Annotated in this window: 49 protein-coding genes (1 of these 49 running past the window's edge); 43 read left to right on the top strand and 6 right to left on the bottom strand. The window is 38.1% G+C overall.

Features of this window, described 5'->3' with window-relative positions:
- Nucleotides 1-73: 73 nt before the first annotated feature.
- Nucleotides 74-760, bottom strand: a complete 687-nt coding sequence (locus V7124_RS17600) for a universal stress protein (protein ID WP_335491557.1) — start codon at nucleotides 758-760, stop codon at nucleotides 74-76.
- Nucleotides 761-906: 146 nt separating this feature from the next.
- Here V7124_RS17600 and V7124_RS17595 point away from each other — a divergent pair, with 146 nt between their 5' ends.
- From V7124_RS17595 to V7124_RS17475, 25 genes are all read left to right on the top strand, one after another.
- A complete protein-coding gene (locus tag V7124_RS17595; protein WP_335491552.1) occupies nucleotides 907-3,327 on the top strand; it encodes a Na+/H+ antiporter subunit A in 2,421 nt (806 codons plus the stop codon).
- A complete protein-coding gene (locus tag V7124_RS17590) occupies nucleotides 3,311-3,736 on the top strand; it encodes a Na(+)/H(+) antiporter subunit B (RefSeq protein ID WP_335491550.1) in 426 nt (141 codons plus the stop codon). Before V7124_RS17595 ends, V7124_RS17590 begins: the two co-directional genes overlap by 17 nt.
- Complete coding sequence (locus tag V7124_RS17585; RefSeq protein WP_335491547.1) at nucleotides 3,736-4,074, top strand: Na(+)/H(+) antiporter subunit C; 339 nt, start codon at nucleotides 3,736-3,738, stop codon at nucleotides 4,072-4,074. Before V7124_RS17590 ends, V7124_RS17585 begins: the two co-directional genes overlap by 1 nt.
- The gene (locus V7124_RS17580) at nucleotides 4,067-5,557 is read left to right on the top strand and encodes a Na+/H+ antiporter subunit D (protein WP_335491544.1); all 1,491 of its coding nucleotides are present in this window, start codon (nucleotides 4,067-4,069) and stop codon (nucleotides 5,555-5,557) included. Before V7124_RS17585 ends, V7124_RS17580 begins: the two co-directional genes overlap by 8 nt.
- Before the next feature lie 36 nt (nucleotides 5,558-5,593).
- Nucleotides 5,594-6,073 (top strand): Na+/H+ antiporter subunit E, encoded by a 480-nt coding sequence (locus tag V7124_RS17575; protein ID WP_335412617.1) that lies wholly within the window; start codon nucleotides 5,594-5,596, stop codon nucleotides 6,071-6,073.
- A complete protein-coding gene (locus tag V7124_RS17570; RefSeq protein WP_335412615.1) occupies nucleotides 6,070-6,354 on the top strand; it encodes a Na(+)/H(+) antiporter subunit F1 in 285 nt (94 codons plus the stop codon). Before V7124_RS17575 ends, V7124_RS17570 begins: the two co-directional genes overlap by 4 nt.
- Nucleotides 6,332-6,697, top strand: a complete 366-nt coding sequence (gene mnhG, locus V7124_RS17565) for a monovalent cation/H(+) antiporter subunit G (RefSeq protein WP_335412613.1) — start codon at nucleotides 6,332-6,334, stop codon at nucleotides 6,695-6,697. Before V7124_RS17570 ends, mnhG begins: the two co-directional genes overlap by 23 nt.
- Nucleotides 6,698-6,916: 219 nt before the next feature.
- On the top strand, nucleotides 6,917-7,384 hold the full coding sequence (locus tag V7124_RS17560) for a GreA/GreB family elongation factor (protein WP_335412612.1): 468 nt from the start codon (nucleotides 6,917-6,919) through the stop codon (nucleotides 7,382-7,384).
- Nucleotides 7,385-7,587: 203 nt separating this feature from the next.
- Nucleotides 7,588-8,763, top strand: a complete 1,176-nt coding sequence (locus tag V7124_RS17555) for a sulfite reductase subunit alpha (protein WP_420490559.1) — start codon at nucleotides 7,588-7,590, stop codon at nucleotides 8,761-8,763.
- A gap of 180 nt (nucleotides 8,764-8,943) precedes the next feature.
- Complete coding sequence (locus tag V7124_RS17550) at nucleotides 8,944-9,669, top strand: 3-ketoacyl-ACP reductase (protein WP_335491540.1); 726 nt, start codon at nucleotides 8,944-8,946, stop codon at nucleotides 9,667-9,669.
- 240 nt (nucleotides 9,670-9,909) lie between these two features.
- Nucleotides 9,910-11,586, top strand: a complete 1,677-nt coding sequence (locus V7124_RS17545; RefSeq protein WP_335412608.1) for a M4 family metallopeptidase — start codon at nucleotides 9,910-9,912, stop codon at nucleotides 11,584-11,586.
- Between the two features lie 248 nt (nucleotides 11,587-11,834).
- Nucleotides 11,835-12,401: a hypothetical protein gene (locus V7124_RS17540; RefSeq protein WP_335491537.1), complete on the top strand. Its 567-nt coding sequence runs from the start codon at nucleotides 11,835-11,837 to the stop codon at nucleotides 12,399-12,401.
- A 618-nt stretch (nucleotides 12,402-13,019) separates the two neighbouring features.
- Nucleotides 13,020-14,969: a ribosomal protection-like ABC-F family protein gene (abc-f, locus tag V7124_RS17535; protein WP_335491535.1), complete on the top strand. Its 1,950-nt coding sequence runs from the start codon at nucleotides 13,020-13,022 to the stop codon at nucleotides 14,967-14,969.
- A gap of 193 nt (nucleotides 14,970-15,162) precedes the next feature.
- Nucleotides 15,163-18,921, top strand: coding sequence for a hypothetical protein (locus V7124_RS17530; protein WP_335491532.1), 3,759 nt, complete (start codon nucleotides 15,163-15,165; stop codon nucleotides 18,919-18,921).
- A 234-nt stretch (nucleotides 18,922-19,155) separates the two neighbouring features.
- Complete coding sequence (locus tag V7124_RS17525; RefSeq protein WP_335491529.1) at nucleotides 19,156-20,625, top strand: protein adenylyltransferase SelO; 1,470 nt, start codon at nucleotides 19,156-19,158, stop codon at nucleotides 20,623-20,625.
- Nucleotides 20,626-20,923: 298 nt separating this feature from the next.
- Nucleotides 20,924-22,153 carry an efflux RND transporter periplasmic adaptor subunit gene (locus V7124_RS17520; protein ID WP_335491527.1) on the top strand — a complete coding sequence of 410 codons (1,230 nt, stop codon included), beginning with the start codon at nucleotides 20,924-20,926 and terminating at the stop codon, nucleotides 22,151-22,153.
- The gene (locus tag V7124_RS17515) at nucleotides 22,137-22,817 is read left to right on the top strand and encodes an ABC transporter ATP-binding protein (protein WP_335413274.1); all 681 of its coding nucleotides are present in this window, start codon (nucleotides 22,137-22,139) and stop codon (nucleotides 22,815-22,817) included. The genes V7124_RS17520 and V7124_RS17515 overlap by 17 nt, the downstream gene beginning before the upstream one ends.
- Complete coding sequence (locus tag V7124_RS17510) at nucleotides 22,814-24,019, top strand: ABC transporter permease (RefSeq protein ID WP_335413276.1); 1,206 nt, start codon at nucleotides 22,814-22,816, stop codon at nucleotides 24,017-24,019. The genes V7124_RS17515 and V7124_RS17510 overlap by 4 nt, the downstream gene beginning before the upstream one ends.
- Nucleotides 24,020-24,169: 150 nt before the next feature.
- A complete protein-coding gene (locus V7124_RS17505; protein WP_335491524.1) occupies nucleotides 24,170-26,536 on the top strand; it encodes a polyprenyl synthetase family protein in 2,367 nt (788 codons plus the stop codon).
- 254 nt (nucleotides 26,537-26,790) lie between these two features.
- The gene (locus V7124_RS17500) at nucleotides 26,791-27,873 is read left to right on the top strand and encodes a Fe(3+) ABC transporter substrate-binding protein (protein WP_335491521.1); all 1,083 of its coding nucleotides are present in this window, start codon (nucleotides 26,791-26,793) and stop codon (nucleotides 27,871-27,873) included.
- 1 nt (nucleotide 27,874) lies between these two features.
- Nucleotides 27,875-29,521 (top strand): ABC transporter permease, encoded by a 1,647-nt coding sequence (locus V7124_RS17495; protein ID WP_335491518.1) that lies wholly within the window; start codon nucleotides 27,875-27,877, stop codon nucleotides 29,519-29,521.
- Nucleotides 29,518-30,207 carry an ABC transporter ATP-binding protein gene (locus tag V7124_RS17490; RefSeq protein ID WP_335491516.1) on the top strand — a complete coding sequence of 230 codons (690 nt, stop codon included), beginning with the start codon at nucleotides 29,518-29,520 and terminating at the stop codon, nucleotides 30,205-30,207. The genes V7124_RS17495 and V7124_RS17490 overlap by 4 nt, the downstream gene beginning before the upstream one ends.
- Before the next feature lie 277 nt (nucleotides 30,208-30,484).
- Complete coding sequence (locus V7124_RS17485) at nucleotides 30,485-32,224, top strand: ABC transporter ATP-binding protein (protein WP_335491512.1); 1,740 nt, start codon at nucleotides 30,485-30,487, stop codon at nucleotides 32,222-32,224.
- Nucleotides 32,221-34,023: an ABC transporter ATP-binding protein gene (locus V7124_RS17480; protein WP_335491510.1), complete on the top strand. Its 1,803-nt coding sequence runs from the start codon at nucleotides 32,221-32,223 to the stop codon at nucleotides 34,021-34,023. The genes V7124_RS17485 and V7124_RS17480 overlap by 4 nt, the downstream gene beginning before the upstream one ends.
- Nucleotides 34,024-34,160: 137 nt before the next feature.
- Entirely contained in the window at nucleotides 34,161-34,334 is a 174-nt protein-coding gene (locus V7124_RS17475) for a hypothetical protein (RefSeq protein WP_335413290.1), read from the top strand.
- 34 nt (nucleotides 34,335-34,368) lie between these two features.
- Here the strand turns inward: V7124_RS17475 and V7124_RS17470 are convergent, their stop codons facing one another.
- The gene (locus V7124_RS17470) at nucleotides 34,369-36,024 is read right to left on the bottom strand and encodes an ABC transporter substrate-binding protein (RefSeq protein ID WP_335491506.1); all 1,656 of its coding nucleotides are present in this window, start codon (nucleotides 36,022-36,024) and stop codon (nucleotides 34,369-34,371) included.
- 99 nt (nucleotides 36,025-36,123) lie between these two features.
- On the opposite strand from V7124_RS17470, the gene V7124_RS17465 reads away from it, so the two are divergent.
- The 5 genes from V7124_RS17465 to V7124_RS17445 all read left to right on the top strand — a co-directional run bounded on the left by V7124_RS17465 (nucleotide 36,124) and on the right by V7124_RS17445 (nucleotide 40,364).
- Nucleotides 36,124-37,368: an MDR family MFS transporter gene (locus tag V7124_RS17465; RefSeq protein WP_335491504.1), complete on the top strand. Its 1,245-nt coding sequence runs from the start codon at nucleotides 36,124-36,126 to the stop codon at nucleotides 37,366-37,368.
- 8 nt (nucleotides 37,369-37,376) lie between these two features.
- Nucleotides 37,377-37,922, top strand: a complete 546-nt coding sequence (locus V7124_RS17460; RefSeq protein ID WP_335491580.1) for a GNAT family N-acetyltransferase — start codon at nucleotides 37,377-37,379, stop codon at nucleotides 37,920-37,922.
- Nucleotides 37,923-38,054: 132 nt separating this feature from the next.
- Nucleotides 38,055-38,831: an amino acid ABC transporter substrate-binding protein gene (locus V7124_RS17455; protein ID WP_335491502.1), complete on the top strand. Its 777-nt coding sequence runs from the start codon at nucleotides 38,055-38,057 to the stop codon at nucleotides 38,829-38,831.
- Between the two features lie 111 nt (nucleotides 38,832-38,942).
- On the top strand, nucleotides 38,943-39,602 hold the full coding sequence (locus V7124_RS17450; protein WP_335413299.1) for an amino acid ABC transporter permease: 660 nt from the start codon (nucleotides 38,943-38,945) through the stop codon (nucleotides 39,600-39,602).
- 15 nt (nucleotides 39,603-39,617) lie between these two features.
- Nucleotides 39,618-40,364: an amino acid ABC transporter ATP-binding protein gene (locus tag V7124_RS17445; RefSeq protein WP_335491499.1), complete on the top strand. Its 747-nt coding sequence runs from the start codon at nucleotides 39,618-39,620 to the stop codon at nucleotides 40,362-40,364.
- 48 nt (nucleotides 40,365-40,412) lie between these two features.
- Here the strand turns inward: V7124_RS17445 and V7124_RS17440 are convergent, their stop codons facing one another.
- Nucleotides 40,413-40,841: a VOC family protein gene (locus V7124_RS17440; protein WP_335491497.1), complete on the bottom strand. Its 429-nt coding sequence runs from the start codon at nucleotides 40,839-40,841 to the stop codon at nucleotides 40,413-40,415.
- 77 nt (nucleotides 40,842-40,918) lie between these two features.
- A complete protein-coding gene (locus V7124_RS17435) occupies nucleotides 40,919-41,395 on the bottom strand; it encodes a hypothetical protein (RefSeq protein WP_335491495.1) in 477 nt (158 codons plus the stop codon).
- A 93-nt stretch (nucleotides 41,396-41,488) separates the two neighbouring features.
- Here V7124_RS17435 and V7124_RS17430 point away from each other — a divergent pair, with 93 nt between their 5' ends.
- From V7124_RS17430 to V7124_RS17375, 12 genes are all read left to right on the top strand, one after another.
- The gene (locus tag V7124_RS17430) at nucleotides 41,489-42,091 is read left to right on the top strand and encodes a vWA domain-containing protein (protein WP_335491493.1); all 603 of its coding nucleotides are present in this window, start codon (nucleotides 41,489-41,491) and stop codon (nucleotides 42,089-42,091) included.
- A gap of 68 nt (nucleotides 42,092-42,159) precedes the next feature.
- On the top strand, nucleotides 42,160-42,687 hold the full coding sequence (hpt, locus tag V7124_RS17425; protein ID WP_335413308.1) for a hypoxanthine phosphoribosyltransferase: 528 nt from the start codon (nucleotides 42,160-42,162) through the stop codon (nucleotides 42,685-42,687).
- Nucleotides 42,688-42,717: 30 nt separating this feature from the next.
- Complete coding sequence (locus tag V7124_RS17420) at nucleotides 42,718-42,951, top strand: hypothetical protein (protein ID WP_335413310.1); 234 nt, start codon at nucleotides 42,718-42,720, stop codon at nucleotides 42,949-42,951.
- 80 nt (nucleotides 42,952-43,031) lie between these two features.
- Complete coding sequence (locus V7124_RS17415) at nucleotides 43,032-43,610, top strand: LemA family protein (RefSeq protein ID WP_335491490.1); 579 nt, start codon at nucleotides 43,032-43,034, stop codon at nucleotides 43,608-43,610.
- Nucleotides 43,607-44,362: a TPM domain-containing protein gene (locus tag V7124_RS17410; RefSeq protein WP_335413312.1), complete on the top strand. Its 756-nt coding sequence runs from the start codon at nucleotides 43,607-43,609 to the stop codon at nucleotides 44,360-44,362. Before V7124_RS17415 ends, V7124_RS17410 begins: the two co-directional genes overlap by 4 nt.
- An 88-nt stretch (nucleotides 44,363-44,450) precedes the next feature.
- The gene (cyoE, locus tag V7124_RS17405; protein ID WP_335491487.1) at nucleotides 44,451-45,374 is read left to right on the top strand and encodes a heme o synthase; all 924 of its coding nucleotides are present in this window, start codon (nucleotides 44,451-44,453) and stop codon (nucleotides 45,372-45,374) included.
- A gap of 334 nt (nucleotides 45,375-45,708) precedes the next feature.
- Nucleotides 45,709-45,858 (top strand): hypothetical protein, encoded by a 150-nt coding sequence (locus V7124_RS17400; RefSeq protein WP_335413316.1) that lies wholly within the window; start codon nucleotides 45,709-45,711, stop codon nucleotides 45,856-45,858.
- Between the two features lie 12 nt (nucleotides 45,859-45,870).
- Nucleotides 45,871-46,338, top strand: a complete 468-nt coding sequence (locus V7124_RS17395; RefSeq protein WP_335413318.1) for a cytochrome c oxidase subunit II — start codon at nucleotides 45,871-45,873, stop codon at nucleotides 46,336-46,338.
- A 19-nt stretch (nucleotides 46,339-46,357) separates the two neighbouring features.
- The gene (locus V7124_RS17390; RefSeq protein WP_335491576.1) at nucleotides 46,358-48,040 is read left to right on the top strand and encodes a cbb3-type cytochrome c oxidase subunit I; all 1,683 of its coding nucleotides are present in this window, start codon (nucleotides 46,358-46,360) and stop codon (nucleotides 48,038-48,040) included.
- A gap of 255 nt (nucleotides 48,041-48,295) precedes the next feature.
- Nucleotides 48,296-48,928: an SCO family protein gene (locus V7124_RS17385; protein WP_335491484.1), complete on the top strand. Its 633-nt coding sequence runs from the start codon at nucleotides 48,296-48,298 to the stop codon at nucleotides 48,926-48,928.
- Nucleotides 48,929-48,931: 3 nt separating this feature from the next.
- Nucleotides 48,932-49,489 carry a hypothetical protein gene (locus V7124_RS17380; RefSeq protein ID WP_335491482.1) on the top strand — a complete coding sequence of 186 codons (558 nt, stop codon included), beginning with the start codon at nucleotides 48,932-48,934 and terminating at the stop codon, nucleotides 49,487-49,489.
- A 35-nt stretch (nucleotides 49,490-49,524) separates the two neighbouring features.
- Nucleotides 49,525-50,133: an SAM-dependent methyltransferase gene (locus V7124_RS17375; protein ID WP_335491480.1), complete on the top strand. Its 609-nt coding sequence runs from the start codon at nucleotides 49,525-49,527 to the stop codon at nucleotides 50,131-50,133.
- A 22-nt stretch (nucleotides 50,134-50,155) separates the two neighbouring features.
- Here the strand turns inward: V7124_RS17375 and V7124_RS17370 are convergent, their stop codons facing one another.
- Together V7124_RS17370 and V7124_RS17365 are read right to left on the bottom strand one after the other, a co-directional pair.
- The gene (locus tag V7124_RS17370; protein WP_335491478.1) at nucleotides 50,156-51,247 is read right to left on the bottom strand and encodes a UvrB/UvrC motif-containing protein; all 1,092 of its coding nucleotides are present in this window, start codon (nucleotides 51,245-51,247) and stop codon (nucleotides 50,156-50,158) included.
- A gap of 63 nt (nucleotides 51,248-51,310) precedes the next feature.
- Nucleotides 51,311-51,682 (bottom strand): DoxX family protein, encoded by a 372-nt coding sequence (locus tag V7124_RS17365; RefSeq protein ID WP_335413328.1) that lies wholly within the window; start codon nucleotides 51,680-51,682, stop codon nucleotides 51,311-51,313.
- A gap of 237 nt (nucleotides 51,683-51,919) precedes the next feature.
- On the opposite strand from V7124_RS17365, the gene V7124_RS17360 reads away from it, so the two are divergent.
- Nucleotides 51,920-51,928: the 5' portion of a fatty acid desaturase gene (locus tag V7124_RS17360; protein WP_335491476.1), read on the top strand. It continues 1,023 nt past the right edge of the window; the window shows 9 of its 1,032 coding nt (coding positions 1-9); the start codon lies at nucleotides 51,920-51,922; its stop codon lies off the right edge, out of view.

Genomic DNA, 51,928 nt, shown 5'->3' with positions numbered 1-51,928 from the left:
TGGAGCTCAAATCAACAGTCTATTTTAACACAGCCATAAATAAAAAAATCCTCCCATCAATGGGAGGAAGCTCTTATAAGTATTCGTCATCAGCATTAGTATTCATTTCAACATTTGCTAAGTCCGAAACAATGTCCTCATGCACTTGAACTTGTAATGTTTCCTGGTCTTTCATAAATTTGAAAATGCCGTTATTAAAATCAGTTCCAAATTCCTTAAAGAAAATTCCTTCAAATTCAATATCCTTTGTATGTTTAAAAATAAGGCGGTATTGGTCGTGCTCCTTGATTAGATAAGCACGTACTCCTTTTTCAAAATGTCTATCAGGATTTTTAAGATACCTTGATACTGAAATAATGTGCAGGTCAACAAAGGGAATTTCACGAAGTAAAGAGTTAATAATAGACCCCTTTGCAATTTGTTCCCAACGGCTTTGTGCTGTTTGCCCAAGAATGATTTGAGTAATATTCTTTTCTCTCGCAACCTCTGCAATAACCTTTGATATTGGTCTGTGTTCATCATCTTTCATAATAAAGGCTTCAGCACTATGCTGATCTGCTAACTGTTTCCATCTTGTAATATAACTAGTCTTTTCAGCATCCAAATCATCAAACGGTTTAGGATCAATAGTAAGGATGTAAAGAGGACAATCAAGCATAGTAGCAATCTTACAACCCCGTTGAATGAGACGTTCACCATTAGGACCATAATATACACAGACGAGGATACTTTCATCCATGCGTCCTTTAATCTTTTTCATTATTTGTTCACCTCATGCTGGATATGAATAAAATCCAGTAATCTACCACTTACCATAATTATGTATGACTATAGCGCATGCTTTCGTTTCAGTCAATCAATTAAATTAAATGTCATTTTTATATTCATCTTTAAGGGAGGGTTACGATGTCTTGGTTACATGTAACAATATTGCTGCCATTTATTTTTGCTATGGCAGTGCCGTATATCTATAAGAAATTTACCCCGAGGATTCATACGGGATGGTTTGTGCTGATCATACCGTTAGTGATCTTTGCTTATCTAATAACCTTTATTCCCAAAATATCCAGTGGGAATACAGTATTTGAAAGTGTTCCTTGGCTGCCATCATATAATATTAACTTTACAACCCATGTGGATGGTTTAAGTCTCGTGTTTGGATTGTTAATTTCCGGCATCGGCGCTTTGGTTATCCTCTATTCTATTTACTATATGTCAAAACATCGAGAGGCGCTTCATAATTTCTATGTTTATCTGCTGTTATTTATGGGAGCCATGCTCGGAGTGGTGTTTTCGGATAATATCTTTGTTTTATACGTATTCTGGGAATTGACCAGTGTATCCTCCTTCTTATTAATTGCCTATTGGTATGAACGAGAAAAATCACGGTATGGAGCCCAAAAGTCAATGTTAATTACGATTTTTGGCGGACTGGCCATGCTGGCAGGTTTTATTATGCTTGCGATGATTTCTGATACGTATAGTATCCGTGAAATGGTGAGTAAGGCAGCGCTGTTTCCATCACACGCATTGTTTATTCCGGCAATGATTTTGATTCTTCTTGGTGCGTTTACAAAGTCAGCACAGTTTCCATTCAGTATTTGGTTACCAGACGCAATGGAGGCTCCTACGCCAATTAGTGCGTACCTGCATTCCGCAACGATGGTTAAAGCAGGTATCTACCTGGTTGCCCGACTAACACCCATTTTTGGCGGATCAGTAGAATGGTTCTGGCTGGTCTCGGGTGTGGGAATCATCACTCTATTATATGGCTCTGTCAATGCTGTAAGACAAACGGATCTTAAGGCGTTACTAGCATACTCGACCATAAGCCAGCTCGGATTAATCATGAGCCTGCTTGGTTTAGGATCTGCGTCGTTGTATGACGGCATCGGTGATGAATCATCCGTTTATGCCGCAGCGATTTTTGCTGCAATTTTTCACTTAGTAAACCATTCGACATTTAAAGGCTGCCTGTTTATGGTTGTTGGAATTATTGACCATGAAACCGGAACACGTGACATTCGAAGATTAGGCGGGCTAATGCACCTAATGCCCATCTCCTTCACCCTTACGGTAATTGGCAGTTTTGCAATGGCGGGTATTCCTCCATTTAATGGTTTTCTAAGTAAAGAAATGTTCTTTACAGCAGTATTAAATGCTTCGAAATTGACTGTTTTTAATGGCGACTCCCTTATTGCTCTGATTCCTGTCATTGCTTGGGTAGCTAGTGTATTTACATTTATATACAGCATGATATTAGTATTTAAGACCTTTAGGGGGAAAAATAAGCCAGAAAAACTTGGCAGGGTAGTGCATGAGGCACCGATTGGGATGTTAATTCCCCCACTCGTTCTCGGTTTTCTTGTTATTGTGATATTCTTTTTTCCTAATGTCCTATCCAACCTTCTGTTAAAACCAGCCTTTGCTGCTGTTTTGCCGACTCTTGCTCAAGCAGGTGAACTTAATGTCAAAATAAGTGCTTGGCATGGTTGGAATACAGAGCTATTTATGACCATAGGTGTCATAGGTATCGGAACACTATTGTATATTTATTTGAAAAAGTGGTATCGAATCTATCGAATTTATCCAGAAGAGCTCACGTTTAATAATCTTTATAATCTTAGTTTAGAAAAGATGGAGAATGTGTCTCGAATCATTACAAATCGTTATATGACGGGATCTATTCGTGATTACCTCGTATATATTTTCTTATTTATCATTCTTCTTACAGGTGTAACGATGTGGCTTTTTGATGGTTTTTCATTTGATCCATCTAATGACGCCCCTGTAAACTTTTTTGAAGCAGGCTTGATGATTTCCATGGTCATTACAGCATTAACTGTTCTTTTTTCAAAAAACAGGCTTACTAGCATCGTTGCTGTTGGGGGCCTTGGGTTTCTTGTCTCATTTTTCTTTGTTTTATTCAGAGCTCCAGATTTGGCCTTAACCCAATTAGTAGTAGAGACCGTAACAACAGTACTATTTCTGTTGTGTTTCTACCACTTACCGCAGCTGCGGAAGGAAATCAGCACTGTAAGATTTAAAGTGGTTAATGCTATTATCGCCATTGGTGTTGGTATCGCTGTTACCATTGTTGCATTATCTGCAAATGGGAATCGCGCATTTGAATCGATTTCGAGTTACTATCAAGACGCTTATGAGCTGGCGGGAGCAAAAAATATTGTAAATGCCATTCTTGTTGACTTTCGAGGGTTTGATACGATGCTTGAAATTCTTGTATTAACCATTGCTGGACTAGGGGTTTTCACCTTAATAAAGCTAAGAAGAGAAGAAGGGAGTGATCATAATGAAGGAACCAAATGACGTCATTATAAGAAGCGTGTCAAAAGTTGCTGTGGTCATCATCCTTACGTTTGCCATTAATCTCTTTATTTCTGGTCACCATTATCCAGGTGGTGGTTTTATCGGCGGACTTGCCTTCGCTTCTGCCTTAATCCTATTGTTTTTATCTTATGATATTGAAACGGTTCGGAAAATTATTCCGGTGGATTTTAAAGTTTTGGCTGCTGTAGGGGTATTAATTTCTGTTGGGACAGGGGTCGGCTCTCTGGCTTTTGATTTGCCTTTCTTATCTCAAGCCTTTGGATATTTTAATCTTCCTATATTCGGAAAGACTGAGCTTGCGACAGCCGTACTTTTTGATATTGGAGTAGCATTGGCGGTAATTGGAACCTCCATCACGATTATTTTAAGTATAGGTGATGATCAATAATGGAAACATTAATGTCTTTCCTTGTTGGAATTTTATTTGCCATTGGCGTGTATCTGATCTTGACGAAAAGTTTATTACGAATCATTTTAGGAACATCGATTCTTGGTCATGGTGTTAATTTGCTCATCATCACGATGGGCGGGTTAAAAAAAGGTGGTCCACCGCTCCTTGGAATAGAGAATCTAACCTATGCAGATTCATTGCCCCAAGCACTTCTTTTAACAGCGATTGTAATAAATTTTGCTACAACAGCTCTTTTTCTTGTACTGAGCTACCGGGCTTATAAAGTTTTAGGCACGGATGATACAGAGCAACTGAGAGGTATTGAGAATGAATAATTTAGTAATATTACCGATAAGTATTCCCATTATAATGGGAATGCTCATGGTGATTTTTAAGAAGAAAATTAAACTCCAAAGATTTCTTAGTGTTTTTTCAACTGTAGTGGTTGGTGCTGTAGCTATTTACTTGATGGTTCAAATTGACAAAGATGGGATACAAATCCTTCATTTAGGAGGATGGGAAGCCCCGTTTGGGGTAAGTTTAGTGGCGGATATGTTTTCTGTTGTACTTGTTCTCGTGACCTGTATGGTTTCCTTGTGCTGTTTGTTATATGCTTTTCACTCCATTGGGAGGGAACGAGAATCTTACTACTTTTACCCGCTGTTTTTGTGCCTTGTCACTGGAGTAAATGGCTCCTTTCTTACAGGTGATATTTTTAATTTATTTGTTTGTTTTGAAGTCATGCTCGTCTCCTCTTACGTCTTAATTTCCCTTGGAGGGACTAAAATTCAACTTAGGGAGTCCATTAAATATATTTTGATAAATATTATCTCCTCCTTTCTTTTTCTTGTTGCCATTGCCTTTTTATATGCAATGACAGGAACGTTGAATTTTGCTCATTTATCTATACGTGTGGCTGAGGTTGGGCAAGAGGGGCTAATGAATACGGTAGCGATATTATTTTTAATTGTGTTTAGTTTAAAAGCTGGTTTATTTCTATTCTTTTGGCTTCCTGGTTCATACAGTGCTCCGCCGACTGCCATTGCCGCTATATTTGCTGCACTATTAACAAAAGTAGGAATCTATGCGATTATCAGAGTTTTTACGCTTATTTTTTATCATGACCCAGAAGTAACCCATTTGATAATAGGGATTATGTCAGCTCTAACCATGCTATTAGGAGCAATAGGTGCTGTTGCCTACGGGGATATAAAAAAGATTATTACCTATAACGTAATTGTAGGTGTTGGATTTATTTTAGCGGGAGTCGCTTCTTTTACAACGGAAGGAATGACAGGGGCCTTATATTATTTAATTCACGATATGATTGTAAAAGCGCTTATTTTCCTATTAGGCGGGACCATTATCCATCTTACAGGGACGAGTAAACTTAATGAAATAAGTGGTCTGATCCGATTACACCCAGGATTAGGCTGGATGTTTTTTATTGGCGCATTATCGTTATCTGGAATTCCGCCATTAAGCGGATTTTTAGGGAAAATTTTCATTTCAAAAGGAACTTTTGAAGCAGGATATTTTTGGTTGGGGGGAATTGGACTACTTACCAGCCTGATGGTTTTGTATTCAATTATGAAAATCTTTATGAATAGCTTTTGGGGTTATACGTACCTAACAGAGGAGAAAGAGAAAGGGACAACCAAGGGATTATTGCTGCCTATTGGAATCCTTACATTGTTAACGATTGCCCTGGGATTAGGTGCAGAAGGAATTCATGCTTATGTTGATTATGCAGTTGAAGGGTTGATGAACCCGCGTATTTATATTGAGGCCGTATTGGGCAGCAGTCTAGGGCAATAGACGATTGGAGATGCATGATGGAAAGAGGTGGTAGCAATGCCCATGCAAGTATTAGTTAATTTATTCATCGGTATCATCTGGATGTTTCTTCAGGATGATTGGAGTGTATTAACGTTTTTTAGCGGTTATTTATTTGGTTTATTGGTTCTTTTTATCCTGAGAAGATACCTTCCTACGAAGTTTTATTTGGTTACCTTACTAGCTATCATTCAACTTTTTCTCGTCTTTATTTATGAATTATTTACGTCTAGTATTTTAGTTATTCGACAGGTACTACGCCCTAAGATCAATGTAACTCCGGGCATCTTTACACTTGAGACAGAGTTAGAAGGGGATTTGGAGGTTACCTTACTCGCATTACTGTTAACGTTGACACCAGGATCGGTGGTGGTTGAAGTTGCTGCAAACAGTAAAAAGTTTTATATCCATGCGATGGATATCCCGGAATCAAGTGACGCAGTTCTTCTATCTAAAATTAAATTTGAAAATGCGATAAAGAAGGTGACACGTTCATGATACAAGGTATATTACTTTGTTCCTTAACTTTTTTAAGCTTTGCTATTTTTGTTACGATCTTCCGTTTGGTAAAGGGGCCAACTGCACCGGATCGGGTTCAGGCTCTGGATGCGTTAGGAATTAATTTAATATCAGGTGTAGCCATATTTTCAGTTATGATGAGGAGTACGGGATTTTTTGAAGTGATTTTATTAATAGGAATTCTCTCCTTTATTGGGACAATTGCCTTTGCAAGATTTATTGAAAGAGGTGTGGTCATTGAACGTAATCAATCAGATTGAATTGGTTGCCGTTTTTTTAATCTTAGTTGGGACAATCGTTAGTTTTCTAAGTGCAATCGGGTTTATTCGTCTCCCTGATCTTTATACCCGTGCCCACGCACTTTCAAAGGGTTCAACAATGGGTGTTCTGTTTATTCTGGTAGGAACATTTCTCTTTTTTATCTTGGAAGGATATTTTAGCATTCGCTTATTTCTTGGGATTTTCTTTGTCTTTCTTACCGCACCTGTATCAGCACATGTGATTGTCCGTGCCGCGTACCGCTCAAATGTTCCCCTTGCAAAAGAAAGTGTTAGGGATGACTTGAATGAAGTGTACCAGGAAGAAGTATATGATCACAAATAGTCACGTATATTTGATCTGCATCAAATAGGACTTATTTACCTATATATGTTAATATTATTATAAGACCTTTCTTGGTTAAAAGGCGTTGCTTCTTTCCTATACAGGATTGCTGTTACGCCAATATTTCAGGAGGTCTTATTTTTTTATAAGGAGGAATTCAAATGAAAAGGTTTACAAAAAGTTTCAAAAGGTTTAATCCAAGTTTGGGGGTTATCTATTATGAACCATAGTGTACCTCAGAATAAGGAAGATTTCGTTCAACAGTTGGTTTATATTGATGAAAATATCAAAGAGCTAACGAACCTCTATATTTCCTCAACTCCAGTGCAGGAACGAGTAAAGCACTTTTTTAATATATACACCCTAGAAGTTGAGGAGCTATTAAAAGAGAATAGCAAAAAGAAGGTTATATCAGCCTTTCCAAAAGTATATATAGGGACAAAGGTCACAGTGTGGTATGAAGAGGATCATGAAGCCGAGGATTATACCATTTGTCTCCCAGAACAATCTGATCCAGATTCTGGGTTTATTTCCTTTTTAACTCCGGTAGGAAAGCAGCTACTCCTTAAGAATATCGGTGAAACCTTGTTGTTAAAAGTTCCAACAGGAGAAGTACCAGTGACAATTAAGGAAATTTCGTATGGCGGAAGTTTATTAATGGAACAGAAACATACAAAAGAGGCATAATAAATTCTTATATTGTGTGATTATGGAATAGGATATTATCCTGTTCCTTTTTTTCGTCTATCTTTATCAAGCAGGGCGATAATTATCTCAATAATGGAACTATTTATTTAAGGATAGATACATGTTGTGTGTCAAAATACACATCTGATATGATAATAGCTGTGCTATTCTTTAATTATAATAACTTTTGGAGGTTAAGAACAATGCAAACTACTTTGGAAAACCCTAGAAATGCCAAAAGTGACACGCTACCATTCTCTAGAAACAATCCATTTCAAGCAAAGGTTCTTAAAAATATAAACTTAAATGGAACAGGTTCTAGTAAAGAAACAAGACATATCGAATTATCCTTAGAAGGTTCAGGTCTTTCTTATGCCCCAGGTGATGCACTTGGTATTGTTCCTGCTAATGATCCGGATCTTGTACATTCTCTTCTAATGGAAATGGAATGGGATGAAGAAACCGATGTAATGATTAATAAGCAAGGTGAGACACTTCCACTAAAGGAAGCGCTAACAGCGTACTTTGAAATTACACTACTGACGAAGAAAATTTTACAACAAGCAGCAGCATTTACAGAAAATGAAAAGTTACAACAACTTGTTTTGGTTGAAAATGCAGTACAGCTAAAAGAGTATTGCAATGGGCGCGATTTGCTAGATATGTTACGAGATTTTGGACCGTGGAAGGCTTCTGCCCAGGAAATCGTCTCGTTATTAAGAAAAATGACACCGCGTCTTTATTCTATTGCAAGCAGCATGGCAGCTAATCCAGATGAAGTTCATCTAACCATTGGTGCTGTAAGATTCAATGCATATGATCGGGAACGAAAAGGTGTTTGTTCTGTCTTATGTGCAGAACGTGTTCAAGAAGGAGATACGCTTCCTGTCTTTGTGCAGCCGAATAAACATTTCTATTTGCCGGAGTCCGAAGATAAGGATATTATCATGGTTGGTCCTGGAACTGGGATTGCACCATTCCGTTCCTTTATCCAGGAACGTGCAATATCTAAAGCAGCAGGACGGTCATGGTTATTTTTTGGGGATCAGCATGCAGGGTCAGATTTTCTTTATCAAAATGAATTAGAAAATTACCAACAAAATGGGATATTGACAAAGCTTGACACTGCTTTCTCCCGTGATGCAGACCAAAAAGTTTATGTACAGCATAAAATGCTTGAAAATAGCAAAGAGCTATTTGAGTGGTTTGAAAATGGCGCTCATTTCTATGTTTGTGGGGATAAAGAACGGATGGCGAAGGACGTTAACGAAGCACTTATTAGTGTGATCGAAAAAGAAAGTGCTTGTACCCGCGAGGAAGCTGAAACATATCTTGATAATATGAAAAAGACTGGGCGTTATCAGCGAGATGTATATTAATTGTAAAGTTCTTTAGAATGAAATCCTTCGATCCGCTGGTTCGAGGGATTTCTTTTTGCATTATTTTTTGTATAAACACTTTATTTCCTGTGTTTTTTTCTAAGGTTAGGTTTTCCGAGCATATTGTTAGAATATTTTTTCCACAATAATATAATGATAGTTGAAAAGGAGCTGTTTATCTTGGCACAAACATTAGAAGGAAAAGTAGCGTTTGTAACTGGTGCAGGAAGAGGGATTGGCAAGGCTGTTGCGATTGCATTAGCAAATGAAGGTGTACATATTGGATTACTTGCTCGGACAGAGGCTGATTTAAAGGAAGTTGTAAAAAGTGTGGAAGCTTTAGGGGTTAAAGCAGCATATGCAGCAGTAGATATTTCCTCGCAGGATGAAGTAGAGCAGGCTGTTAAAAAAATTACTGAAGAGCTAGGAACAGCTGATATTTTGATTAATAATGCTGGGATTGGCAGATTCGCAACACTTTTAGAAATGGATCCACAAGAATGGAAAAGGATCATCGATGTCAACTTGATGGGTCCCTATTATATGACACGTGCGGTTCTTCCTCAACTGATTGAAAAAAATAGTGGAGATATTATTAATATTTCATCTACCAATGGGTTAAATGGTGCGGCCACATCTAGTGCATATAGTGCATCTAAATTCGGATTAATTGGGTTAACGGAATCATTGGCACAAGAAGTCCGGAGGAATAATATTCGAGTTACAACGTTAACGCCAAGTACGGTTGCTACTGAATTAGCGGTTAATACGAACTTGATTGCTGAAAACAATGAAGAAAAATATATGCAGCCAGAAGATATTGCTGAATTTATTGTAGCTCAATTAAAATTGCATCCGCGTATATATGTGAAAACAGCGAGCATGTTGGCAACGAACCCATTCTAAATAAAACATATAATAGAATTTAGTAAAAATGGAAGTACGTTTATTTTCCCTCAGACTAAGAGTTTGGGGGATTTTTTGTGGTTTTCCATAAAGTATTGGTAGATTATACCTATATTGTTTAATTTAGGTAGGTTGTTTATTCTAGTTTTTATAATATTAAAATAATTACAATTATTCATGTTATTTAATTTCTATAAACCTATAATAAACTTGGTAGAGAATAATAGGAGGTATCGAGTGATGAAGAAAAAGTTTATTATACCTGTAGCTCTGTCGACCGCAATGTTGGTAGGCTCTATTCCAGTTAGTAGTGTATTTGCACAGCCCACTGATTCAAAGGTTGTTAGCAGTTTACAAGCTTCTAAAGAGTGGAATGAGAAAGCAAGTGTTCCATTATTTGTGAAGGAGCGATTTGCAGAGAAATTCGCATCTAGTAGCTCATCCGAAGCAATTAATTATTTGAAGAAAAACAAAGCTAAAACCGGGATTAATAATCCGGATAAGAATTTAAAAGTGAAGAGTGTACAAAAAGATAAACTGGGTATGACCCACGTCCGCTTTAATCAGACAGTAAATGGAGTGAACGTTGAAGGGGCAGAGGTTGTTGTTCATTTTAATAAGGATAATGAGGTCGTATCCGTCAACGGAAGAGTAAATCAGACGGTTGCCGATGATGCAGTGGACACAGCTGCTTCTTTAAGTAGTGAATCTGCACTAAAGACGGCTTTATCCTCGGTCAATGCTCCAGACGAGCTGACCTATGAGCCAACTACTGAGCTTGTTGTCCTTCCTTTCGAAGGGGAGAATTATACAGCCTATAAAGTGAATGTTAACTTCATGGGGAATGAACCTGGAAACTGGTTTGTCTTTGTGGATGTGAAGACTGGACAAGTTATTGATAAGTATAATGGCTTAATGCATGCTGATGAAATGAAAACACAAAAAGGTGCTGGAAAAGGTGTACATGGTGAGCACAGGGAATTACATATTACCCAAGTGAAGGAACCGAATGCTGGAACGAAGTTTGCGTTAGCGGATTACTCTCATGAAAACCTTGGAGGAATCATAACGTACGATGCTAAAAATGATAACACTTCTAGTAATGATACTGTTTATGTTGGGAATTCTGCTGCATTTATCGGTGACTATGATCGAGCGCTTGTAGATGCACACTATAATTCTGAAAAGGTATATGAGTATTACCTAAATGAGCATGGCCGCAATTCCCTTGATGGGGAAGGAATGGCAATCATTTCTAGAGTTCACTATGGTAACAATTATAACAATGCTTCCTGGAATGGACGTTGGATGACTTATGGTGATGGTGACGGTGTGTTCATGACTTCTCTATCGGCTGGTCTTGATGTTGCTGCACACGAAATGACTCATGGTGTGATCACTCATTCTGCAAATTTAGTATACCGCAATCAGTCTGGAGCACTAAACGAATCGTTTGCAGACGTCTTTGGCGCACTCGTTGATGATAGTGATTGGGAAATGGGCGAGGATATTATGGCACCAGCCGCTAAAGCTGATGGTGTAACCGTATTGCGTAGCTTAAGTAATCCAAACAGTGTTGTCGTCAGCAACGAGCAAAGAAGGGCGTATAGTACAAATGGCGGAGTTTATCCAGACCATATGGACGAGTTTTATAATATGCCAACTTCTGTAGATGGCGGTGGTGTTCATGTTAACTCCTCGATTACAAACCATGCTGCATATTTGATTGGTCAAGAAATTGGAAGAGAAAAATTAGGGCAAATTTACTATCGAGCTTTAACGGTATATTTAACCGCTAATTCTGATTTCAGCGATGCCCGTCAGGCAATTGTTCAGTCTGCGATTGATCTTTATGGTGAAGGAAGCGCGGAAGTGTCAGCAACGAATTCTGGATTTGATGCCGTGGGCATTTACTAAAGTAATTCAGATTCCTTTTATGAATAATGGCTTGCTTAATATTTCCCCTCAGACTAAGAGTTTGGGGGATTTTTTGTGTGCAGTCAACCATGAATGTATAACAACCACGTCAATACTTTTAGATGGTGGTTTAATAAACTTAGCTTTAAAGGTTAAAAAGTGAGACCAAAATAGTTTATGAATCGTATATAAACTAGTAACGAGTTTAACTTGAATATTTTAATAGAAAGTTAGAAAAGGGGGACGAAATGAAGATTTTTTTTGATACTCTGTTTTTTATTGTCATTGGATACCATAGCTATAAGTTTATTCTAATCTTAATAAAAATGAACCATGACGTGATCGTTCCTGTGAAAAGTGAGGAGCTAACTTTTATAAGAAGGCACCCTCAGAAAACAGTAGCTCTCCCAATATACTCTGAGCAAAAATTGGGTATCGTTACATATGGTGCCATGCTGGTGTTAGTAATTGTTTTGTTTATCGTAGGTGTGTTCATCAACCATCTCGATTGGCAATTCTATTTATTGATGTTTTTACCTCTTACTTATTCACATGATCTTTTTAATATGTTCGCTTTCTCTAAGGAGGGTGTCCTAAGCGGCAGCCGTTTTGTTCCATGGAAAAGTGTAAAATCATTTCAGATCATTCCTATTGATTTAAACCATAAACTCTATGGGTATTCAAAGGAAGTGAACAATGGCTATGAATTAATCATCAAAACAAAAGGTTTTTCCGTTAGAGGCATTGTTACCAGCGATGAAATCAAAGAGAAGTTCACTGAAATTTTAACTGAGCATCTATTTACAAAAAAATGAAATCATGGGATAATAAAGAAAATTTTGAAGGAGGAAAGTAAGTATATGGAACCAACTAATTGCTAATGAAAATTCATTTTAGAAATGAATAGGGATTTTGTTTAGAGTGTTCAATTACCTATTAAAGTTAGGTTTATTTGTTATGCTCTTTATGAATCAGGCAATTAGAAGGTACTTACTTTACTAAAATCAAAATTTAATTTATTTGTACCAGTTTTTACTACTACTGGTGGAAGGTTATAGGCATAATCTATAGATTTTTTTGCTATGCCTAGCTTTCGTAAATTTTATTGATTGATTATTTTAGACTGTAAGAAGAAACCTCTTCTTATGGTCTTTTTATTTTTAGGCTGTATTAAACTTGGCTGTTGATTTGCGCTACAGGCGCTACGCTTCCGCGGGCTCACCCGTGAGCATCCTTACAGCTTCACACCTGCGGGGTCTCACTCAGCTCGTACATCCCGCAGGAGTCGAGTGCCTTTCGCTCCAATCAACAAGTTCTCAAATCAACAGTATTCATTAACACAGCCCTTCTTTAATAAAAATAAGTAATGCAAGTCTTCTTTTTCCTGTCCATAAAGGGCGTAACCTTAATTATGGAGGAAAGAAGGAATTTTTATGTTAGAAATGAAATTAACTGGCGTGAAAAAATTCATGGAAGCCACGCTTGTGGTTAATAATATAACCTTTGAAGCATATGAGGGAGATAAAGTTGGTATTGTTGGTGCTAACGGAAGCGGCAAGAGTACGATTCTTAAACTTATCGCGGGAATCGAAAAGATGCACTATTATCCCGGTTACCCGCAAACCTCAAGCCCTGGATATGATGAAGGTCTGATAAACCTGCCAAGAGGAGCCACAAAGGCTTATCTTGAACAATCCCCTGTGTATCCGCAAGGTTTAAAAGTGATGGATGTTTTAAACTTAGCGTTTGCAGAGGTTGATATGATAGAGAGTCAAATGCGTGAATTAGAGGAGCAAATGAAAACGCTCGAGGACACTGCCCTCGAAAAAACCTTAACTAAGTACAGTGACCTTGTTCAACTTTTTGAAGTAAAGGGTGGATACGAGCGAGAAGAGAAAGTAAGCAAGGTTTGCACTGGTTTGAATTTTACAGAAAGTTTTTTAAACAAGGATTTTGATGTACTGAGCGGTGGTGAAAAAACAACAGTCGTGCTTGGTAAACTTCTGATTCATAATCCGGATATATTGCTGTTGGATGAGCCAACGAATCATTTAGATATGGACGCAATTGAATGGCTCGAGGGCTTTCTTAGAAGCTATAAGGGTATTGTCATTATCGTATCCCATGACCGATATTTTTTGGATCATGTTGTCACGAAAATTGTGGAGATAGAGGATATGGAATCGATATCCTATAAGGGCAACTATTCTTCATTTGTTCGTCAAAAAGAAGAAAATATGCGGATTCAATATGAGCATTTTCGGGAACAGCAGAAAAAAATCAATAACATGGAAAAGCAGGTTTTAAGTCTAAGAGACTGGGCGATGCGGGCTGATAATAATAAGTTCTTTAAAAGAGCAGCTAGTATTCAAAAGAAGCTTAATAAAATGGAACAAATAGATAAACCAGTTTTTGAACGACGAAATATGAGACTTGATTTTAAGGAAGGACAACGGTCTGGTAATGAAACCATCAAAGCAATAGGACTCTCAAAAGGATATCAGGATAAGATTATTTTAAAGGACGCAGATTTAATGGTTTATTATGGTGAAAGAGTGGGACTTGTCGGTCCAAATGGAAGTGGAAAAACCACTTTCTTAAAAATGCTTTTAGGAGAAGAGCAGCCTGACCAAGGTATGGTGGAATTAGGTGCGAATGTGATAGCAGCCTATTTGCCTCAAAAGATTACGTTTAAGGATGAAGAACAAACGGTACTAGAGGCTTTTAGGGAAGATATATCGATACTGGAGGGGAAAGCTAGGGAATATCTATCCAAATTTATGTTTTATAAAAAGAGCCCCTACAAAAAAGTAAAGCACTTGTCAGGCGGGGAGCGAATTAGGTTAAAGCTTGCCATGCTGTTATATCAAGACATAAATTTATTAATCTTGGATGAGCCGACCAATCATCTTGATATTGACTCCATTGAAACATTGGAAGAAGCTCTTGAAGATTTTAAAGGTACGATATTTTTTATCTCCCATGACAGATATTTTATCAATAAAATTGGGGAAAGAATTATTGCAGTTGAGGGCCAAAGGTTTAACAGCTATGCTGGAAATTACGATTATTATAAAAATATTAAACAAGAAGAATTAAGGCAGCTTTCAATAAATGAACCGGACATAAAACGTCAAAAGGAAAAGGAACAAAAGAAAAAACCTAAAGATATAAACGAGGAAGCTGCCATGGCTAAAGCTTTTGCAAGGATTGAAAATCTTGAAAAAGAAATAAAAGAAATTGAGTTATTCATGGCTCAAGACTTAATCGATCATGAGGAACTTAATAGGTTATATTTTAGGAAAACCAAATTAAGTAATCAATTGGAGTCAGAAATGGAGCTATGGGTAAGTTTAAGTACAAATAGGTCCGTTTTGGAATGAAAAACGTCTAACAAGTGTAGTACCAGAAGATGCTTTTAAACATAATTTTGAAGTAGCTCAGTTCAATAGGACTGGGCTTTTTATTTTCACAATTTTATTAGAAGGTCATGGATACCTTAAAGTCAATTTATAGACAGATTATTTGAAATATAATGAAAATGTATGATAACAAATAAAAGAAAGGGGTTTTTTTATGAAAGGGAAGGGTTTTACTCGTATTCTTTCAAGTCTATTAAGCTTTGTACTAATTGTTTCGTTACTGCCCGCTAATATTTTTGCTGAATCTGATGAGACTGTTGTTGCAAAGCTTAATAACAGGGGCTTTAAGGAAGTAGTTGAAATGGGAGTTGCTGCCTCAGATGTGGCGTTAACAAGTGCCGTTTTTGGGAAAGAAAACGGTCGGGATGTAGTCTATGCAACAGCAAATGGTGGGAGGTTTAATGTTGTAGATATAAAAGATAATAAACTGATATTTTCCGAGCAAGTAGGAGATATCAGTCAGGTTTGGTCTCATTCTATTGCACCAAATGGAACGGTGTACATAGCGGGACTCGGTGTCGGTAATGTAGGAGAATTATGGAGCTATACTCCAAGTACAAAAAAGGTTGAGAAAATAGGTGTACCTGCTGCTGGACATCAGCTTTGGAGCAGTACGACCGATGAACATGGTAACGTCTATTTGGGTACCTTTGCTGATAGAGATGGTAGAGTCGTTAAATATGATGTGGCAACCAACTCATTTAATGACTATGGAAAAATTGATGAAGGGGAAGGCAGCTATGTCCGTTCCTTAGCCTATCACGATGGCTATCTCTATGCAGGCTTAGGTGTATCAGGAAAGGTATATCGTATTAATGCAGAAACGAAGGAAAAGGAGGACATTACAAAAAATGTTCCTGACATTATTGGTAAGCCCATCGAACAAGTGAAATTTGCTTATGATATGGCGGTTGTTGGGAAATACCTTTTCGTAAGGTTCGATGATGGTGGAGAAAGTGCTCTCCTATTTTATGATCTTACGACACAATCATGGGTAGATAAAAAGCTAGGCAAAAATGGAGACGGTTCTGTCGATGATTTCGGTGCATTTGGTTTCATCCAGCTCCCTATAAATGGTGACAAGGCATATGTGATATATAATCGCCATATCCTAGAAATCGATATCAATACACTTGATACTAGAGAAACTGGAATTAGATACGCAGCGGGATGGAGAGGCGGAGCATTTGTTGATTTAGGTAGACAGGATCTACCAGGTTTATCTTTAGTCACAATGACGAGAGCTGGACAAGTTTTTGCAGCAAATTTGGAGACCAACAAGACGACGAACCTGCCAACCGCTATGGAGGCAAAACCTCTAACCTTGCACAATCTTGGAAAGGGTCCTGATGGAAACCTATATATGACCACTTATCCTGGAGGGCCAAAAGGGGCAAAGTTTAATCCGAAAACGAAGCAATTTGTTTCGTATTCCCAAGGACAAGCAGAGGGAATGGTAGCAGGAAATGGTACAGACATGTACTTTGGAGTTTATCCAGGTGCTGTTATTCAAAGAATGAACACAGATACACTTGTGACAGAAACTCTATTTAACTTAAAAGAAGAATATGAACAAGATCGTCCATACATTATGGAATTTGACAATAATAAACTATTAATTGGTACCATTCCAGATTATAAAAAATTAGGTGGCTCTCTTACTATCTATGACCCTAAAACAGGTGAAAGAGAAACGTACAGAAATGTGGTTCAAGATCAAAGTGTGGTTGGACTTGCCTACAAAGATGGTAAGATTTACGGTTCTACTTCCATTCGAGGTGGGTTGGACATCCAACCAACTGCCCAAAAGGCAAAAATATTTGTATGGGATGTTGAAGGGAAACAAAAGATAACGGAATTTGAACTCAATCTGCCAGAGCTTGATGCTCCTCCAATGATTAGTGGGCTAACATTTGATAAGGATGGTCTATTATGGGGGGCTGTTGATGGAATCTTGTTTGCGATGAACCCAGAAACGTATGAGGTTGTGAAATATAAGAACTTTTATCCAAACGTGAAAAATAGAGGAATGTGGAGACCAGTTCACATTGAGTTTGGTAAAGATGGATTGCTTTATACAGACCTTGCTGGAAAGTTAACCGTTGTTGATCCGAATTCTGTGGATCTCAAGCATGTTACCTTAATCGATTCTGCACCAGAGGTGGACTTCATGGTGCTTGCTAAAGATGCCAATGGGAATGAAAACATCTACTTCCTTGATAACAGCACGACTATTTTAAAAATGGTTCCAGTAATTGAAGGTGGAACGGTTGTAAATCCAGAAGAACCAGTAGTAGAGGTTGTTGACGTGCCAATTACTAATAGAGGATTTGAAGACGCGATAGTGAATAGTACCATTCCAGGCTGGTCATCCCTGTTTGGTAATTTCTCGGCTAATGCCTCCTATACTGTTAGCGGTGAACGCAGCAAGACAGGAAATAACAGCTTAAAAGTAGTCGATACAGCTCAAAATGAAACGGTATTTACGCAATCTGAATTGATTCCAATTGAGGCAGGGATTGAATATACAGCTTCGTCTCAACTCTTTTTAGAGGATGGAAGTGTAAGCTTCTTCTTACGCTATTTTGATGAAGCAGGAAAACAGGTCGGTACTGATAAAGATGGTGTCAATATTATTCATGTCCGTGGCGGTCACAAAGAGTGGCAAACGGTAAAAGCAGTCGTAACAGCCCCTGAGGGAGCAAAATATGCTCGGATGTTTGCAGGAGCCTCCAATTTCTTCACGACAAATGGTGCGTATTTTGATGACTTTACCTTAACGTATGAAAGAATGGTGGAAGAACCAGAAGAACCAGAAGAACCGGTAGATCCAACAAAGCAATATTTGACGATTACAAATAATAGTTTTGAAGTTCCAACAGTAAATGGTATGATTGAAGGTTGGTCGTTGTTATATAAGGATTTAACACCAGGGACTTCATTTGGAGTAAGCACAGAACGAGCGAGTAAAGGTAAACATAGCTTAAAAATCGTGGATACAGCAACAGCAGGACCAGTGCATGTACACAGTGATTCCATTAAGATTAGGGAGGGGGTAGAGTATTCCGCCACAACTGATATGTATTTAGTTGATGGCAGAGCGAGCTTCTTCTTGCGTTTCTTTAACGAAGCAGGAACCCAAGTAGGAACAGACGATGCCAATAGTCTGATCCATATAACAGGTAATCACGGCCAATGGCAAACCGTAACCGCAAAAGCAACAGCGCCAGAGGGTGCTTCTTATGCAAAACTATTCGTGGGAGTATCAAATGCCTGGACAACAAATGGCGTCTATTATGATAATTTTACCCTAAGCTTTGTAAAAGAAGATGAACCAGAACCACCAATCAAAATGTGTAAACCAAGTGATGAGGAAAATAATGTAATAGGGAACAAAATTGTGGTGAAACCTGTTGTAAATGGTGGCATCGCAACAATCTCAGACAATGATCTGGAAATGGTAGAGAGTGGCGGCCAGTTAGTTATTGACCTTAAAAAGACAGCCTCTGCCACTGTACAACTTACAAAAGAACAGATTCACATGTTAGAGGAAAAAAATGCATCGCTTGGAATCAAAAACAAATATGTTGAGCTGTATATACCATTATGTATAGTCCCTAAAGATAAAGTAGTTTCAATTGAACTAAACAAATTGGCTGATTCGGAGAAATCAGTAAGTAGTATCTACAAATTTGCAATTTTTGCAGATGAAAAGGAAGTAATTTCATTTGAAGAGTCTGTAAAGGTTGTGTTTGATATCGAACGAAATGAGGTGAAAAATAGAGATACTCTTATTGTTCATTCCTTAAATGAAGAAACAAAGGAATGGGAGGCAGTTTCAGCGGCAGTATTTACCAATGTGAAAGCAGCATTTGAAACAACTATAGCTGGTACATTTGCGGTTTTTAAATAAACGGTTAGCGTGGGACAGAGACTAGACCCTGAAATGTTGAATTTTTACAGCTAACAACTCCAACTTTTAAAAATCTCGAAAATATTAGATAATCCCCAGCTTTTTAGGTGGGGATTATTTTTTTAAAATTGCCTAAGTAGAATCATTTACCTAACATACCAATAATTAAAAATAACATATATAGTAAATGGATAAACTAGTTTGTAAAAAGACAAAAAGAGAAAAGAGGATACAATGACAAGAGAAATCAGTGATTCAGGATGGAACTTTGATAACAGTTATGCTCGTCTACCGAAAACATTTTTTGCTAATCAGAAACCAACGCCGGTCGGTTCACCCCAATTAATCATTTTTAATGAACCGCTGGCAACGTCTTTAGGGCTGAACAAACATGCTCTGCAAAGCGAGGATGGTACAGCGATATTTGCTGGCAACAAAATACCCGAGGGTGCTTCACCTCTTGCACAAGCATATGCTGGTCATCAATTCGGACACTTTACCATGTTAGGTGACGGTCGGGCTATACTTCTTGGAGAGCAGATAACACCCACGGGGCAGCGTTTTGATATTCAGCTAAAGGGTCCAGGGAGAACGCCCTACTCCCGAGGGGGCGATGGCCGAGCTGCACTTGGACCGATGCTGCGAGAATACATTATTAGTGAATCCATGCATGCACTCGGTATCCCAACTACCCGCAGTTTAGCAGTAGTGAAAACTGGAGAATCCATTATTCGCGAAACTGAACTGCCCGGTGCCATTCTGACCCGTGTGGCTGCTAGTCACCTGCGGGTAGGAACCTTCCAATACGCCGCAGGCGGAGGTACCAAAGAAGAACTTCGGGAGCTAGCCGATTATGCGATAAAACGCCATTATCCTGAAATTGAAGATGAAGAGAACAAATATCTTTCATTTCTCCAGGAAGTGATTAAACGTCAGGCATTATTAATTTCCAAATGGCAGCTGGTTGGCTTTATTCATGGTGTGATGAACACTGACAATATGACCATTAGTGGCGAAACCATCGATTATGGACCGTGTGCCTTTATGGATACTTATGATCCGGCTTCGGTATTCAGTTCCATTGATAGACAAGGTCGATATGCTTATGGTAATCAACCGAATATTGGCGTTTGGAATCTTGCGCGGTTAGCAGAATCACTTCTGATGCTTATCCATGAGAATCAAGAACAGGCAGTTACGCTTGCACAGGAGAAGCTCTCAGAATTTGCTGGATTATTTAAAAAGAACTTCCTAGAGGGAATGAGAGCGAAGCTAGGATTATTTAATGAAGAGAAAGAGGACGCATCTCTTGTTGAAAGCCTACTCAATATAATGGAGAAGCATAGTGCCGACTATACCAATACTTTCAGAGCATTAACGACTGATTCAACAAGAGAATTAGACCTGAATGGAATACCGGATTTCACTGAATGGTATAAGCAATGGGAAGCGAGACGTGATAGGCAGAAGGAATCGAAGGATTCCTCAACACAGTTAATGCGGAACAGCAATCCTGGGGTAATCCCTCGAAATCACCGAGTAGAAGAGGCACTAGAGGCGGCAGTAGATCGTGGTGATTACAGCGTGATGGAGCGTCTCTTGAATGTTCTCTCGAATCCTTACTCCTACTCTCCGGAACAGGCAGAATACTGCTCGTTGCCTGCACCGACCCCCCAACCATATCAGACCTTTTGTGGTACATGATAGGGATATCGGGCGAAACCGTGATGGTCAATGCAGTGGTGCTGGAATGACCGAAGAGCATTCGGAAAAGGCATTTGGGTCAATGCAGAGGTGCTGGAGTGAACGAACCCCAATTTCCAAAAGGCATTTGCGTAACTGTAGAAATAGAAATTCCGCTATCATAACGAAAAAGGCTGGCGCGCTCGCCAGCCTTTTTAATGTCTAAAAAAAAGGAATAAAGAACTGTATTGTTTGAAATTATTTCCATAATTGGTATAGTAATAGATAAGGATAATAATAGAATAGATGGGGGTATATTGTGAAGAAAAAGATATGGATTTGGGTTGCAGCAATTGTTGGGGTGCTTGTTATTGCCAGCACGGGGAGTTATTACTTTTTGGCAAAAGCAGACGTAAAAACTTCAGGAAATGAAAATGTTGAAATGGGGATAAGTGTTCAAAAGGTCAGTGAACAGGAATTGGTAGAATCGATTCTTGTAACGGGTAAAATTGTCCCTGAAAGTGAGCAGAAAGTCTTTTTAGAACCTGAAAAAGGCGAAATTAGTGAATTTAAGGTAACAGAAAACCAAGCCATTAAAGCTGGGGATCCGCTATTAATCTATGATTCTTCAAAAATAGAGAATGAACTTAATAAGGCAGTTCGTCAAAAGGACTTGTTACAAAGTAGAGGAAAGACCGAACAAAACCAAATTGCCGACATTACAAAGAGAGTTGCTGAAACGAAAAAGAAATTAGACGCTCAGGGAACGGCAGCAGATGGTGCCGTCGAAGGACTTGTTACACAAGAAAACGTAAACCAGATTTTGAACGAAAAGGTACAACTAGAGATGCAATATGAAGGTACAAAATCTGAAATTGCTTCCACTGACGACCTTATAAAAGAATTGAATTCACAGAAAAAAGAAATGACGATTGTAAGCAAAATGGATGGGATCATTGTAAAGATTAACCAGAATGTTGCCAAAACGGAAGCGGGAGCCTCTGAACCGATTGTCCACATTATTTCTAGTCAACCATATAAAGTGATTGGGACAATGAGTGAATTTGACACGGTTAAAATTCAACAGGGGCAGCAGGTTATTATTCGACCAAAAGTTTATAAAGATCGTGAATGGAATGGAACAGTTGAATCGATCTCACAATTTCCGAACGAAGGCGGCGGTGGTGGTGAAGAATTCGGTGGCGGTCCAGGAGGAGGTAATGTAACCATGTATCCCTTTAAAGTTGCCATTACAGATGATACCACTGAGTTGCGCCAAGGCTTCCATGTGTCTTTAGAAATTAAAGCAGGTAGTTCTGACAAAAAAATTGCGATACCACATCCAGCTTTAATGGACGAAGCAGGTATCAAAATTGTTTATATTTTAAAAGATGGGAAGCTTGAAAGACGAGAAGTTCAAACTGGGGTTATGAACGACGCGTACATAGAGGTAACGGACGGGGTAAAGCCTGAGGAACTTATTGTTATTACACCAACATTAGAAATGCATGATGGAATGGAAGTGACTTCATTTGATGAAGTTAAGTAAGATTACGAAAGTTTACGGCAAAGGCACATTAGAAGTTCCTGTCCTTCATGGGATTGACTTAACGATAGAAGATGGAGAGTTTGTTGCCATAATGGGACCATCTGGATCTGGTAAATCGACTTTAATGAACATTATTGGATTTTTAGATTACCCTACTTCCGGTACCTTTGAATTAAACGGGCAGCAAATTGACTCTTCAAAAGAAAGTGCCCTAGCTCGACTAAGAAATGAGCACATTGGCTTTGTTTTTCAACAATTCTTCATGTTTCCCAGAGACAATGCGATTAAAAACGTTGCCTCACCACTTGTTTATGCTGGTGTTTCTAAACGGGAAAGAACTGCAAGGGCTAAAGATATGTTGACAAAGGTCGGATTAGGGGACCGGATGAAGCATTTGCCTAATCAATTATCGGGAGGGCAGAAGCAGCGTGTGGCCATCGCTAGGGCAATGGTGAATAATCCAACCATTTTGTTAGCCGATGAACCCACGGGTGCCCTTGATTCACAAACAAGCGGGCAAATTATGAAACTATTTTCACAGCTCAATGAAGAAGGAAAAACCGTTATTATCATTACCCATGAAGAAGAAATAGCGGCATATGCTAAAAGGATCATCACGATTAAAGATGGCATGATTACGGATGATCGGAGGGTGACGACATGAATATTTGGGAGAGTTTTAAAATCGCCCTTTCGTCCATCTGGAATCATAAGATAAGATCGATTTTAACCATGCTGGGGATTATTATCGGAGTTGCAGCAGTCATCATTATTGTTGCGATTGGACAAGGTACGAAGAAACAAATGACCGACGAATTATTTGCAACCGATAAGAATGCCATCCAAATTTATTATGAATATATGCCACCAGAAGGCGAGGAAGGAATGTTTTGGCAGGAGCCTGAATTAACCACAGATGATGTTCAAGTGCTCGCAGATGTTCCCGGTGTTAAAGCTGTGCTTGCGACGAATCAAGGTTGGGGAATGATGAGGCATGATGAAGTACAAGGTGATATGCAAATTACAGGTGTGGGTGCGGAATTCTTTCCTGCAAGAGACATTCAAGTAGTGGAAGGAAGGGCATTATACGCTGCGGATAATGATGGTTTGAATCGGGTAGTCCTTATTGATACCATCGCGAGGAAAAAATTCTTTAAGGAAACTGAAAATCCAATTGGTGAGATTATTGATTTAAATGATAATCCTTACAAGGTTGTGGGCGTGTATGAATCACCACTCCCTGAACAATTCCGAAATAAGGAAACGGGTGAAATGCTGATGCCTCGTTCTGTTATTTCGATGATGTTTGGTAATCGAGAAATCGAACAATTATCGGTTATTGCAAGTGACTCTGAAAACATTTCTGAGACTGGAAGACTAGCTGCTGAAACATTGACGGAGACAAAAAAACTTGAGGATGGGCAGTATAGAACCAACAGTTTTGAGGATTATGAAAAAGAATTAAATACCGTTATTTCTTTACTCACTTTACTCATCGGGAGTATTGCCGGTATTTCTCTCTTGGTCGGAGGGATTGGTGTTATGAATATCATGCTCGTATCAGTAACGGAAAGAACAAGAGAAATAGGACTCCGAAAAGCCATTGGTGCGACAAGAAGGAAAATCCTTCTACAGTTTTTAATTGAGTCTATTACCTTAACCTCGATCGGCGGGTTGATCGGTATCGGTCTAGCTTCGATTGGAAGTATTGCTGTTTCACAATTCTCACCCATTACAGCTACAATTAGTCCATTAATCGTTTTAATTGGAGTTAGCTTCTCTGCGTTGATTGGTATTATATTTGGATTACTTCCTGCGAACAAAGCCTCGAAACTTAGTCCGATTGATGCACTGAGATATGAATAATAAAGGATTTAAATCAAAAATACCCTCAGCTTAAAATCGGGGGTATTTTTTTGTCTAATAATTGTAGTTTAAAAGGTATAAAGATAATGGTAACGTGTATGATTAATGTATAAAAATAAAAAAGAGAAATAAAGCAGAGGTAATGTATAAATGAGTGTGGAGTTCGTAATAAACGCAGATAGATGTTACCAAAAAGCAGAGGAAAGAGCAGTTAACTATTTTAACACCCTTCATGAGCAGCTCAAACAAAAGACGTATGTCCATAATTTAGCAAAGGATTTCCAGTCCTGGAAGCATAACCATATTCATCATCACTCATTGTTTTCATTATTTTCAAGTGGTAAGAGAAAACCGGAATCTCGGGGATTTAACAATTATATTAAATACCTTGATTATACAAATAAACTAGATCCTTATCTGGATAGAAGCATTTCATATATATTTATGCGTGATTTGGGAGCAGCATTGGATTCAAAAGACACTCAGACAAGAATTCAGAATGTCGTAGCTAGTTTGAAAAAACAGCTGACCACTTCTAGTTCATCGGATACGGAAATGTACGGCGTTGTTGGGATGTACAAATGGGCCCAAAAAGAAGCCATAGAATCGACGATGATTTGGCTGATAGAGAAACTTAAAACTGTATCCTCCTATATTCCTGAAGGGATGGATGCGGACCATGCACAGCGAAAGCTTATTAAAATCATTGCTGGAGTAGTGATGCAAGAAATTGAAGAAATGAGCGATGAAATATCCCCTGAAGAACGTTCTCTTAAACTTGCGAGAGCAATTAGAATAGGCTATTGCTATGGTTTGACCTATCCCTTCATTGATGATCTGCTCGACGCCAATGTTTTATCTGAAAAGGTGAAGAAACATTATTCTGATTTGATACGTACCACATTGGTGACTGGAGCTGTTCCGGCATTAGGTGATTGGGCTAAAGATAACTTAGAATTGCTAACAAATATTCATTCTGAACTTCGTGAAGCCTTTGAGTTCATTAAGGCAAATCAGCGCTCGGAGACTTTGGAATCATTTTTTGAGCAATCCTATGTATTTTTTCAATCTCAGGAAGTGGATCGTGTCAAGCAATTATCAAACGACAAATATACGATTGAAGATATTTTTATACCAATTATCTTAAAGTCTTCTTCTTCACGATTGATTGTTCATTCTGTCAGGAGTGCTCCTGAGGATGATGGCTTTGACAGCCGTACCTTCTACTATGGAATATATAATCAACTTGCGGATGATTTTGCAGATATGTTTGATGACTTGGAGATCGGTGCCGTTACGCCCTATACATACTATCTAACCTATCATCAAAAACGGAACGACTTAATCAATCCTTTTGAGTTGTATTGGAGTGTCATCAGCCATTTAATTCATAACGTGTATTACTCTGATTTGAAGGCTTGTGAGGTAATTTTAGACCGGGCAATCAACGGTTTAAAAAGATTTAAAGTACGAATGGGAACAAAAAAATACAACGAAGTGATGAAATTATTTTCGTTTGGACATCCTAAATTCAATCACCTCATACAAAAGATGGTGGAAAAAGCGGATGATGTAGATTTTTTTGATAAACTTTTACGGGATCAGATGATTTCCAATTTAAAAAAGGATCGAAAAGAACGGGAAGAATTTTTAGATACAATAGAAACCGTACGATCAGAGATCAACCACCTTTTACCAATCCATAAAAACGATTCCTTTTTGAAAGAGCCGATTACAGAGGCGGCAAATTATAGTTTAGAAGGCGATGGTAAACGATTAAGACCGATCATAACGTGGAACATGGGTGTTTCCGAATATGGATTAAAAAGTTACGCCATTGTGCCGCTACTGCGGTCATTGGAATACATGCATACAGCTTCCTTAATCTTTGATGACCTGCCGTCACAGGATAATGCATCGATAAGGAGAGGGCGTTCTACCCTGCACATGGTTTACAACAATGCCATTGCAGAGTTAACCGGTCTTTTTCTTACCCAGAAGGCTTTTGAAGAACAAGCCACACTGGACCAGTTTGAATCAAAAACAGTGCTTAGTCTGATACATTATTCTGCCAAAATGACAGGGGAAATGTGTAAAGGACAGGCGATGGATTTAGAGTCGAGAGGAAAGCAGTTGAATCTGGAACAATTAAATAGGCTGTGCTTTTATAAAACGGGGATTGCATTTGAAGCTTCTCTTATCATGCCGGCTATTCTTGCAAATGCTAAAGAGCAGGAAATGCTAGCGTTGAAGAAATACGCCTACCACGCTGGAATTGCCTTTCAAATCAAGGATGACTTGCTAGATGTTGAAGGGAACCAGGCGTTATTAGGGAAATCCATCGGAAAAGATTTAGAAAACAAAAATTCAACCTTTGCGTCTATCCTTGGGATGGATGGAGCAAAGAAAGCAATGTGGGATCATTACTGTCTTGCTATTGATTCACTAGGAGTGGTTCAGCAAAGGACCACTTTTCTAAAGCATTTATTGGATTATATCGTTCTTCGTGAAAATTAAGTATGATCTATCAAATAAACTTTAAGGTAAAAGTAAATGTATAAAGAAAAGGTGATCGAATAAATTTCGTTCACCTTTTTTATTCCACTCGAAGAATGAACAGAATAAATAGTTAAGATAGTCTTACGTTAATTTTATAAATAATTAAAATTATCGTTGACATGAGACATAGAGGTTAGTAAAATAAAAATATACTAATTGATAACAATTATCATTATCACTTATAATATTCTTGGAAAAGGCGGGTACATATCATGAATTTATCAAATTTATTTAAACCTTTATTGGCTGGAGCGATGCTTACAATTGGCTTAGCAGGTTGCGGTACCAATCAACCTGACACAGAAGGAGATAAAGCAGCTTCAAAGCCTAAAACAACTGAAAACCAGGAAGTAAATATTTACACAGCACGACATTATGAAGTGGATGATGAGATTTATAAGAAATTTACAGAAGAAACCGGCATTAAGGTTAATGTTGTTAAAGGAGAAGCTGAGGAACTTATTGAGAGATTAAAGCGTGAAGGTAAAAGTACACAAGCAGATTTATTTGTGACAGTAGATGGCGGAGTCCTTGCTAACGCTAAGCAAAATGATATCCTGCAGCCAGTTACTTCAGATATTATAGAAAAAAATGTACCCGAAAACCTTCGTGATGTAGATAATAACTGGATTGGGCTGGCAACAAGAGCACGTATAATCGCTTATTCAAAAGACAGAGTTACACCTGAGCAATTGTCTACTTATGAGGATTTAACAAGTGAAAAATGGAATGGGAAATTGTTAGTTCGTTCTTCAACAAGTCTATATAACCAATCATTACTTTCTTCCTTTATTGAAATAAATGGTGAAGAAAAAGCGGAACAATGGGCGAAAGGAATTGTAAACAACTTTGCCCGCCAGCCAGATGGCGGTGACCGTGACCAAGCGAAAGCAATTGCTGCAGGTACAGGTGATGTTGCGATTATGAACACATACTATGTTGGACTGCTGGCAAATTCGGAAGATCCTGAAGAAGTAAAAGTTGCTGAAAGTATCGGAGTCTTTTTCCCTAATCAGGAAACAAATGGAACTCATGTGAATATCAGCGGAATTGGTTTGACGAAGCACAGCAAAAATCAAGAAAATGCGATTAAGCTAATTGAGTATATAACTGATGTTGAAGCTCAAGAGACACTGTCAGCAAATAATTATGAATTTCCAGTAAACCCTAAGGCTTCAAAACCAGCATTGCTAGAAAGCTGGGGCGATTTTAAAATGCAAGAACTAAATTTTGATACTTTAGGAGAGCATAATAAAAAGGCAATCGAAATCTTTAATAAAACAGGCTGGAAGTAAAATGAATGTAAAATTAATAAAGCGTAATCTCAAAAAGGAAATAACCGGTTGGTGGATCATTAGTTTAGTTGGGGCAGTAGTTATTCTACTGCCTATCCTTGTTATTTTCTCTTCTATATTTCAAGAACCGAATGAAAACTGGCTTCATATTCGTCAGTATTTGCTAACAAATTATTTTGAAAACACCATCATACTTGTAGTCCTAACAGGCCTTTTTACGGCTTTTTTGGGTGTAACTCTGGCGTGGCTGATTGCGGCCTACGATTTTCCTCTAAAACGGTTTTTCCGTTGGGGGTTACTTTTACCGCTATCGATCCCAACTTTTATAGCGGCTTACACGTACCGAACAATGCTAGGCTATACCGGAGTAGTGCAAACAACGTTAAGGAATCATTTTGATTATCAGCTAAACCCAGAATGGATAACCGTTTCGGGTATAGGTGGAGCTGTTTTTATTTTTACTTTATTTCTATTTCCTTACGTGTACATGATAACCCGAGCATTTCTTGAAAGTCAGAGTACATCTTATATAGAGAGTGCAAGGTTGTTAGGAAGAAAACCATTTGCTGTATTTTATAAAGTAGTCCTTCCTCTTTCAAGACCAGCAATAGTTGGAGGTTCCGTTTTAGTCATCTATGAAGTGCTGGGTGACTATGGGGTTACTAGCTATTTAGGCATTCACACCATTTCAACCGCAATTTTTCAAACATGGTTCGGAATGTATGATGTGAATTCTGCTATGAAACTTGCTGCATGGCTGATGGTGATCATCGTGGGTATTTTCTTTTTAGAAAGACTGCTTAGACAGCGGAGGCGTTATCACTTAAGTAATAAATCAAGACCGCTTGTACCTGTGAAACTGAAAGGAATCGCAGGGATGGCTGCCTTTATGTATTGCGGAGTCGTATTTTTATTAGGATTTCTCATCCCATTTATACAGTTGATTGTATGGGCAAAGATGACGTTCCATAAAGTTTGGGATGCTACCTTTTTTACCTTGTTGTATCAAACCGTTTATGTTGCGGTATTATCTACATTGATTATTCTGGTACTTGCTGTTGTTGTCGCAAACGTTTGCCGATCTCATTCTTCGTTTTCTTTTATCCTATCTAAATGCGTAACGTTAGGTTATTCCATTCCGGGTCCAATTATTGCTATTGGTGTGCTGGCTATTTTTATTTCACTTGATAAATGGCTCGCTCCTATGTATTTTTCTATGGGACTGGGTGAAGCACCTCTCATCTTAAGTTTGTCTTTAGTCATGTTAATCGTTGGCTATTGCATTCGGTTTATGGCTACTGGGTTTAATGCGACTGAAGTGGGATTTGAGAAGGTGGGAACGAAATATATGGAAGCTTCAAGAATGCTAGGAATGGGACTGACAAAAACATTCTTTAAAGTAGACCTCCCTTTAATAAAAGGATCTTTAATTAGTGGATTTATTTTAACGTTTGTTGAAATTTGCAAGGAATTACCGTTGTCCTTGTTGTTAAGACCTTTTAATTTTGAAACATTAGCAACAAAGACATATCAATATGCAAATGATGAACAAATCCATGAGGCTTCGATTTCATCGCTTCTAATCATTTTAATCAGTATTTTATCTGTAATTATTTTTCAGATATTAGGTAAGAAGGTGAAACAATGAGTATTGTTGAAATTAAAGATCTCACTTTTTCATTTTCTCGTAAAGAGGAACCAGTTATTAACGATTTTACGTTTTCAATGGAAAAAGGGGAAATTGTCGGTATTTTAGGACAAAGTGGAAGCGGGAAAAGTACATTACTTCGTTTGATATCAGGATTAGAAATGCCAGTAAAAGGAACCATAAAAATTGCTGCTACTACCGTTGTAAGCGAAAGTGTATTTATTCATCCAGAAGAAAGAGGAGTGGGGATGGTTTTTCAAGACTATGCTCTATTTCCCCATATGACGGTAAAGGATAATATACTTTTTGGTTTATCACGTCTGCCTAGGAAAGATCGGAAATTGCGTGTGGATGAGATGTTGGAACTTGTTCAAATGGAGGAGTTCTACAAAAGGTATCCCCATGAATTAAGTGGAGGGCAGCAGCAACGGATTGCTCTTGCTAGAGCGCTTGCCCCAAAGCCCAATGTGTTGTTAATGGACGAACCATTTAGCAATTTAGACGCTGATTTAAAAGAGTCTATTCGAGAGGAACTAGGGGTGATTTTGAAAAAAGCCAATATGACATGTATTATGGTCACACATGATCGACATGATGTTGAAGCAATTTGTGATTATAGTATCACTCTCGGTCAATCGAATGTCTCTAATGGATTAAATAGAGTAAAACTTAAGACGATAAAATAGTAAGTAATATCTAATCGCAAATTATAGATTGTAGCAAAGCCTCAATTCCTTAAGGGAGTTGAGGCATTTCTATTTTATAAAGAGAATTGCCTCAATTCCTTAAGGGAGTTGAGGCATTTCTATTTTATAAAGAGAATTGCAGTATGAAATAACGAAGTGTTAGTTGGAAAAAAGAGGGGAAATATTTTAGATTTCGAAAAATAAGAAATTTTTTTCAAATAGTAATGAATATTTCTATAATTTGTAATAAAATAATAGTTTGCGAGGGGGAACGATTATGAATTTATTGAAAACTACAGTAGCGCATTTTAAACCTTATTGGAAAAAACTGCTGCTTGCCTTAGCTTTTTCATTACTAGGCGGAGCATTTACAATCCTGCCGCCAATTCTGGCAGGAAAATTAGTGGACGAAGTAATTGGCGCTAGAGAGGTGAATCTTTTGTTATGGCTTGTCGGTGGTGTTCTTGTCGCTTTTCTTGGGAAGTCACTCTTTGAGACGTTACAAGAATATGTACAGGTTAAAATTGGTCTGGATGTAATCACCGATATGCAGATTCGTGCTTTTAAAAAGCTCCATCGGACACCGATGTCATTTTTTACAACGACACCAAGAGGAGATATGTTGTATCGGTTAACGCATGATGTCGAGTCCGTTCAAAACTTAAATAATACGGTTGTTCCACGGATCTTACAGCAAGTAATTGGTGCGGTTGCTGCATTTACAGCAGTATTTGCCTTATACTGGCCAGCAGCCATTGTCATGTTTGCAGTATTTGCTATCTATATATTCCCTTCTTTTAAGCTGGGGAAAACAATGCGTAAAATGAGCGCCGTCCAACGGGATATGAGTGCAGATATGTATCAACATCTACAGGAAAGCATTGAAAGCACTAGGCTCGTTAGGACGTTCCAGACACAAGAAAAGGAAATTGAAACACAGCGAAAAAAACAAACAGCATGGAAAAACTACTCGATTCGTGCTGCTCTAATTGGAAAAGTCAATTGGCGCCTAGGAAATTTATTTAATATCGCTACACCTGGTGTTGTCATGCTGATTGGCGGTTTTTCCATTTGGCAAGGAAGTATTACAATTGGAACCCTGGTTGCTTGTCTTAACTTCATTCCGATCATGTTTTTGCCTGTTCGCTCGTTAGCTGAAAATGCTCTTACCATCCAGCAGGCGATTCCTGCAATGCAGAGAATCTACGAATATTTTGATTTACCAGAGGAACATGACGAAGATCTGCCAGCCTTTGGAGAAATTGAAGGAAAGATAGACTTGGATAACATCTGGTTTACCTATCCTAATAGCGATAAAAAAATTCTTAAAGGCGTTTCCCTGTCAATGGAACAAGGGAGTCACATTGGCATTGTTGGCACCAGTGGAGGCGGGAAAAGCACACTTATCCAAATACTGTTAGGATTATATGAACCTGAAAAAGGGTCTGTGCTTATCGATGGAAAGAACCTTTTTTCATACAATCGTAATAGTTTTCGGCAGCAGGTAGGTGTTGTTTCTCAGGAAACATTCCTGCTAAACAGCACCCTGCGCAATAATCTTTTATATGGAAAACCGGATGCTACTGATGAAGAGTTAGAGCGAGCCGTCGATGCCGCTGGCCTAAAAGAGCTTATCGAGTCACTGGAAGATAAGTATGAAACAATTGTCGGCGAACGAGGCTTAAAGCTCTCTGGTGGCCAAAGGCAAAGGGTGGCGCTTGCTAGGGCGATTTTGCGCCAGCCGCCAGTTCTGATTTTTGATGAAGCTACTTCATCCTTGGATGGGGAAACAGAAGAAAAAGTCCAGGAATCTCTGGAACAATTAATTCCAGGCAGAACGACGATAACCATTGCTCACCGGCTTGTGACGGTCAGAAATGCTGATAAAATTCTCCTATTAGACCAAGGAATGGTGGCGGAAGAGGGGACACATGAAGAACTTCTCGCATTAAAAGGTCAGTATTATGAATTATACAAAGCCCAATATAGCGAGTTGGAGAAAGAGGTGGTTGGATGAGTGTAAATACTGTCTCCCAGCAAACGAAGAATCGAGATGGCAGGAGGGTACTGTCTTTTTTAAGACCCTATAAAAATTGGGTGATTGCAGACTCTGTTGTAATTGCCATCAGCCAGGTCTTTTCAGCTTTAATTCCAACATTAGCGCTTAGCTGGCTTATTGATACCATTATTCCGAATGAAAGCTCCCGTTGGCTATGGGGACTTATGTGGCTATTAGTTTTTTCAGCCGTTTTTGATTTAGTCATGATGGTCATTGACGAATATTTTTGCCATCAAACAGCAAAGACAGTAACCAATTGGCAAAAGCTCCGGCTGTTTAGTCATTTACAAGTGCTGCCCTATTCCTTTTACCAAAACAATTCATCTGGAGAACTGCTGGCTAGAGTATCAGACGATCCAGATACTCTCCACAATTTTCTTGCTTGGGAAGGGTCAACCTTTATGGCAAGTGTTCAGGGAGTCTTTATTTATAGTCTAGTACTGTTATGGATCCACCCTTATTTAATGATTACTAGTGTGCTTCTAGGCGTAATCTTTTATTGGACATCTAATTATGTGGGCAAAAGAACAAGAGCTGCTTCTGCGGATGCGAGAAGCGAGGCTTCCCGATATCTTGAAAGATTGAGAGAATCTGTAACCGGAATCCACTTGTCGCGTGTGATGGGGGTTTCTGAAGATGAAGTGGAAAGTGTTGTTGCTATCCGAAACTCTTTTGTTAAGCATTCGGTTAAGGAATTAAAGGCAAGAATGCAGTCCGTTGTGGTTATTGCCAGCTATAATGGGGTTGCCTTGGGAATTGTTTATTTAATTAGTACGTTACTAATTTGGAACGATAGCTTGACTAGCGGACAAATGCTTACCGCAGGGGGGCTAGTAACGATAGCGGCGAATGAAATGCAAAGGCTCTTGCGTAATTGGCTTTCTGTAAGAAGAACAGGGCCTGCACTCGATCGCTCGGACATTTTGCTCTCTCATCAGCCTTCTATGGCAGAAACAGAGGAGGGAATTCGCGGCGGCAGAGCTAGCGGTGATCTAACCTTAAAAAAAGTGACATTTGCGTATCCAGAAAAAGAAGAGAATGTGCTATCAGGTGTTTCTTTTACCATTCCTGCTGGGGAGAAAGTGGCCTTGGTTGGGCCGAGTGGTTCCGGAAAATCAACAATTGTCGATTTGCTTTTTAAACTTTATGATACAAAGAATGGTTCGATTGAAGTAGATGGCAGAGACATAACTGAATGGGATACGGGCTGGCTTCGTTCTCAAATGGCGATTGTAACCCAGGATGTTCAATTGCGAAATGGTTCGCTGGCGGACAATTTGAGAATAGGAAAACCTGATGCCACGGAGGAAGAACTGTTAAAGGCTCTACAGGATAGCGGACTGAATGAATTGGTTGAAAGTCTTCCGGAAGGATTGAATACAAAGGTTGGAGAAAGAGGAAGCCTGCTTTCAGGTGGACAAAAGCAGCGATTATCGCTGGCAAGGGCTATTTTAAAAGACGCGCCAATCCTTATTCTTGACGAAGCTAGTTCCGCACTTGATCCAATCACAGAAACACAAATCAATGATGCTGTTTTAAAAACAGGAAAAAAACAGACGATCTTAATTATATCCCACCGTCTATCCACGGTTCTTTCAGCAGACAAAATTATTGTCCTTGAAAATGGAGCGATTGTGGAAGAAGGAAAGCATAGTGACTTGCTTGAAAATAGCAATGGTGTTTATGCACGCTTATTTGGAAGAGAAGCAGAAATTGGTGAAGAAACAATTACCTATTCTGGTATTCAAGCAAGGTAATTTAAAAGTAAGGCAGCTTTCCTATTAAAATGGAGGCTGCCCTTTTCATTGTGCTAGAAGGTAAAAGTTGATTTTTACTCATAATTTTCCAATATATGTAGATACTATTTTTGACATTATCAAGGAGGTGCCATTAGATGCCAAACGCAAAAGATTACGTAAATCAAAGTATGTCTTCTGTACAAAATACAGTTAACACTCTGCAGCAAGCACTAAGCAATGCTGAAAAACCAGAAAACAAAAACAAAATTCAACAAGCCATTCAATCACTTAACTCTGCGCAAGATCAACTATCTAGCTATCAGGATTAATTTGATAACCTGAACAGAAGCCTGACCACCGCGGTCAGGCTTCTCTTTTAGGCTTCATCCACAATTTCGATAAATCAACATAACCAAAGTGTTTAATCTCCACATTCATTAAATTAATGGAAAAAGGAATTTGCCGTTTTGAATAATATAGCGGGATACAGAGAGAATTTTTTATTAAATAATCTTCTATTTTTAAATGATGATCCATCCAGTTTTCAAAAGGCAATTCATCATATGCTTGAATAAGTTTCTGTAATTGAGAGTCACTAAGTGTTAATTTACTCAGTGGTGAATGGGTGTTTTTCATAAAATTGAAATAGGAAAAGCTTTGGTTCATTTCAAAGATTTCACCATGGATAAATAGATCAGACGCACCTTTTAAATGATCATGATACAAGGCATCGTGAAACGAGACTTCTTCTAACTCAACTGTTATTCCTGCATGTTCCAGAATGTCTTTTAACCATAAGGATACGGCCTTCGTATATCCTACATACTTCATTGTTAATGGATTTGAAAGGACGGGTTTTGGTATTTCGGGAATCATATAATTCTTCGAATAACCAATTAAACAGCCATTTGAATTTTCCGATATACGTGCATCAATCATTGAAATTTGCGGGCGATGCTTATCTATCAGCATATGAATATAATCTCTTACTTCTTTTCTAGCAATATCGGTCTGACGGAATGCATTCATCACCACGATACCAAAGCCAGAGTCGCTCTCCACTTCAAAAGTTCCAACTTCTCTAGATTCATGAGCACCATAATAGACATTTCCAAATTCCCTTGAAACCTGAATAAATTCCACTGAATCCAATAGCGGACGCTCACCGTAATAATGTTTAAACGCATGCAATACCGTTTTCTCATCCGTATTTTCTCCAAGATAAAAGCTGCCTGTACCGATAACCGAACCGATAGGGGATTCTTTATAGATACTAGCGGAAATCATACTAAGCAAAGGTAAAATATAGGTACAGCCATTTGGATAAACAAGTTCTACGATAAACGGTGCAGGAGAAGAAATGCTTGTTATAGGTTTCCAAAGTTCAGCATACGTTTCATCCTGCTTCATTTGCAAAAAAGTTTGGACAACATCCTCCGCTTTTAAGATGGAACCATCATGAAAAGAAACATCTTTCCGTATATACAAGGTTAACCGCTTATCTTGTACCTCCCAGCTATGGGCAAGTTCAGGTATGACCGTATTATTGTCATCCAAGGCTACAACCCGGTTATATAGGTTTGCTATTAAGTTTGCACTATGGACGTCCGCAGCTTTTAAAGGATGATACGTTAAGAAAGGGTAAAATCTCGGAATAATTAACCGATCCTGCCCTTCTTGCTGGAAGCCAAATTTTGATTGAAACTGGGTCATTAACCGCTGCTTCGTTTCCGTTGACCATTGGAATAATAATAATTTACTAACCTGTTCAATGGAGTATTTTTCAAGATGAGCAGAGTATTGCTGCTCATACTCTGACTCTACATCCCTTTTCCATAGGAGCTTAGACTCATTTCCTCTGCCCCTTCCGGACGTAAAGGTCAGCCAGCCTTCGTCATGCCATTGACCCAATTTACGGCGGGTTTGCTTTGTACTCAGATACAGTTTCTCTGCTATGTCTTTTACTTTAACCTCACCCGAAGAGGTTGAGTTCCATAATGTTAATAAATAGTGGTCCATTTGCTCATTCCTTTAAAAGTAGACATATTTTTGAAAATTGGTCATTTTTTAATTATTACGTCTAGTTTACTATAGATAGTATGAAAGGTGTTGATAAAAATGGCATGGAAAGAATATCCCCAAAATATTAAAGTGCGGCTGATCACCTCATTTTTTAGCCGTGCAATTAGCAGCTCTGTAATGCCGTTTATGGCACTCTTTTTTGCACAGCATAAGGGGGCAGTTTGGGCAGGAAGTTTTTTAGTCATCAATGTAATTATAGGCTTTTTTATAAACTTTATCGGAGGCTATATTTCAGACCGATTCCCTCGTAAAAAGATTATTATTCTATCATCAGCGTCTAGTGCGCTTATGTTTGCTCTTATGACAATAAGCTTATTGCCTAATCAAAAGTGGATTGTATTGTTTGCCATCAGCTATGTGGTATTCTCGATTACAAGCAGTCTAGGAAGGCCGGCAATTCATGCGGTGATTATCGATTCTACTACACCGGAAAATCGTAAGAGTGTTTATGCACTTGAATATTGGTTTACAAATTTATCGATGGCAATCGGTGCAGCTTTAGGTGGACTTTTGTATGTGAACCATCAAATAGAACTTTTTATTGCGTTAACGATTGTTTCGATTAGCTTGCCAATCGCCTATGGCATCTGGCTGCAAGATACACGCGTTAAGCTATTGGAAAAAAAGCATGAAAACATTTTTGTGGATCTCATTCAAAATTATAAAGTCGCCTTTCAGGATAAACCATTCGTCATGGCAGTGGCTGGTTCAATGTTTATTTTAGCAGCCGAATTTTCACTAAATAGTTATATCGGCGTACGATTAGCAGAGGAATTTAAATCGGTATTTGTTGGGGATTTTGAAATAGCAGGGGTAAGGATGCTGAGTTTTCTCAATATCGAAAATATGCTGATGGTAGTGGCGTTTACTTTTTTCATTACGAAAATAACAGATAAGTTTTCAAAACGGAAGATGCTTCTGCTAGGATTATTGCTATATAGTGCAGGATATACGATGGTCACTTCAGCGAATATATGGTATGTACTTGTTTTATTCAATGCTTTGGCCACAATTGGCGAGCTTATTTACTCTCCAATTATGAATGCCGAAAAAGCAAATATGATGCCAGAGGACAAGCGTGGTTCTTACTCGGCTTTTTCTAACCTAAGCTTTAGCGGGGCAGATTTAATCGCTCGTGCGGGAATCATATTGGGGGCATTTTTAGTGCCGACGATGATGTCTGTGTACGTAGGGGTTATTTTAATGGGTGGGACTTTCCTCCTGTATAGTGGACTTTTTGTGGTAAATAAGATTCGTGTTCATAAGAATATTTCAACTTGATGCCGGAGGTGCTGAAAATCGAAATAAGAAGACCTAGAATCGAAGACACAGAGGAACTGAATCAATTGTTTAGGATTGTCATTGAAGATACTTTTGCTAGGGAAGGCTTAGCGGAGTTGATTGATGATATCGCAGCTGAAATTAATAGTAAGAAAAAGTATTTACAAATGGATTTTGAAAGCCAGGGCGAGAAAAGGTATTTCTTAATAGCTTTAGCTGAAAACAAAATTATTGGAACAATTGAATATGGTCCTGCTAGTGAGCTGATTCATGACTGTACCAATGGGGACCTGGGAAATCTTGATGAAGTAGGAACGGTATTTGTACTTCCCGACTATCAAAGACAGGGTGTGGGGAATAAGCTGCTAGCCGATATTGTTCAAACTTTAAAAGCACGGGGAATCCAAGAAGTCTGTCTCGACAGTGGCTATAGGAATGCCCAAAGCATTTGGAAAAAGAAATTCGGAGAACCTGATTATTTATTAAAGGATTATTGGGGTCAAGGGCAGGATCATATGATTTGGAAACTATCAACAAGTGGAGTCTATTTTTAAATAAATAGGCTCCTTTTATTATTATCATTCCTGCTATTGAAATTAATAAAGTTATAGTGTTATAATATGGTATCGTGATAATATGGTAACGTACTAAAGCGAATTTAAATTTAATTTAAGGTGGTATATAAAATGAAAAAACGATTAGCTATTATGATTCTTATTTTAACTTCTGTGTTTGCGATCGTAACCGGATGCTCAAAGTCAAGTGGAAAAGAAGAAAACACCCTAGTGATCGGTATAGATGATAAATTTGCTCCAATGGGTTTCCGTGATGAGGATAATAATATTGTTGGATTTGATATTGATTATGCTAAGGGTGCTGCGGAAAAAATGGGAGCAGAGGTTAAATTTCAACCAATAGACTGGAAAACAAAAGAAGCAGAGCTAAGCAGTGGAAGAATTGACTTAATCTGGAACGGATATACAATTACCGATGATAGGAAAGAGAAAGTTCTTTTCACAAAACCATATCTGAAAAATGCGCAGGTACTTGTTACTCTTTCTGATTCAAAGTTAACAAAACTAGACGATTTAGAGGGTAAAGTAGTGGGTCTTCAGTCACTTTCTTCAGCTTCAGATGCACTGGATGCTTCTCCTGTAAAAGAAAAGCTTAAGACCGTTACTGAATTTGCTGATAATGTACAAGCCTTAACAGACTTAAAGAGTGGGCGTTTGGATGCTGTGGTCATTGATGAAGTTGTTATTAATTATTATATGACAAAAGAAGCAGGTACATTTAAGGTGCTTGATGAATCACTGGCTCCAGAGGAATACGGAATTGGTGTGAAAAAAGGAAATGAAGAGTTACTTGAAAAACTGCAAAAGGCACTTGATGAGATGAATGAGGACGGAACGGCCGCTAGTATTTCTGAACAGTGGTTTGGAGAAGATAAAGTACTTAAGTAGGCTGTTTTCATCAAAGCAACAAAGTTTTAGAAAAGAGCCTTAAGTAATATGAAAATAAGGTAAAACAGGATTTCCTTGGGGAACCCTGTTTTGTTTTTGGAGGAATTTACAATGTCATTGGAATATTTTAAGTCGATTGTTATGCCTATGCTTGAAGGCGCCCAGATGACAATTCTATTGTTTTTCATTGCTATTATCGTCTCTATTCCACTTGGTTTCTTACTAACAATTGCGGTTAAAAGCAGCGTAAAACCCGTATCCTTACTAGCACAGGGGTATATTTACGTGATGAGAGGAACCCCTCTATTACTGCAATTATTATTAATTTGCTTCGGCCTGCCAATGCTGCCTGTTGTCGGTGAATATTTAGTTTTAGATCGATTCGTTGCAGCTTGTTTAGGGTTTATTCTAAATTACGCAGCCTATTTTGCTGAAATATTCCGCGGTGGTCTTCTCGCAATCGATAAAGGACAATATGAAGCTTCCCAGGTTCTTGGCTTGAGTAAGTGGCAGACAACAACAAGGATCATTTTACCGCAAATGTTTCGGGTCACTCTTCCCGCTATTGCAAATGAATCGGTGACACTTGTCAAGGACACTGCTTTGCTCTATGCAGTTGCAGTTCCAGAATTATTACACTATGCTCAAACTGCTGTAAACCGAGACTTTACGATTGTGCCATTTTTCGTAGCTGGGTTGATTTATTTGATTATGACTCTCTTTTTAACATTTATTTTTAAAGGAATTGAAAGAAGATACAAATTTGAATAAAAAGGATTGGTAAATGTGGCTATCATTGAGGTTTCCAACCTGAAGAAATCGTTTGGCAAGCTAGACGTATTAAAACAGATAACATTTGATGTGAATAAAAATGATGTGATTGCGGTAATCGGTCCCTCTGGTTCAGGGAAAAGTACCATGCTTCGCAGTTTAGTTCACCTGGAAGAAATAAATGGCGGGAGCATTACGATTTCTGGCGATCCATTTGTAAGGGATGGAATTTACGTGAAACCGCAGGAAATCAAAAAGATTACATCTAAAATGGGGATGGTCTTCCAGCATTTTAATCTATTTCCGCACCTGACGGTTAGAGAAAATCTAGAACTGCCTCCTAGATTGGTAAAGAACGAGCCAATTGCCTCGATTCAGCAAAGAAGTAATGAGCTATTGAGAAAAGTTGGTCTTACTAAGAGAGCGGATGCTTATCCTGCCAATTTATCAGGCGGTCAAAAACAACGGGTTGCTATCGCGCGCGCACTGATGATGAACCCTGAAATCCTCCTGTTTGATGAACCCACTTCAGCGCTGGACCCTGAATTAACTGGGGAAGTTCTAGAGGTAATAAAGGCACTTGCAGAGGAGCAAATGACGATGATAGTCGTTACCCATGAAATGGGATTTGCTAAGGAAGTAGCGAACCGGGTTATTTTCATGGATAACGGAGAAATTATTGAAACGGGACATCCTTCAGAATTGTTGGTAAATCCACAGAATGAACGGACAAAGGCTTTCTTAAGCAGAAGCTTAAAATAAGTAAAAAGGATACAGTCTTTGCAGGCTGTATCCTTTAATTTGTGAAAATTAACTTCCATATTCTCCGGTATCATGGCTTATTTGCCAATGGATTCCGAATTTATCGGTTACTTGGCCATAGAGTTTAGCCCAGAAAGTTTCTTGGAGCTCCATCGTAACTTTTCCGCCTTCTTTTAATTGATCATACCAAGATTGGATATCATCTAAATTTTTGCTGACTAAAGCCATTGTAATATTATTGCCTTCAATAAATGGTGACCCTGGGAAGTTATCAGAAAACATGACAGTGCTTCCATCAATGGTAAGTCGTGTATGCATAACCAAATCTTTTACTTCCTCTGGCATCTGATAATCAGGATGTTGCGGTTGTTCTCCAAAGGTCATGATATTCGGTGAATCTGTCTTAAATACCTTCGCATAAAATTCAACAGCTTCACGGGTATTACCATTAAAAACTAGATAAGCATTTATTGGCATTTTACTTCACTCCTCTTAAATATCTATGTACAATTTCATTCTAACCGAATCATTCGATAATAATCTAATTTCTCGTTTTAAATCAATGGATTTAAACTAAAATAGTCCAAAGCCTGATTGATATGGTAAAAATCATATATCTTTTTCTCAAGACAGAATTGAATGACTAAATCAAAGGTGTCACTGTCGGATAAAGTGTATCCAGCAGAACTTAATAGTTTCTCTGTCTCCTTTTTCGTTAGTTCAAGAGCAAGGGCCAGAGCGATAACGGTATTTTTCTTTGGTTTGTACTCGGGGTTCGAGCGTATTTTTGAAAAATGTCTGCGGTCGATTCCAGCACGATTGTAAACATCAGAGTCACTGACGCCTTTTATATCGATAAAACGAAACAAAGTCTGATGGAAGGTAGGCTGACGTTTAATTTTTATGAAATCCTCGATTTCAATACTTTGTAGCTCTTCTGATCTATGAAAGCTTATTGATTCAAGAACCTGAACGTTCAAATGAAATTCTACATACTTCTGTAATTCTTGCAATAGCTCTCTGTCAAACATAATCTACCTCCGTAAATGTCGCCTGCCAAGCGACCAACTAATGGATGAACCCACCTATTATTATAATATAAATTGTTTGAAAGGATGATAGAGATGAACACAAACCTAACAGAAATCATTTTTCTTCTTGACCGGAGCGGCAGTATGGGAGGGCTTGAAAGTGATACGATTGGCGGATTTAATGCTTTTATTGACAAACAGAGGAAACTAGAAGGGAAAACGTTGGTGACAACAGTTCTATTTGATGATCAATATGAAATTATATGGAATGGCGTCGGAGCTGAAAAAATTAAGCTGACTGATCAGGAGTATTATGTGAGAGGATGTACAGCTTTGCTAGACGCGGTGGGAAAAACAATCTTAGATGTGGGGTACAGATTATCTAAAGCATGTGAAGAAGAACGTCCAGGTAAGGTGATTTTTGTCATTACAACAGACGGCTTCGAAAATGCCAGCCGTGAATTTACCTATAAAAAAGTGAAAGAGTTAATTAAGCACCAGCAAGAAAAGTATAACTGGGAGTTCATCTTTCTTGGTGCAAACATCGATGCAGAGAAAGAAGCTGACAGTCTTGGAATTGATGTGAGCAACGCTTTTAGCTTTGAAGCATCTAAAGATGGAGTGGAATGTATGTACAATTTAATAGCTGAAGAAGTAGTAGAGAGAAGACAGGCTGGAAAAAGTATGAGAAAGTGATGAAGGACAATAGTATCGGGAATAGTAATGTTGCCGAGTTTGGATTTTAAAGAAAGTGGGTATTTACAATGGCATATCGAGTTAAAGCTACTATGATTTCAGAAAATGAAATTAAGCAAAGAGTGAAGCAATTAGCGGAGGAAATCGAAAGCGATTTTAACAATGAGCCAATCATCTTAATCGTTGTTCTTAAGGGATCATTTGTTTTTGCGGCTGATTTGATTCGCGAAATGAAAGGCGATATTAATGTAGACTTCATTTCGGTTTCAAGCTATAGCAATCAGACAGAAACGACAGGTAAAGTTAAGCTTTTAAAAGACCTTGATACAGATATTACGGATAAAAATGTTGTAGTGGTTGAAGATATTATTGACAGTGGCCTTACACTTCATTTTCTACGCAAACATTTAAACATGCATAAACCTAAAAAAATAAAAATTTGCACACTGTTAGACAAACCTGAACGAAGAAGAGTTGAATTACCAGTTGATTATGTTGGTTTTGTCATCCCAGATGAGTTCATCGTCGGCTATGGAATTGACTATGCACAAAGTTTTCGAAATTTACCGTATATAGCAACCGTAGAAGAGTATTAGTTTTTGCCATCATAAAGGAGGTAGTACACTTTGACAGCAAATATTTTTAAAGGAAAAAATGAAGAAGAAAAAAATAATCTAGAAGAAATCCTGGAAAATTCAATTAAAACGGAAGAAGATTTAATGCGGACGTATTTGATAACAGCAGAGCGGATTCACGATGATGATGAGCTAAAGGAACGCTTAGAAAATTTTGCTGAAGGAAATGCCAAAAGAACCAAACAGCTCATCGATGAATTAAATGAAACGAAAGAAGAAAAATAATAGGAAGCTGTGCGGATTCAATTGATCCACACAGCTTTTCAAATTGGAATATAATTAAAAGGAAAGGAGATGTATTCAAAATGAAAAAAGGTTTTATGATCATTGGAGCGATTGTTGCCGTAGTTGTAATACTTGGTGTCATGTTAACGTCGAGCTATAACAACTTTGTTACCCTCGAGGAAAATGTTGATCAATCGTATGCACAAATTGAAAATCAACTTCAAAGAAGGCTGGATTTAATACCCAACCTTGTAAATACCGTAAAAGGTTATGCTTCCCATGAAAAAGAGGTGATTGCTTCAATATCTGATGCCCGTGCAAGATTAGCAGGAGCAAATACGGTTGAAGAAGAAGCAAATGCTAATGCAGAATTAACGGGTGCCTTAAGTCGATTACTTGTAGTTGTTGAAAATTATCCTGATTTAAAAGCTAATCAGCAGTTTACACAATTAATGGATGAATTATCTGGAACAGAAAATAGAATTTCAGTTGCACGAAAAGATTATAATGGCCAGGTTGCCGTATATAACAAAAAGGTTAAGCAACTTCCTGGGGCACTGATAGCAGGAATAACTGGTTTTGATGAAAAGGAATATTTTACAGCAGATCCTAAAGCTGCTGAAGCACCAAAGGTTGACTTTGGAGGCAGTGGAGAATGAAACCGAAAAGGATCTACAGCCTTCTTTTTCTGTTCCTTTCTTTTTTAATCTTACAAAGTAGTGCACTAGCAGCAGATATTAAAATGCCTGCGCCTATTGGGGATATCTATGTACAAGATTTTGCTAAGATACTAACTGAGGATGAATTATCGGAAATAAGAAGTTTAGGCCGATCTATTGAGGATCAAACTACTGCGCAAATTTCTGTATTAACAGTGGATACCATTGGAGAAAACACAATAGAGGATTATGCAAATGAAGCCTTTAGGCAATATGGAATTGGAAACGAACAGAAAAATAATGGTGTATTGTTAGTTATTGCGGTTACTGATCGTTTAATTAGAATTGAAGTAGGCTATGGGCTCGAGGGGAGGATACCTGACGCAAAAGCCGGGCGGATTCTTGATCAACATGCCATCCCTTTCCTACAAAATGATGAGCCAAACAAGGCGATTGTAGAAACATATAAGGTACTAGCAAATGAAGTGTTAACCGAATATGGTCAAGAAGGTGGACTGTCCGCCCCAACAAAGCAAGCTCAACCGAATACTGGTGATGAAGGGTTGGGAATCCCTTCATGGCTGCTTATTATTATAGTCGTTGTCGTTGTATTTCTTGATTTTAAATTTTTTGGAGGAACCCTTACGTATCTGCTTCTGTCTATTATTTCACGGGGCAGAGGAGGTGGCGGCGGCTCTAGAGGTGGAGGAGGTGGCTCATCAGGCGGTGGCGGTGCAGGGCGAGGCTGGTAAATATCCTCAAGTGATGCAAATCAATGTATTAAGCCTTACGTTTATGGTTTAATGGTCTAAAAGGGTTCAAACCTGGGGGTATTTAGGAATGAATAAAAATGAGGCATCTTCTATTCAGAAGGCTTTCTTAGATAAACAGAATACCTCTACCATCATAGCTGATTTAAAATCACTTTTTAAAGCTGGTGTCTTGGTTGCAAATGTTCTGCCTGTGTTTACAGGATTTTGGCTGGCTCTTTATTTTACGGAAACATCCTTTAGCACCCAATGGGGAGTTTTTTTATTAACAATTGTAGGAAGTACAATGGTAATGGCAGGAGCACTTATCCTTAATAATTGGTATGATGTTGATATAGATACAATCATGGAGAGAACAAAAAAACGACCGACTGTAACAGGAAATATTCCATTAAAAGTTGTTTTAATGATGGGGATTGTCTTTACGATCATTGGTTTTATTCTTCTCCTGTTTACGACTCTTGAAGCAGCCATTTATGGTTTTATTGGCTGGTTCACCTATGTATTCCTGTATACGATGTGGTCGAAAAGAAGATACACTTTTAATACACTCATTGGCAGTGTTTCAGGTGCCGTTACCCCATTAATCGGATGGACTGCCATTGAATCAGGTTTCCATTTAATCCCGATGATATTATTTTTAATCATCTTTATTTTTCAAATGCCGCATACCTTTGCGATTGCTATGAAAAAATGTAAAGAATATAAAGCCGCAGGTGTGGCCATGCTTCCCGTTGTCCGCGGATTTAAAATAACGAAGCGACAAATTGTCGTCTATGTTGCGTGCCTGCTTCCCTTACCATTTTTCTTATCACCGCTGGGAACACCATTTATAGTCATAGCAACATTATTGAATATTGGTTGGTTGATTGCCAGCATATATGGTTTTTTTACAAAAGACGATCTTAAATGGGCTCACGTGATTTTTCTTTATTCGGTAAACTACGTAACCATTTTGTTCATTCTCATGATAATCGTAACATTGCCTTTTTAAATTTATATAAAGAGCTTTTAAGTATGCTGTCCCTGGGTAATGGGGGCAGCATTTTTTTGTGTAAAAATTTTGACACCGCTTTCTATTTGTTCATAAATTCGTCACTTTTTTTCGATGTGGATAAATACTATTTCAGGATATAAATTATTGAATCTATAAGGTTTTAAAAAGTTGGTATTATTGTATTTGTGTCGATATAGACATAAAAATGGTATAAAAATTTCGCTTGATTACTATGACATTTATCACTCTATTATGTGATTCAGTTCACTTCAGTGAGAACCCTTCGCAATTATTATATAAGTAAGAACAAATTAAGGGGGTTGATTTTTCAATGGCATCGACAAAAGTTCATTCAAATAAAAAAGAAAGTAAAGAAATCGAGGCACCGTTAAAAGGAACTTGGATTTCTGTAACAGTGGTTGGAGCAGTAATTGTTGCCACTTATGCAGTACTATACGGGCTTTATATGGCTAGATTTTAAGGGGGGATAAAAATGAAAATGCACTTAGATGAAAAGATATGGCTTACGATAAGTTTTGGAATCATCATGGGATTCATGCTCATTACAGGATATCAAGCTTTTGCTTTAGAAATGGGGCCGCCAAGTAATATGGAAACAATCGACCCGCAGAAGGTTGATCAAACAGCACCATTCGATAATCCAGGAGTTAAAGAAATAGGCGACAATGAATATGAAGTCGTTATGACTTTGCAAGCGTTTGGCTTCACTCCAAACAATATTGAAATCCCTGCTGGGGCAAAAGTTACGTTTATCATGACTTCAAAAGATGTTGTTCACGGATTTGAAGTTGCTGGCACAAATATCAATGCAATGGTTATGCCAGGGCATATTCAAAAAATCACCCAAACATTTGATAAGCCAGGCAGTTATTTAGTTATCTGTAATGAATATTGTGGTGCGGGTCACCAAGTTATGAGTACAACGATTACGGTTAAATAAGGGGGGATAGTAGATGAAAATGGAAGCAGATTTAAAAACAGGTTTTAAAGATAAAGCAAATAAAATCCTGGGATATCACCCAGAGGATGCAAAACTATCGAAATCTTATATAGCTGTAGCATTTATCGCATTACTAGTTGGTGGATTTTTAGGATTATTACAAGGTTTAAACAGAGCCGGCTTGCTAGAGTTACCAACTTGGTTTAATTATTATCAAGTATTGACTGCACATGGATTAATACTAATCCTCGTGTTAACAGCATTCTTTACCATTGGATACTTTTATGCAGCACTTTCCCATAATTTAGGGGGTCTTCTTCCGAAGGTAAGAAAGCTCGCTTGGATTGGTTTCTTTGTGAAATTGGTCGGGTTTGTTTTAGCCGTCATTCCAATCTTAATGAATGAAGCATCGGTTATGTACACCTTCTATCCACCGATGGCTGCACATCCAGTATTCTATATTGGTTTAGCATTAATCGTAGTCGGCGTTTGGTTGTGCTGTATTGGAGCATTTATCCAAGTTGCGAATTGGAGAAAGAATCATAAAGGCCAGCACGTTCCAATCCTATCTTACTTTGCAACAGGAGTCTTTGTTCTATTATTCTTCGCTCTCATGTTTGTTGCAGTTGAAGTTTTAGTTATGATTTTACCATGGACGCTTGGCTGGGTCGACACGATCAATGTCATGGTCGCTCGTACACTGTTCTGGGCTTTTGGACACACATTGGTTAATATCTGGTATTTAACAGCTGTTTCAGCCTGGTACGTCGTTGTACCTAAAGTAATCGGCGGTAAGCGCTGGAGTGATTTACTAACTCGTGTAGTTATTATCGCTCTAGTCATTATGAACATCACTGGTGGTTTCCATCACCAAATCATTGACCCTGGTATTAATGAATTGGTTAAATTTATGCATGTATTTATGAGTTTAGCTATAGGATTCCCATCTCTAATGACAGCATTTGCACTGTTCGCTGTATTTGAGCGTACGTCAAGAAGAAAAGGCGGTAAAGGTTTAATTGGCTGGTGGAAGAAAATGCCTTGGGGCGATGTTCGTTTCCTAGCACCTTTTATTGCGATGCTTGCCTTTATTCCTGCTGGAGCAGGCGGTATTGTTCAAAGTACCAACCAACTAAATCAAGTCGTCCATAATACCATGTGGGTTGTTGGACATTTCCACTTAACCTTAGGTATGTCAGTCGTTATGACATTCTTCGGAATTAGTTATTGGCTAGTTCCTTATATCTCAAATCGCGTATTAACGCCACAAATCAATCGAATAGGTGTAATCCAAACATGGATTTGGACAATTGGTATGATTTTCATGTCTGGTGCAATGCACTACGTCGGTTTGCTTGGTTCACCAAGAAGAACTTCTTACACAACGTATGGGGATCATGCAACAGCATTAGGCTGGGATCCATACTTGATGCTCTTAGCAGTAGGCGGTACGTTGTTAATTGTCGGTGTTATTCTTCAAGTGTACGCCGTATTCAATATGATGTTCTTTGCGCCAAAGGGAGATACAGAATTCCCAATCGCCGAAGAAGAGGATAATGCAACAAAAACTCCATATTGGACAGAACGCTGGGGACTTTGGATTGTTATCATGTTAATCGTGGTAGCAATGGCATATGTTATCCCGTTAACAGAATTTATCGTAAATGCACCTCCAGGATCACCACCGTTTAAAACCTGGTAAAAAGAAAAGCGGAGGCGCCTTCGGAACAAGCACAGCTTGTTCCTGCGAGGAATATTCTAAGGAGCTTTCCTTAGTGAACAGGGGCGACAGGCATAAGACGAGCCGGCATGAAGGTTGCTCTTTAACCTTCTTGACGGATTGGCATATGACCCCGAGCCCCTAGGCTGCTTGCGCTAGACATTTACCAAAGTTAGAGATAGCTCGAGACTAGGGCTATCTCTTTATTCTAATAAAACAAATTTGGAAGTGATCACTATGATCAATTGTAGGTATACGAAAATCTCATTTTTTCTAGTAATATTATTTGGAATAACATTGTTTTATATCGGAACCGATGGATTTACGGCATTTACTGCAGAAACTGCCAGAGTACAGCAGCTAAAAGATGATAAACCTAAATTCCCTAATGTTACGCTTGAGGACAGCATGGGACGAAAGTATTCAATCTCTGAATTTGAAGATAAATATGTATTTATTACATTTCTCTATACATCATGTACCACTGTTTGTCCGGAATTAGAATATAACATGAAGCAAGTTTACGATAAACTGCCGAGAGGCGTTAAAGGTGAAGATATTGTTTTTTTAAGTATAAGCTTCGATCTCCAAAGAGATACACCGGCTGTTTTAAACAAATACAAAGACTTTTTTAATAGTGATGGCGAGACCTGGAGAATGGCAAGGATTCCGGTTCAAGCTGAGTTAGATTCTTTATTAAAAGCATTTGGGGTTATTGTAATCCCAGATGATAATGGGAACTTTGCCCATAATTCTGCATTTTATTTAGTTGATAAAAAAGGCAGCCTAGTTGATGTGATGGATTATAAAAAAATTGATGAAGCTGCACAAAAGGTTGTTACTATACTTGAAAAGGGCGAGGAGGAGTAATTGATGAATCAGTCATTCTATGGCATGCTTTTATTTATCTTCTTAGTTGCTCCTCCTGTTGCACATTTTATGGAATCTCTTATGGTCATTCATATGCATATGCAAATGCCAATGCTGGTTATTGCTGGAATGTTAATGGCACCTTTTTTTCAAAAACGATTTCCAGGATTTTTTGAAAAGTGGAATAGTAACGGGGTTCCAGGAATTACGTTATTTGTCATCATCATGGTATACTGGATGTTACCACGATCAATGGATGAAGCATTAACTTCTCAGGTTGTAGAAGGATTTAAATTTGTCAGCTTACCTTTTTTAGCTGGAATTTCTTTAAGGGAAAGTTGGAAAAAACTTAAACCTTTTGGAAAAAATGCGATTATTATTTGTTTCACGATTCTATTTATAGGCTTGGGCTGGTTATATATTTGGTCACCTGTGCAATTATGTAATAACTATTTAGTAATCGAACAAGTAACACTTGGATGGGCATTTTTGCTGACTGCAATCGGTATGGTAGTCTATTTGGGCTATAACTTTTTTATTGACCCTTCGGCATATGAATAAATCAGGTTTCTTAAGGGTTTGACAGGAGCTTTTCTATGAAAGAACGGGATTATGATGAATGGCTGAACATAAAAACAGGCGGGGACCATAGGGGATTTAATAAGTCTTTCCATTATCACAGGTATGAGGCCACTCCCTATCCTGCACTTGAACTACTATTTGCTCGTTATCCATTGACTAGCAGCGATCATATTGTAGATTTTGGCTGTGGAAAAGGAAGATTAAATTTCTATATTCATCACCACTTCCAATCTTTTGTTGTTGGCGTTGAAATGAATGAGACTCTCTATCAAGAAGCAATTGAAAATCAAGCTAGTTATTTGAAGAAAAATAAAACTGGCAAAGATAAAATTCAATTCCACTGCTGCTTAGCAGAAAAATATGAAATTACTCCATTAGATAATCGGTTTTATTTTTTTAACCCATTTACGGTTCCAATCTTTTGGAAAATCATTAATAATATTTTAGTTTCGGTTGAAAATAATAAACGGGAAATAGACATAATTTTATACTATCCATCGGAAGATTACATCTACTTTTTAGAAAACCACACCATATTTGAATTAATCGAAGAAGTCCAGCTTCCAGGTTTATATGAACATAACCCCAATGAACGGTTTTTAATCTATCGGCTGTCCTATTAAATAACAAAGCCCTCGATGTCTATTATGACAATTGAGGGCTTTTACGATTTAGCAACTTAATAAGTGCTTTCTCAAGGTTGGCATTCGTCTTTTTCTGAAGCCATTTATTGGTAAGCGTAAAATAGCGGCAATGACTGCTTTTTAAGTAACGATAGATAATTTGTGCTTCATCGATTTCGTCTTTACTCAATTCATAAGTGAGAGAGAGAGTATCTTGGTTAAAATAATTCTTAATTCGATTAGCAAGTTCTACGACTGCTACACGATCAGTGATAAATTTTTCACTATAAAGGATTTGGTTTCGTTTTATGAGAAACAGTTTAAAAGTTTCCTCACTCAAATATTCAAGGACAACGATGTATTTATTCTCCTTCGTGAAATCAATGACTTTTTCTTTGTTTATCAGGAAGTTAATGGCTTCAATCCTATCTCGATACTTTGCAGCAGCTTCAAAATCAAAATTTTCAGAGGCAGCTGCCATTCGTTTCTTCATTTCTTCAAGAATACTCATATCCATCCCTGATAGTAAGGCAATGATGTTGTCTAGTATTTCATTATACGCCTCCATTGCAGCCCCTCCACGGCACATGCCTATACACAAGTCTAAGGAATAGTTTAAGCAAGGAGTATTGCTTTTCTTGTTGCTGCTGCAAAGGATTTTAAAAGATTCTTTTATTCCAAAAATTGCTTGTTCCACTCTATTCTTACTTGGATATGGACCAAAGTAAAGTCTTCCATCCTGTTCATATTTGGTGTTTGTTATTTCAAAGGTTCGAAGCGATTTATTCATTTCAAAGACGATATAACAGTAGGATTGTGGGCTTTTCATCATTTTATTAAATAATGGTTTTCGTTCCCTAATTAATTTACATTCCAGCATAAATGCCTCAAATTCGGTATCAGTTAAAATGAAATCAAAATCCCTTATATTTTGAGCAAGCTTAATGATCTTTTGAGGATGGTTCTTTGATTGTTGAAAGTACGATTGAACCCGACGTTTTAGATTTTTTGCTTTTCCTACGTATATAGTCGTACTTTGAGAATCCTTCATTAAATAAACTCCAGGAGTCGATGGAAGTGAACGGACCTTTTCTTTAAGAAAAATAATAATCATTCCCTTCCTCCACTTTTTTTCTATTTTATCATAAAAATAAACTAGATTGGTTCCTGCTATTAGTTATGAAGGTGATTTTGAATACAAGGTAAACAAGAGCACTAACATGACAATATCCAATCTTGCTTTGAAAGCAAATGGTAAAATTCCGCTATTTAGCAATGGAAGCTTTGTTAGTAAGATGGCTGCAATCATGATACCAATTAAGGGGATGACTGCATGTTTCACACTGCGATTTAGTAAAATGAGTATCCCGCAGATCATTTCCAAATAGGCTGTAACATGCAACAGCAGATCTGGAAAAGGCAGCCCTAAGCCGATAAAAACCTGTGCTAGTTCTACGCTGAACAATTTCATCACACCTGATGTAATAAAGACATAGGCGACAGCATATCGGATGAAACGTAATGTTGTCAACGAATAATTCATGTTCATGTCCATTCCCCCTTTTTTTAATTGTATTCAAAGGGTGGGACATACCATGAGTAAAATAGTGGAATTTTAAAAATTAGGGTTATTTCTTACTTGGATTGCAGAAAATATACTTGCCCAAAAGGGGAGGAGAGGCTCGGAATTCGAGCTTCTCCTCTGTTGCGTAATAGGGGAATATGACATTTATCATGTCTTGGCAATGACAGTTATGGATTAAATTGAAAGAAGGGGATTAAAGAGATGATGGAA

Origin of the sequence: Neobacillus niacini, from assembly GCF_036961885.1 — a bacterium.
Lineage (GTDB): Bacteria > Bacillota > Bacilli > Bacillales > Cytobacillaceae > Neobacillus > Neobacillus niacini_H.
Note: the sequence above shows the minus strand (reverse complement) of the source record. Positions and strands in the feature narration are given on the sequence as shown.

Bases quoted from the DNA above. Each gene is read 5' to 3' on its own strand.
- V7124_RS17600 (WP_335491557.1), bottom strand. From the start codon at position 760: ATGAAAAAGATTAAAGGACGCATGGATGAAAGTATCCTCGTCTGTGTA.
- V7124_RS17595 (WP_335491552.1), top strand. From the start codon at position 907: ATGTCTTGGTTACATGTAACAATATTGCTGCCATTTATTTTTGCTATG.
- V7124_RS17590 (WP_335491550.1), top strand. From the start codon at position 3,311: ATGAAGGAACCAAATGACGTCATTATAAGAAGCGTGTCAAAAGTTGCT.
- V7124_RS17585 (WP_335491547.1), top strand. From the start codon at position 3,736: ATGGAAACATTAATGTCTTTCCTTGTTGGAATTTTATTTGCCATTGGC.
- V7124_RS17580 (WP_335491544.1), top strand. From the start codon at position 4,067: ATGAATAATTTAGTAATATTACCGATAAGTATTCCCATTATAATGGGA.
- V7124_RS17575 (WP_335412617.1), top strand. From the start codon at position 5,594: ATGCCCATGCAAGTATTAGTTAATTTATTCATCGGTATCATCTGGATG.
- V7124_RS17570 (WP_335412615.1), top strand. From the start codon at position 6,070: ATGATACAAGGTATATTACTTTGTTCCTTAACTTTTTTAAGCTTTGCT.
- V7124_RS17560 (WP_335412612.1), top strand. From the start codon at position 6,917: ATGAACCATAGTGTACCTCAGAATAAGGAAGATTTCGTTCAACAGTTG.
- V7124_RS17555 (WP_420490559.1), top strand. From the start codon at position 7,588: ATGCAAACTACTTTGGAAAACCCTAGAAATGCCAAAAGTGACACGCTA.
- V7124_RS17545 (WP_335412608.1), top strand. From the start codon at position 9,910: ATGAAGAAAAAGTTTATTATACCTGTAGCTCTGTCGACCGCAATGTTG.
- V7124_RS17540 (WP_335491537.1), top strand. From the start codon at position 11,835: ATGAAGATTTTTTTTGATACTCTGTTTTTTATTGTCATTGGATACCAT.
- abc-f (WP_335491535.1), top strand. From the start codon at position 13,020: ATGTTAGAAATGAAATTAACTGGCGTGAAAAAATTCATGGAAGCCACG.
- V7124_RS17530 (WP_335491532.1), top strand. From the start codon at position 15,163: ATGAAAGGGAAGGGTTTTACTCGTATTCTTTCAAGTCTATTAAGCTTT.
- V7124_RS17525 (WP_335491529.1), top strand. From the start codon at position 19,156: ATGACAAGAGAAATCAGTGATTCAGGATGGAACTTTGATAACAGTTAT.
- V7124_RS17510 (WP_335413276.1), top strand. From the start codon at position 22,814: ATGAATATTTGGGAGAGTTTTAAAATCGCCCTTTCGTCCATCTGGAAT.
- V7124_RS17505 (WP_335491524.1), top strand. From the start codon at position 24,170: ATGAGTGTGGAGTTCGTAATAAACGCAGATAGATGTTACCAAAAAGCA.
- V7124_RS17500 (WP_335491521.1), top strand. From the start codon at position 26,791: ATGAATTTATCAAATTTATTTAAACCTTTATTGGCTGGAGCGATGCTT.
- V7124_RS17495 (WP_335491518.1), top strand. From the start codon at position 27,875: ATGAATGTAAAATTAATAAAGCGTAATCTCAAAAAGGAAATAACCGGT.
- V7124_RS17490 (WP_335491516.1), top strand. From the start codon at position 29,518: ATGAGTATTGTTGAAATTAAAGATCTCACTTTTTCATTTTCTCGTAAA.
- V7124_RS17485 (WP_335491512.1), top strand. From the start codon at position 30,485: ATGAATTTATTGAAAACTACAGTAGCGCATTTTAAACCTTATTGGAAA.
- V7124_RS17480 (WP_335491510.1), top strand. From the start codon at position 32,221: ATGAGTGTAAATACTGTCTCCCAGCAAACGAAGAATCGAGATGGCAGG.
- V7124_RS17475 (WP_335413290.1), top strand. From the start codon at position 34,161: ATGCCAAACGCAAAAGATTACGTAAATCAAAGTATGTCTTCTGTACAA.
- V7124_RS17470 (WP_335491506.1), bottom strand. From the start codon at position 36,024: ATGGACCACTATTTATTAACATTATGGAACTCAACCTCTTCGGGTGAG.
- V7124_RS17465 (WP_335491504.1), top strand. From the start codon at position 36,124: ATGGCATGGAAAGAATATCCCCAAAATATTAAAGTGCGGCTGATCACC.
- V7124_RS17455 (WP_335491502.1), top strand. From the start codon at position 38,055: ATGAAAAAACGATTAGCTATTATGATTCTTATTTTAACTTCTGTGTTT.
- V7124_RS17450 (WP_335413299.1), top strand. From the start codon at position 38,943: ATGTCATTGGAATATTTTAAGTCGATTGTTATGCCTATGCTTGAAGGC.
- V7124_RS17440 (WP_335491497.1), bottom strand. From the start codon at position 40,841: ATGCCAATAAATGCTTATCTAGTTTTTAATGGTAATACCCGTGAAGCT.
- V7124_RS17435 (WP_335491495.1), bottom strand. From the start codon at position 41,395: ATGTTTGACAGAGAGCTATTGCAAGAATTACAGAAGTATGTAGAATTT.
- V7124_RS17430 (WP_335491493.1), top strand. From the start codon at position 41,489: ATGAACACAAACCTAACAGAAATCATTTTTCTTCTTGACCGGAGCGGC.
- hpt (WP_335413308.1), top strand. From the start codon at position 42,160: ATGGCATATCGAGTTAAAGCTACTATGATTTCAGAAAATGAAATTAAG.
- V7124_RS17415 (WP_335491490.1), top strand. From the start codon at position 43,032: ATGAAAAAAGGTTTTATGATCATTGGAGCGATTGTTGCCGTAGTTGTA.
- V7124_RS17410 (WP_335413312.1), top strand. From the start codon at position 43,607: ATGAAACCGAAAAGGATCTACAGCCTTCTTTTTCTGTTCCTTTCTTTT.
- cyoE (WP_335491487.1), top strand. From the start codon at position 44,451: ATGAATAAAAATGAGGCATCTTCTATTCAGAAGGCTTTCTTAGATAAA.
- V7124_RS17400 (WP_335413316.1), top strand. From the start codon at position 45,709: ATGGCATCGACAAAAGTTCATTCAAATAAAAAAGAAAGTAAAGAAATC.
- V7124_RS17395 (WP_335413318.1), top strand. From the start codon at position 45,871: ATGAAAATGCACTTAGATGAAAAGATATGGCTTACGATAAGTTTTGGA.
- V7124_RS17390 (WP_335491576.1), top strand. From the start codon at position 46,358: ATGGAAGCAGATTTAAAAACAGGTTTTAAAGATAAAGCAAATAAAATC.
- V7124_RS17385 (WP_335491484.1), top strand. From the start codon at position 48,296: ATGATCAATTGTAGGTATACGAAAATCTCATTTTTTCTAGTAATATTA.
- V7124_RS17380 (WP_335491482.1), top strand. From the start codon at position 48,932: ATGAATCAGTCATTCTATGGCATGCTTTTATTTATCTTCTTAGTTGCT.
- V7124_RS17375 (WP_335491480.1), top strand. From the start codon at position 49,525: ATGAAAGAACGGGATTATGATGAATGGCTGAACATAAAAACAGGCGGG.
- V7124_RS17370 (WP_335491478.1), bottom strand. From the start codon at position 51,247: ATGATTATTATTTTTCTTAAAGAAAAGGTCCGTTCACTTCCATCGACT.
- V7124_RS17365 (WP_335413328.1), bottom strand. From the start codon at position 51,682: ATGAACATGAATTATTCGTTGACAACATTACGTTTCATCCGATATGCT.